This window comes from Devosia sp. FKR38 (genome assembly GCF_005222805.1).
Taxonomy (GTDB): Bacteria; Pseudomonadota; Alphaproteobacteria; order Rhizobiales; family Devosiaceae; genus Devosia.
In genome coordinates this window covers 978908-1026820 of the sequence record NZ_STGC01000002.1, presented here as the reverse complement: position 1 = coordinate 1026820, position 47913 = coordinate 978908, and the positions used below count along the sequence as shown (strand labels likewise).

The following is a 47913-nucleotide window of genomic DNA, read 5'->3' as shown; positions in this document are numbered from 1 at the left end:
ACGCCAAGGGCGAGGTCGAGGCAGTCCGCGAAAGGCTGCTCCTCTGGGTGGACGAGCATGGCACAACACCACAGACATCACACGTCTACAAAGCCTGGCTGGACGCCAAGGGCGAGGCAGAGGCGGTCCGCGAAAAGCTGATCCTTTGGGTGGAGGAGCACGGCACAGCACTGGAGGCACAGTTCGTGTACAAAGCCTGGCTGTACGCCAAAGGCGACGTCGTGGCAGTCCGCGAAAAGCTGCTCCTCTGGGTGGACGAGCATGGCACAACACCGGAGGCATCGCACGTCTACCAAGCCTGGCTGTACGCCAAGGGCGAGGTCGTGGCAGTCCGCGACAAGCTGCTCCTCTGGGTGAACGAGCATGGCACAACACCGGAGGCACCGTTCGTGTACCAAGCCTGGCTGGACGCCAAGGGCGAGGTCGAAGCAGTCCGCGAAAAGCTTCTCGTCTGGGTGGACGAGCATGGCACAACACCGGAGGCACAGTTCGTGTACAAAGCCTGGCTGGACGCCAAGGGCGAGGCAGAGGTGGTCCGCGAAAAGCTGCTTGAATGGGTGAACATCAATTCCTTGCGCAAAGAAGCGGATTTCGTTTTCCGTGCCTGGCTTTCCGCCGGACAACACCTAGAGCCTATCAAGACGGCGTGCGAAGCTTGGCTAGAGAAGTACTGGAGCGCCGAAGATGCTGTCTATGTAACAAAAGAGCTTTCGAAGGCTGACGACCTTTCATACAAAAGTATCGAACGTATTTTGGCTTGGGCAGGAACATATTCTAACAACGAAGATGCGATTTTTAGGCTTAGCCGAAGCACAAAGTCTTTTTATATTCATTCAGAGTTTCCTAATTTTTCTAGAATTGTTACGCTGTGCGCAGAACAGGTTCTAGGCAACCTATTCAAGAAGAGCCACATCTCCGCCTATGAGCGGAATGCTTGTTCCAATTTGTTCGCGAATTTCTCTCACCCAATGTATCCACGTGATCAAAATTGGGAAAAAATAGTTTATCTTTATGCCAACGGCCTGAGGCATGGATCTGTATTCTGGAATGAAATCAGGATGCCGCGAGTTAGCTGGGAAACACTGTTACGCGATGCATTTGTTCTGAATATTCTCGATCCAGTTGCAGATAAAGCGGCCATTCGTCATGGCTACGATTTGATCCGGCAGGCAAATTCGCCAGAACAATACGTAGCCCTGATCTCGAACGGTTTTCTTGCGCCGCCGCAAGCTGCGGGTGATTGATGATCGCCCCGAACTCGCCAGTCTTAACGTCGCAATCGGCGCAAATGGGTACGTTCGTTCCCAGGTTCATATGGATCCCGACCTCGAGCGGGATGGCATAGTGTTGGGGTGGGCATGGCACTCAACCGGGCATGCCCCCCCCAACCCAGCTTATCCCCGCCCCCAAGAATCCATGCCACACTCGCCTCATCCCTGCCGTTCACGCGGTGCCGACGAAGCATCGGGCAGGGAGGCTGGCTGCATGGGGTCGCCCAGGCCGATGCGTGTATGCTGACCACCGGCCGGACGCGGGCGTTGGGGAGAGAGGGGCATTGCCCCGCCCCACGCCGGCAGGTCCAACCCGAAAGGGCGGCCGCTCGATGCGTGCGCAGGACCACCAGCTCGTGTGAAGCGGCTTTCGCCTCTTCAAAACTTCAATCAGGCGGCGCAAGCCGTCGGGGCGAAAGCCGCTTTGCACCGTTCACCGCCGCGACGCACAGCGTCGCCGGCGCTATGGGTGCTACCGCCTGCGACGCCGCTGCGCTTGCCTCCATCCCACCTGCGGGCTCATATGGCGCAACACTGGAGCCTGCCCCATGACCGACACCACTATCAATGACGCCGAGGTCGCCAAGTTCACCGCCATGGCCGAGCAATGGTGGGACCCCAAGGGCAAGTTCAAGCCGCTGCACAAGTTCAATCCGGTGCGCCTCTCCTATATCCGCGAGAGCCTGCTCAGCCATTTCGGCCGCGACGGCAGCGCCATGCGGCCCTTCGAGGGGCTGAGCATTCTCGATGTCGGCTGCGGTGGCGGCCTGCTGTGCGAGCCGCTGACCCGGCTGGGCGCCAGCGTCACCGGCATTGACGCGGCCGAGCGCAATATCGCCATCGCCCGCCTCCATGCCCAGCAGTCGGGCCTCGCCATCGATTATCAGGCCACCACCAGCGAGGCGCTGGCCGCCGCCGGGCGCCGCTTTGACGTGGTGCTCAACATGGAAGTGGTCGAGCATGTCGACAATGTCCCGCTCTATATGAAGAGCTGTGCCGATCTGGTCGCTCCCGGCGGGCTGATGCTGACGGCCACCATCAACCGCACGCTGCGCGCCCGGGCTCTCGCCGTCTTTGCCGCCGAGCGCGTGCTGCGCTGGCTGCCGGTGGGCACGCATGACTGGAACAAGTTTTTGACCCCCGAGGAGATCAAGGCGCTGATCACCCGCAACGGGCTCACCGTCACCGCCGAGAGCGGCGTGGTCTTCCACCCCCTGGCCGATGAATGGCGCCTCTCGCCCGATATGGGCATCAATTACATGGTGCTGGCGGCCCGCCCGGCCGCCTGACCCCGGGGGAGGCGCGGGGGGCGCATGCCCCCTCTTGGCTTTGCGGACACTCGGCTATAATTAAATACCCCTTCGGAGTTTGTCATGCGCCGCATCGCCCTTGCCCTGTTTGCCCTTGCCTTCGCCAGCTTCGCCATTCCGGCCTATGCCCAGAGTGACGAGGACGTGCTGATCCAGATCGAGACCATGCATGGCCAGTCCGAGGCCTTTGCCGCGGCCTTCGAGGCGCTGCGCGAGTCCTTCTATTCCGGCGACGCCAGCACGCTGGCCGATCTGGCCGTCTATCCGCTGACCGTTGAGGCCAATGGCGAGGTCTATGATGTGCTCAGCGGCCAGGACCTGGTGGACAACGCCCAGAGCCTTCTCACCCCCGAAACGGTGGAAGCCCTCTCCAACCAGACCTATGCTGATCTCATCATCAACAGCGATGGCGTGGGCCTGGCCAATGGGGCCCTGTGGATGGCGCTGATCTGCACTGATGACGCCTGCTCCGACAGCTATTGGGGCGTCACCCGCATCAATAATTAGCCCCACCCGACCAAGTCTATCCCGGCCCAGACGGGTGCCGGGATAGATGCAATCAGGCCAATCGCTCCGATTTTCTGAAAATTCATACTATCTGCTAGGACTAGCTTAAGAGCCCATCGCCACAGTGTCGGCGAAGGATATTGTCCACGCATGCTTGGCCTCGATCGCAATCTGGATGGGCTGGAAGATCTCGCTGCGGCGAGTGAGGCGGCGCGCCTGCGCGGCAATTACACCGAAGGCGCGGCGCTGGCCCGCCAGGCCGCCGATCTGGCTGAGCGCCAGGGCAAGCCGGCCATGCAGGCCGAGATGCTGCGCCTTTTGGCCAATCAGCTGCTGCGCACCGGCGACAATGAGCCTGCCGTCACCGCCGCCGGCCAGGCCGCCGAGATCGAAACCGGCCTGGGCCAGGAGGCCCACCGCGCCCGCAGCCTGACCATCCAGGCCATGGGCTATCTCGAACTCGGCCTGGCCGAGGAGGCCCTGCAGGCGCTGTCCACCAGTCTCGACATTGCCCAGCGGCTGCGTGACCCGGACCTGCTGTTCTGGAGCTACAACCGCATCGGCAATGCCAAATCCCACCTCGGCAAATTTGGCGAGGCCCGCGATTTTCTGCGCCGCGCCCTGCCGCTGTCGGCGGGCCTCGGCAGCGAAGCCAAATTCTGCATCCTCAACAATCTGGCCGACAATGCCGCCAATCTGGCCGCCCAGGCCCATATCGATGGCGACGCGGCGCTGGTCGCCGATGCCGTCGCCTTCGGGCTGAACTATGTGCTCGACGCCATCGAACTGGCCCGCGCCGCCGGGCACCCGTTCCGCGAAGCCATCGGCCTGGGCAACCAGGCCATGCTGCTGGCCTATTCCGGCGACGAGCAGGGGGCCCTGCGCGCCAATACCCGCTCCCACGCCATTGCCGCACAGAAGGGCTATCGCTCGCTCGAGCTCGACGCGGCCTTCAACCTGGCGCGCATCGCCATGCTGGCCAATGACCTCCCCGCAGCCGCCGCGCGCCTGGAGAGCCTGATCCCGGACCTGATGGCCAGCAATGAGGCGCGCATGCTGCTGCAATGCCACCGCCTGCTGTCCGACATCTACCAACGTGCCGGCCAGGCCGACGCGGCGCTGGTGCATTTCAAGGCCTTCCATCACCTCGAAAGCAGCACCCGCAGCACCGTCGCCGAGACGCGCAGCCGCCTGGTGACCACCATGACCGAGCTCGGCGCAGCGCTGATCGAGGCCGAGCGCGCCAATCTTGAAATCCGCCTGCATCAGATGCAGCTGGCCGAACTGGAGACCGAGCGGCAGGAACTGCTGCTGCGCACCTCCGATCTCGACCGCAAGGCGCATGAGGATGACCTGACCGGGCTCAAGAACCGCCGCTATGCCCTGGGCGCCCTGGCCGAACGCATCGTCGCCTGTCCCCCCGACCAGGCGGTGTTCGTCGCCATCGCCGATGCCGACCATTTCAAATCCATCAACGACCGCCTCGGCCATACCGCGGGCGACGAGGTGCTGCAGGCCCTGGCGCATCTGCTCGCCGACCAGGCCGGCCCCGGCGATCTGGTGGCGCGACTGGGCGGCGAGGAATTCCTCATCGCCATGACCGGCACGGCCGAACGCGCCATCGAGACCTGCCGAGGCCTGGTCACCAAGGTCAGTGGCGCGCGCTGGCCCTATGGCCTGCATGTCACCATCAGCGTGGGCCTGGCCCGGGTCGCCCCCAATGAGACAGTCAATGCCGCCATCGGCCATGCCGACGGCGCGCTCTACCGCTCCAAGAGCGGCGGCCGCAATCGGCTGACCATCGACATCTGAGCCCAGTCGGACATCTGCGCGCTAACGCAGCAGTGATCAGGCGTCGCGCTGCTCTTCCACCGCTTTCGCCAGATCCTCGGCCTCGTCCTCGGTGAGCGCGGGAACCCGACCGAAGGGCTCGCGGCCACTGGGTCGGGGCGGGTTATCGCTCTGATCGGACGGCAGTTCCGGCTTTTTCCGACCACTGCTGGTGGGGCTCTTGCTCGTCATCGCAGCCTCCGCAAAATGCGTAAAGGGCCAGTCCGCCCCCGTTCGGGAGCGATGTCAACCGCGCAACAGTACCGTACGGTACGGTACGGTTTTTGATTGATCCTTGTTTCGAATGGGTCTAAAACGGAGCCACCTTACCGCAGCAGTCGGCCCCGACATCGAAGGAAGTTCTCCATGCCTGCATATCGCTCCCGCACAACCACTCACGGCCGCAACATGGCCGGCGCGCGCGGCCTTTGGCGTGCCACGGGCATGAAAGACGGCGATTTCGGCAAGCCGATCATTGCCGTGGTCAATTCCTTCACCCAGTTCGTGCCCGGCCATGTCCACCTCAAGGACCTCGGCCAGCTGGTGGCCCGCGAGATCGAGGCGGCCGGCGGTGTCGCCAAGGAATTCAACACCATTGCCGTGGACGATGGCATCGCCATGGGCCACGACGGAATGCTGTATTCCCTGCCCAGCCGCGACCTGATCGCCGACTCGGTGGAATACATGGTCAACGCCCATTGCGCCGACGCCATGGTCTGCATCTCCAATTGCGACAAGATCACCCCCGGCATGCTGAACGCCGCCATGCGCATCAACATTCCGGTGATCTTCGTTTCGGGCGGCCCGATGGAAGCCGGCAAGGCCATGCTCAAGGGCAAGCTGCAGGCGCTCGATCTGGTCGACGCCATGGTGATGGCCGCCGACGACCACTATAGCGATGAGGAAGTCCAAGCCGTCGAAGAAGCCGCCTGCCCCACCTGCGGTTCCTGCTCGGGCATGTTCACCGCCAATTCCATGAACTGCCTGACCGAGGCTCTGGGCCTTTCCCTGCCCGGCAATGGCTCGACCCTGGCCACCCATTCCGATCGCAAGCGCCTGTTCCAGGAAGCCGGTCACCTGATCGTTGACATCACCCGCCGCTGGTATGAGCAGGACGATGCTTCGGTGCTGCCGCGCTCCATCGCCACCAAGGCAGCGTTTGAGAACGCCATGAGCCTCGATATCGCCATGGGCGGCTCGACCAATACCGTGCTGCACATCCTGGCCGCTGCCCATGAGGGCGGCATTGATTTCACCATGGACGACATCGACAAGCTCAGCCGCAAGGTGCCCGTGCTGTCCAAGGTCGCCCCGGCCAAGGCCGATGTGCATATGGAAGACGTGCACCGCGCCGGCGGCATCATGTCCATCCTGGGCCAGCTCGACCGCGCCGGGCTGATCAACCGCAGCGAACCGACCGTGCATGCCGCCACCATCGGCGATGCCCTGGACAAGTGGGACATTTCCCGCACCAATTCGGACAGCGTGCGCCAGTTCTACATGGCCGCCCCCGGCGGCGTGCGCACCACCCAGGCCTTCAGCCAGTCCAACCGCTGGGCCGAGCTGGACCTCGATCGCCAGAATGGCGTGATCCGTTCGGCAGAGAACGCCTTCTCCAAGGATGGCGGCCTGGCCGTGCTCAAGGGTAATATCGCCATCGACGGCTGCATCGTCAAAACCGCCGGCGTGGATGACTCCATCCTCAAGTTCACAGGCCCCGCCCGCGTCTTCGAAAGCCAGGACGATACCGTCAAGGCCATCCTGAGCAATCAGATCAAGCCCGGCGACGTGCTGGTGATCCGCTACGAAGGGCCGCGCGGCGGCCCGGGCATGCAGGAAATGCTCTATCCCACGAGCTATCTGAAATCCAAGGGCCTGGGCAAGGCCTGCGCCCTGCTGACCGACGGCCGCTTCTCGGGCGGCACCTCGGGCCTCTCCATCGGCCACGTCTCGCCTGAAGCGGCAGAAGGCGGCACGATTGGCCTGGTGCGGGAAGGCGACATGATCGAGATCGACATTCCCAATCGCAGCATCACCCTGTTGGTGACGGACGATGAACTGGTGCAGCGTCGCCACGATCAGGACCAGCTCGGCTGGAAGCCGGCACATCCGCGCAAGCGCAATGTGACCACCGCCCTCAAGGCCTATGCCGCCTTTGCCACCTCGGCCGCTCGCGGCGCCGTGCGCGATACCCAGGCGATCGACAAGCTCTGGAACTAGGCGTCCGCAATCTGGACGCGTGAGATAGCCCTCCCCGCACTGGGGAGGGATTGCCGGTTGGGTGATGGCCCGGCGCGGAGCGCGGAAAACAATCACGACAAATGCGTGACAAGCCCGTCATGCAGTGCTAAACGGCCCTCAGCCACCTGACGGTCTGCCAAGATTGTCTTTTGGTCAGGTTCGATAGCGGGGATTCCACCCTCCCTATCGAACCGACCCTAATCCCCCAAACATCAGTCCGAGACGGTCTTTCCGTCCACCACCTTGATCTGCCGCCGGCAGGCTGCGGCGATCTTCTCGTCATGGGTGGAGATCAGGAACGTCGTCTGTTCCTGTTGGTTGATCTCGGCGATCAGCTCCATCACCTGGGTGGCCGATTCCCGATCAAGATTGCCGGTGGGTTCATCCGCCAGCACCAGTTCAGGCTGGTTCATCAGCGCCCGTGCCACGGCCACGCGCTGCTTCTGCCCGCCCGACAGCTGGGTGGCGCGGAAATCCATGCGGTCGGCCAGGCCCACCCGCTCCAGCAAGTCCTCGCCGCGCCGCCGCGCCCGCGCCGTCTCGCGCCCCTGGGCAATGGCGGTGGGGAAGATGACATTTTCCAGCGCCGTGAAATCGGGCAGCAGGTGATGGAACTGGAACACAAAGCCGATGTGGCTGTTGCGGAACTCGGTCAGCTCGGCATCGCGCGCCCGCGTCAGATCCTGCCCCAGCATGACATGCTGGCCGCTGGTGGGCTGCATCAGCGTGCCCAGAATGGTCAGCAGGGTGCTCTTGCCCGAGCCCGACGGCCCCAAAAGCGCCGTCAGCTCGCCGGTCTGCAGCACCATCTCGAGCCCCTTAAGCACGCGGGTCGCCGCCTCACCCTCGCCATAGGTCTTGACCAGATCATGCACCTCAACCAGCACGCTCATTGGCCGATCACCGAGACAGGATCAACCCGCGCTGCCGCTCGCGCCGGCAGGATGGAGGCGAGAATCGCGCCAATGGCAGTGAGCGTGATGGCCAGGCCATATGCGCCCTGCCGCACGTCGACCGGCAAGCCGCCCGGCTGGGCATTTTCCGGCAATGGAAAGGGCGAAAGCGCCAGATAACCCAGGCCCGCCCCGATCAACCCGCCCAGCAGGCCAATCAGCGCCCCCTGCACCACAAAGACAAAGACGACAAAGGCCCGGCTGGCCCCGAAGGCCCGCATGATGCCGATCTCGGGACGGCGGCGATAGGTGGAGAGCAGCAGCGCACTGGCCACGCCGATGACAATGGTGATCAACGCAAAGGCCTTGATCAGATTGCCCGAACTGGCCTGAGCGCGAAGCCCGTCGAGCAATTGCGCATTGCCCTGCGTCCAGGGCGTGGCCTTGAGGCCCGTATCGGCGGCCATGCGCCGGGCGAAATCTTCGGACTGGTTGAGATCATCAAGCTTGATCTCCACACGGCTCAGCCCCTGCGGCAGCGCGAACAGCGTGCGCGCCGTGGCGATGCTGACAAAGGCCGCGCGGGAATCCAGCGCATCCAGCCCGATGGAGAAAATGCCCGTGACCACCAGCGGCCGCTCGACATTGCGATCGGATTGCAGGCGGATCACCTGACCCACGCCAATGCCGAGATCACTGGCCAGCGTCTGGCCGATGATGACGGTGGAATTGGTGAGCATGGTATCGCCAGCCACAAGGCGCTTGCCCAGATCGGCAATGGCCGAGACCTTGTCGGCCTCCAGCCCGGTGACGCCTACCGGCGCCCGCGACTGCCCCCGGATCACAAAGCCATTGCCCACGATCTGCGGCGAAACGGCCTTGACCCCATCCATGGCCTCGATGGAAGGCAGAAAGGCATCGGCGGTGCGCAACGTCTCACGTTGGCCGGTGGCCTTTTGCAGCACCACCAGCGCCTCTGTTCCCTCCGGCAGCAGCAGGCCGGCGTCGCGGGCGGGTGCCTCCAGCGTCACATGGGCAATGTCGCCCACTGTGCGCTGCACCAGATAACTGGCCAACCCACCGATCAGCGCGCTCATGAAGATGAAAACGAAGACGCCCATGGCGACGCCGGCAATCAAAAGCCCGGTCTGCGCCTTGTTGGATGTGAGATAGCGCCAGGCGATCTTGAGGCCGTAGAGCATGCCTAACCTGCCGTGACCATGTCGCCGGGCTTGATGCCCGCCGGATCAAGGATCACCACATCGCCGGCCACAAGACCGTCGGTGACGATGACGCGTTCGGCCGGCCAATCGTCAAACTGGATGTCGCGTGTGGCGGCCACGCCATCGGCGATCACCAGCACATGGCTCTGCGTGCCCTCGGTGATGATGGCGCGACGCGGGATGGAGAGGGCGTCGGCGACCTCCTCGACAATCACATTGGCATTGACCGTCAGGCCGACCGGAAGCGACACCGGCGCATCAAAGGCGATCTTGATCGCCCGCCCGCCAGTGGCGGCATCGACCGTGGGTGCGGCAAACACCACCGTGCCATGCTGGGCGACGCTGGCGCCCACCGGCTTAAGCAAGGCCTTAAGCCCGCTGGTGATGCGCGAGGAATAGAGCTCGTCAACATCGGTTTCGACCACGAGGTCGCTGGTATCGGCGATGGTGAAGAGCTGGGTCTGCGGATCGACCAGTTGGCCAACGTCGACACCGCGCGAGAGCACGACACCCGAAAGAGGCGCTGCGATGCGATATTGCGCGCGCTGCTGGGAAACCTGTTCCAGCGCCGCCTGCAAGCGAGTGGTTTCGGTGACGGCGCCCGCAAGGGTGCGCTCGGCATCCTCGACGCTCGAGCGGGTGGCGTTGTCGCCCAGGGCACGGGCCCGTTCGGCGGCGGCGGCCGCCTGGCTCTGCCGCACCTGCTGGGATTCCAGCGCCGCCTTGGCCTGCTGCCACTGCGACTGCACAAGCGATTGGTCGAGCTCGACAAGATCCTGACCGGCTGTGACCTGATCACCTTCGGCAGCGCCCACGGCGACGGCCTGGGCCGAGACGGCCGCGCGAACGGTCACCGAGGTGCGGGCGGCGATGCGGCCATTGACCGCCAGCACCTGCGACACAGGCCCTGCGGCGACCATTTCGCTGGCGACCAGCTTGGGTTTGGGCTCCCAGGGCTTTTTTACCCAGCCATAGGCGCCGCCCGCGCCCAGCACGAGCAGCAGCACAATCAGCCAACCCCAGCGCCGCTTGCGGCGCCGGGACACGGGACGGGGGGAAGGTTCGGAGGTGGCCACAGCACTCTAGCCTTTTGACGCTATAAAACCTTGTACGCGCCCCGACCCCTCGCAGATTTGCGGTCGATCAAACTTTGTTGATAGGCCGTTAGCGCCGACCGATCCGATCGAGCGTGGCAAAGTCGGCGTCCGACAGGGTAATGGCGGCAGCGGCCACATTGTCTTCCAGGTGCTTGACCTTGCCGGTTCCCGGAATGGGCAGCATCACCGGGCTGCGCTTGAGCAGCCAGGCCAGGGCGATCTGGCTGGGGCTGGCATTGTGCTTTTCGGCAATCGCCCGCGCATCGGCATGGCCGCTGACCAATTCGCCACCGGCCAGCGGGAACCACGGAATAAAGCCGATGCCATTGGCCTCGCAGTAGTCGAGCACATCCTCGCTCTGGCGATTGGCGAAATTGTAGAGATTCTGCACCGTTGTGACCGGGAAGTACTTCTGCGCCTCCTTGATGTCGGCGACGCTGACCTGGCTCAGGCCCGCATGGCGGATCAGCCCATCGGCCTTGAACTGGGCAATGGCCTCGAACTGCGCCGTGCGGTCGGTCTGGCCATCGATGCGATGCAGCTGCCAGAGATCGAGCACATCAAGCTTGAGGCGGCGCAGACTGGTCATCACACCCTGGCGCAGGAATTCGGGGCGCCCCACCTGATGCCATTCATCGGGGCCGGTGCGGGTCAGCCCGCTCTTGGTGGCGACAATGGTGCCTTTGCCATAGGGCGCCAGCACCTCACCAATCAGCTCTTCGCTGATATAAGGGCCGTAGCTTTCGGCGGTGTCGATGAAATCGACATTGAGCTCGGGCAGGCGGCGCAGCACGGCCTTGGCGCCCTCAAGGTCTTCCGGCGGGCCCCAGATGCCCTTGCCGGTGATGCGCATGGCGCCAAAGCCCAGGCGATTGACCGTGAGGTCTCCCCCAATGGCAAACTGGCCCGAAAGGGCGGCGTCGAGAGTGGTCATGCTGTGTCTCCGTAGCATTGCGCCGGATGTGGCGCGCGAAACCGGTCGCCCGTTTGAGGCACGGGGCGGCTGGAGGGATCAGTTGTGCTCGTCAGGCAGCGACGGCAGCGGCAGGAACTCGATGCCATCCTCAGCCAGCGCCACCACCTCATCATGGGTGGCCTCGCCATAGATGCCGCGGGCATCGACTTCCTCGAAATGGATCTTGCGCGCCTCTTCGGCAAAGCGGTCGCCGACATAATCGGCCTCAGACACCACCTTGTCGCGATAGGCCTTGAGCAGCGCACGCAGCTGCGCCGGATCGGGCCGGCCCGTGCTGACCGCCAGGCGCTCATGATCGGTGCGCGCCACGGCCGGCGCCATGGGGGCCTTGTCCACTGTGCCGTCGCCGCATACCGCGCAGGTCACAATGCCGCGCGCCTGTTGTTCATCGAATGCCGCGGCATTCTTGAACCAGGCGTCGTAGTGATGTCCTTTGGAGCAGTGCAGTGCGTATTGGATCAAGGCAGGCGTCTCTGCGGGCCATGCGGCCCCTTGCATCAGGATATAGGGCGTTTGCTCAGCTGTGCAACGGCACGGGCGGGGTAAAGCTGCGCGCATTGGCCAGCGCCGGAATGCGCTCGCGCACTTCGGCGACGAGACCGGGATCGATCTCAGCCACCAGCACGCCGGGCGCATCATGGTCGAGCTCGGCGATGATGCGACCCCAGGGGTCGATAACAAGCGAATGGCCATAGGTGGCGCGGCCATTGGCATGCTGCCCGCCCTGGGCGGCGGCAATGACAAAGCTGCCCGTCTCGATGGCGCGGGCGCGCAGCAGCACATGCCAATGCGCCTGGCCCGTCGGCACGGTGAAAGCCGCCGGCACGGCGATCAGCCCCGCGCCTGCATTGGCCAGAGTGTTAAAGAGCGTGGGGAACCGCATGTCGTAGCAGATCGCCATGCCCAGGGTGATCGGGCCGAGCGCCGCCGTGGTCGCATGCGTGCCGCCCTGATAGGTGGCGCTTTCGCGATAGGCATTGAGCCCGGCAATGGTGGCGTCGAATAAATGGATCTTGTCGTAGGTGGTCACGACAGCGCCATCGGGCCCGAACAGCACCGAGCGATTGGCAAAGCGGCCATCTGCCAGCGGCACGGCCAGCGAGCCGATGTGGATGAAGATGCCATGCTGGCGCGCCAATTCGCCCACCCGGCGCAACTGCGGATGATCATCAAAGGGCGCCGCGACCTTGGCCAGGGCCTCGCTGTTCTCGGCAAACACCATGGTGACTTCGGGCGTCAGCACATAGCGGACGCCGGCCGCAGCGGCCTCGGCCAGCATGGGCTCGAGCGCAGCCATATTGGCCTCCGGATCGGGGCCGGAGCGCATCTGGATCGCCGCGATTTTCATCAGTATTTGTCCTGGGAACGCCGGTCAGGCCTGCAGCAGCGGATCAAGACCGCCACGGCGGTCGAGCGCGGAGATGTCATCATAGCCGCCGATATGGGCGTCATCGATGAAGATCTGCGGCACGGTGCGGCGACCATTGGCCCGCTGCGTCATGGTTTCGCGCAGGGCCGGATCCAGCACGGTGATCTCGGTATAGTCAGCGCCCTTGTCGGCCAGCAGCGCCTTGGCGGCGTGGCAATAGGGGCAGGTCGGCGTCGTATAGATCTCGATGCGAGCCAATGCTCTTCTCCAATCGAACCGGTCAGTACCGATTATATGGGCATGTCTGCGCCAATGACAACGCGGGCGAAGGTAATGATGTCAACATCCTCCAGCCCGGCGCGCTGCAAGGTGCGGGTCACCGCCTTGGTGGTGGCGCCGGTGGTATAGACATCGTCGACCAGCACAACGCGCCGCCCGCGCGCCCGGGTCAGCGCCTCGGGATGGGCGGCAAAGGCCCCCGCGACATTACGCTGCCGCCCGTCGCCGCTGAGCCCCACCTGCTGGCGCGTACGGCGGCTGCGCCGCACCAGCCTGAGATCGACGTCCAGCCCCCTCAGCCGCCCCAGGGCCAGCGCCAGCTCCGCAGATTGATTGTAGCGCCGCTCATGCTGGCGCGCCCGATGCAGCGGCACCGGCACGAGGATGGGATCATCGCGCCACAGCTCATGCCCGGCCCCAGCCATCAGCCGGGCGCAGAACCCGGCCAGCTCGGGCCGGTCGCCATATTTGAGACGCGACACCACTGTGCGCGCCACTTCGCCATAGATCACCGCTGCGCGGGCCCGGCCGAACGGCGGCGGATCGGCGAGCGCCTCGGCCGAGAGCATGCCCTCGCCCATGTCCACGGCAAAGGGCAGGCCCAGCCGCGGACAGAGCGGCGCCGTGATCGGCCGCAGCCGGACAAAGCAGGCCGGGCACAGGGTGTGCGCCGTAGCCACCGGCGCATCGCACACCAGGCACACCGGCGGATAAAGCAGATCAAGCAGGCCAAGCCGGACCTGGCGCAGACCCGTTGCCAGGCCGGCGCCCCACCCCCCGGCTTTGACAAGCAGGCTGCGGCTCTCCATAAGCCAAGCATAGTGCCAGCTTTGCTGGCGGCCGCAAGCCACCCCAACCCACCCGCGAAGCCCGATGACCCAGCCCGCCCCGATCTTTGACAAAGCCCAGATCGCCCGCAATCTGGCGCGCCGCCCCCAGGGCGGCGATTTCATCACCGATCTCGTGCTGGCCGATCTCGAGGATCGCCTGGGTGCGCTGATCCGCGAATTTCCGCGTGCCGCCATTATCGGGCCCGATCTCGAGCGCCTGCCGCAGACCGGCGCCACGGCCAGCCATGGCTTTGCCTATCAGCGCCACGCCGCCTTTGCCGGCGACGACGATGTGCCGGCGCTGGAGGGCGAAGACTACAACCTCATTGTCTCGCTGCTGCACCTGCAGGCGGTCAATGACGTGCCGGGCTATCTGGCGCGGCTGCGCGCCCGGCTGGCCCCTGATGGGCTGCTGATGGTGGCCACGCTGGGCGGACAGACGCTGACGGAGCTACGCGAGGCGTTCCTCGCCGCTGACGCCCTGGTGCTGGGCGGCGCTTCGGCCCGTGTGGCGCCAATGATCCAGGTGCGCGACGGCGGCGCCCTGCTGCAGCGGGCGGGATTGGCCCTGCCGGTGGCCGATGTCGAAACCCATGTGGTGCGCTATCCCCAGCCCTTCGCCCTGATGGCCGAGATCAAGGCGCTGGGGGCATCCAACCCACTGGTCGATCGCCCGCGGCGACCGGCGACGCGCACGCTGCTGGCCGCAGCCGCGGCCGCCTATGCCGAACGCGATGGCGACGCCGATGGCCGCATCCGTGCCACGCTGGAAATCATCTGGCTCTCCGGTTGGGCGCCACATGAGAGCCAGCAGAAGCCGCTGCGCCCCGGCAGCGCCACCACGCGCCTGGGCGATGTGCTGGGGAGGAACTGATGGACACGCTGGCGGGACAAATCCTGATCGTTTCCGGTTCGCCCGGCTCGGGCAAGACCACCATTGCCGCCGCGCTGGCGCGCCTGCCCGGCTGCAACAAAGTGCATCTGCATTCTGACGATTTCTGGGGCTATATCGGCACCGGCCATATCGACCCCTGGCTGCCCGAGGCCGATGCGCAGAACCACATGATCATGCAGATCGCCGCCGAAGTGGCTGCGCTCTATGCCCGCAAGGGCTATCTCGTGGCGCTCGACGGGGTGATCCGGCCCTGGGCGCTAGAGTTCTACAAAACTCTTGGCGTTCCAAGCCATTACATGGTGCTGCGCACCAGTGTGGAGGAAGCCGTGGCGCGTTGCCAGGCGCGGGGTGGCGACAGCCTGACCGATCCGGTGGTGGTGGCAGATCTGCATGCCCAGTTCACCGGCCTGGGAGCGTTTGAGCGCCATGTGCTGGCTGTTGATGGCTTGGACCAGGCGGCAACGCTGGAGGCTGTGAAAGCCGGCTTTGCCTCCGGTGCCTATCGCCTGAACTAGCCGATTCCTCTAGCGGAACGGGCTGGGCTTTGGCACCTTCACAAGGGCCAGGGACAGCACAGCGCAAAGGGAGTTTGGCATGGCGGAATGCAAGGTTATTCGGGGCGGCGAGGCCTTCCACGGCAAGCAGGGCATGGATTATTTCGCCGGGGTTTCGGCACAAAGCGCTGATTCCAAAGGCATTTGCATGCACATGCTGGTGCTGCCGCCGGGCGGCAAGGCCAAGCCGCATTATCACGAGAGCCACGAGACCGCGATCTTCCAGCTCGAAGGCTCGACCTCGTTCTACCATGGGCCGAACCTGGAGTTTCTCGACCATGTCGCTGAGGGCGACTATGTCTATATTCCGGCCGGCGTACCGCATCAGCCGTTCAACCCGACTGACACAGTGGCGCGGGCTTTGATCGCCCGAACCGACCCCAATGAGCAGGAAAGCGTGGTGCTGCTGCCCGAGGCCATGAGCCGGCTCTAGCTGTCACACCCTGCCCGAAAAAGGCCGGCACATCGGGCAGATCTGACAACATGGTGTGCACCCGAACCGTGACACATGCGGGACATGCGAAAAGGGCCGGTGTTTCCACCGGCCCTTATCAATGAGATGACGAAAAGCGGCGCCCTTAGGCGGCAGCTTCCTCGTCGCTATCGGCAGCGTCGGCCTTGCTGCGCTTGGGCGACTTGGCCAGGTTCTTCTCGATCAGCTGCACGGCCTCGGTCAGGGTCAGCTTGTTGACCACACCGATTTCGCGGCTCATGCGATCCATGGCCTGCTCGAACAGCTGGCGTTCCGAATAGGACTGCTCGGGCTGATCGTCGGAACGATAGAGATCGCGCACGACTTCGGAGATTGCGATCAGGTCGCCGGAGTTGATCTTGGCTTCATATTCCTGGGCGCGACGCGACCACATGGTGCGCTTGACGCGGGCGCGACCGGTGACGGTGGTCAGCGCCTGGGCGACCATGTCTTCCTCGGCCAGCTTGCGCATGCCGACGGACTTGATCTTGGCCACGGGCACGCGAAGGGTCAGCTTGTCCTGCTCGAAGCTGATGACGAACAACTCAAGGGTCAGGCCGGCGACTTCTTGTTCCTCGATCGAGACAATCACGCCGACGCCATGCGCCGGATACACGACATACTCGCCCGTCTTGAATCCAAGTCGCTGCTGTGACTTCTTGGCTACCATATTCATGGAACTCCTTGTTGACGCCCCAAATGGACAGTTCCTGGCGGAACGGACCGTCCATCCCTACTATTCTTGCGGCGATCCGACGGACCGTCGCACACAGCAATAACCCCACAGGCTACCGGGTCCGCTTTTCCCGGAGCTCATGCATCCACTGATGTTGTCAAAAAAATCGTGCCTGATGGCACGGGCTGGGTGACGGGCTAAACTGCATACCAGAATGGGTATAGCACAAAAATTCAGCAAAATCAAAAGTTACGAATCACCCGCCGCTGGATCGGCGATTCAATGTGACCATCCTGAGGCTGGCCCCATCACGGCTCATTCGGGCAGGGCAAATTCCAGCAGCAGGCTGCGCTGCCAATCGTTGAAATTATTGTCCGATCCGATGAGGATACGCGTCTCGCCACTCGGCGCGGTGTGCACCGCCAGGGACTCCATATTGTCGATGGCGCCCCCGTCGGCCGACAAAAGAATGGCCCCCGCCAGCAGATTGCCGGGCCGAACCTGATCGGCCGGCACACGCCGCAGCGCCATGGAAAAGCCCAGCACCGACACACCGCGCTCAAGCACCAGCAGATCACCATTGGGCAGGAAGGCACAATCGGTGGGATAGGTGCCCGGATGGGCGGTGTAGCTGAAGGGGCCCTTGTCGGCCTGACCGAGCATCCAGCCGCGATGATGGCCATCGGCATCCGGCGCATCTTCGGTGATCAGCAGCGTCGAGCCGGCGACCGGAGAGGCCGGCGGCGCCACGCAGACCGATTCCAGCGACTGGTTGGTGCGCAGATCACTCAGCCACTCGGGCAGCGCCACTTCGCGCGCCGCCCCGCCCGGTCGCGCATCGGTGAGGGTGAAATCGGCCACCCGCGTCAGATGCTCAAAGCTGACGCGCACGGCATAGGGCTGGCCATCGCGATAGATGGTGTCAACGCTCTCGGCATCGCGCGCATATTGGCGCGGCAGCGGCGCGCCCTTGGAATTGAGAAGCGGCTCCACCACAACGCCGATCAGCCCGAGCAGGCGCCCGGCGTCATCATAGGACAGCCGCCCGGAAACAAAATTGCCGCGATCGCTGACAAAGGCCAGCTGCTGGCTGGGCCCGGTGACGGCAACCCCCGACAGCCCGCCGAAGCGATCATCGGGCGCCGTCATGGCAATGCCACCGCGGAACAGCAGGCCACCGACCGGCTGGTCCAGCGCGGCGTCCATGAAGCTGCTCACCTGGGTGGCGCCAACGGCCACCTCGTCACCCCGTGCCAAGCCGGACAGCGCCAGCAGGACCAGGGCGACACCAGCGGGCCGGATCATCCGCGGCCGCGCCGCCGCGTCTGGGCGGGCATTTCCTCGTCGAACAGCGCCGCCAGCTCATCGGTGAGCGCGCCGGCCAGTTCTTCGGCATCGAGCAGGGTCACGGCGCGGCGATAATAGCGCGTCACGTCATGGCCAATGCCCACCGCCACCAGTTGGATGGGCGAGCGCGTCTCGATGTCCTCGATCACCTGGCGCAGATGGGCTTCCAGATAATTGCCGGCATTGACCGACTGCGTGCTGTCATCGACCGGCGCGCCATCGGAAATCACCATCAGGATGCGCCGGGCTTCCGGACGCGCCATCAGCCGCTTGCGCGCCCATTCGAGCGCCTCGCCGTCGATGTTTTCCTTGAGCAGGCCTTCGCGCATCATCAGGCCCAGATTGCGCCGGGCGTGGCGCCAGGGTTCCTCGGCGGCCTTGTAGATGATGTGGCGCACGTCATTGACGCGGCCGGGGCTGGCCGGACGCCCGGCTTCGAGCCAGGCCTCGCGGCTCTTGCCGCCCTTCCAGGCCCGTGTGGTGAAGCCCAGAATCTCGACCTTGACGCCGCAGCGCTCCAGCGTGCGGGCAAGAATATCGCCGCAGATGGCCGCAATGGTGATCGGCCGGCCGCGCATGGAGCCGGAGTTGTCGATCAGCAGCGTCACCACGGTGTCGCGGAAATCGGTGTCGTTCTCGACCTTGAAGCTCAGCGCCTGCATGGGATCGGTGACCACGCGGGTGAGGCGCGCCGTATCGAGCAGGCCTTCCTCGAGGTCGAACTGCCAGGATCGGTTCTGCTTGGCCATCAGGCGGCGCTGCAGCTTGTTGGCCAGCCGCGCCACAGCGCCTGCCAGATTTTCCAGCTGCTTGTCGAGTAGGGCGCGCAACTGGTCCAGCTCATCGGGCGGGCACAGCTCGGACGCCTTGACGATCTCGTCGAACTTGGTGGTGAACACCTTGTAGTTGAACTGGTTGGAGAGCTGCGTGCCACCGTCCTTGGCCGGCGGCGGCATGGGCGCATCCTCGCCGGACTCGGCAGCCGCATCCTCGTCGGAATCGGCCATCTCGGACTCGATGCCATCGACATCGCCGGTCTCTTCGCTGTCGCCAGCGCTTTCCTCGGTATCGCTGTCCTGGCTCTCGTTCTCGCCTTCGCCCTGTTCGGGCGACTGGTCGGAACTGTCGCCGCTTTCGGGCTCCTGGTCCTCGTTCTCGGCGTTATCGGCATCGTCCGGATCGCTCATCTCGCTTTCCGGCACCAGGTTGAGGTCGCGCAGCAGGGCCTTGGCGGCCTTGCTGAACTCGTCCTGGTCTTCATAGCGGGTCAGTAGCTGGTCCAGCGACTTGCCGCCCTTGTCCTCGATCTCCTTGCGCCAGAGATCGACCAGGGCATGGCCCGAGGGCGGCACCGGCACGCCGGCGAGCTTTTCGCGCAGCAACAGGCCCAGGGCCTCGGCAATGGGCGCATCGCCCTTGTCGTCGACCTCGGCATAATTGGCACGGAACAGCCGGTCTTCCAGCATTTCGGCAATATTGCCCACCATGCCGGGCATGCGCACGCAGCCCAGCGCCTCGACGCGGGCCTGTTCGAGCGCATCAAAGGCAGCGCGGGCCACCGGATCCATGGGCGAGCGCTTGCGATGGGCATCGGGGTCATGGCTGGCCAGGCGCATCGCCATGGCGTCGCCCTGACCACGGGCAATGGCAATGTCGCGCCGGGTCGGCAGCCGCGGCAGATTGGCCAGCCGGGCCTTGTCAGAGGTCAGCAGCGGACGGTCGGCGGTGAAGCTGACCTCAAGATCTGCCTTGCCGCCGATAGCGCGCACCGTGGCACCCATGGCCGATTTGAACACCTGGGTCTGGTCGGGCTTGTTGGCTTTGCTGCGCGGTGGTTGTGCCATGGTCATTCGATCCAGAAGACCCCTCGCCCCATCCCTCTCCCAAGTAGGGCGAGGGGGCGCGTCGGAGCATGGAAAGGCACCGCGTTGCCTTCGCCCCCTTTGGGGAGAAGGTGGCCCGCAGGGCCGGATGGGGAGCCTTCCGACCGAGCCGGAAGGCAGTTCCTTAGGCGGTCACAGCCAGATTGGCCGAGGACTCGGGCAGATCTTCGCCAAACACGCGCTGATAGAATTCGGCCACCACAGGGCGCTCGAGCTCGTCGCATTTGTTCAGGAACGTCAGGCGGAAGGCAAAGCCGATATCGCCGCCAAAAATGGTGGCATTCTCGGCCCAGGTGATCACGGCGCGCGGGCTCATCACGGTGCTGAGGTCGCCATTGATGAAGGCCGAGCGGGTGAGATCGGCCAGGCGCACCATATTGCCCACCAGCTTGCGACCCTTTTCGGTCTCCGCATAGGCCTTGTTCTTGGCCAGAACGATGCCGACTTCCTTGTCATGGGGCAGATAGTTCAGCGTCGTCACCAGGCTCCAGCGGTCCATCTGGCCCTGATTGATCTGCTGGGTGCCGTGATAGAGGCCCGACGTATCGCCCAGACCAATGGTATTGGTGGTGGCGAACAGGCGGAACGCCGGATGGGGCACGATGACGCGGTTCTGGTCGAGCAGGGTCAGGCGACCGGCCACTTCGAGCACGCGCTGGATCACGAACATCACGTCCGGACGGCCGGCGTCATATTCGTCGAACACCAGGGCGACATTGTTCTGCACGGCCCAGGGCAGGATGCCGTCTCGGAATTCGGTGATCTGCTTGCCGTCCTTGAGGACGATGGCGTCCTTGCCGACCAGATCGATACGGCTGACATGGCTGTCGAGGTTCACGCGGACCAGCGGCCAGTTCAGCCGCGCCGCAACCTGCTCGATATGGGTGGATTTGCCCGTGCCGTGATAGCCCTGCACCATGACGCGGCGATTGAAGGCAAAGCCAGCCAGAATGGCCAGTGTCGTGTTGCGATCGAACAGATAGTCCGGATCGATCGGCGGCACATGGCTATTGGCTTCCTTGTAACCCATCACCTTCATGTCGGTGTCGATGCCGAACAGCTCCCGAGCCGAATATTCGGTGTCGGGCAGATTGGTGTATTCAGTCATGGTAAAGCTCTTGGCGGAAAATCGAGGCAGGGAGGGCAGAAAGCTTGGCGGTCTATAGCAGCATTGTGACGGCGGGGGTAGCCTCGGCAGGGCATGGCTAGGTGCCGATAAAACCCATCTTCTTGAGGTGGCTATAGGCCGCGATAATGGTGCGCAGCCGCTCCTCGGACGATTTGTCACCCCCATTGGCATCGGGATGGTGGATCTTGACCAGGGTCTTGTAGGCCCGCTTGATCTCCTCGGACTTGGCCGGGCCGATGATCCCCAGGGTTTCGAGCGCCCGCCGGTCGTTCTCATTGAGCGGCTTGACCCGCTCGGCCGCCGGCTTCTGCGCCTGGCGATGGCGGTATTTGGCGAACACGCCAAAGGGATCGCCATATTTGTCGCCCGGCCGCAGGCTGGCCGCGGCCTTGGCCCGCACGCCTGGATTGCCGGTGGCAAAGCTGGAACGGCTTTCGGCCCGCGGCGGCTGGGTCAGCGCCTCGTTGAGCTCGTCCTTCTCCATGCCGTCGAAGAAATTGAAGGCCGTGTTGTAGTGACGAACATGCTCGAGGCAGAAATGGTGATACTGCCCCTCGCTGCGATTGCCCTTGGGGGCCTTGTACTCGCCAGCGGCCTCACAGCCTTCCCAATCGCAGACATGCTCGATGGGCGCGGGTTTTTCTTCCCGCCGGGGCCGGATGCGAATGGTATCGAAAAGCTTGGATTGCGGTTTCATTGCGCCTAGTTGTTTGCTTCACGTCACTCAGAAAGGGCAGCACGCTTGTCCATCAAAGACATCATTACCACCAAGCTCTCCAGCAGGTTTGCCCCCGCTTTCCTCGATGTGGTCGACGAATCACAGCTCCATCACGGCCATGCCGGATGGCGGGAGGGTGGAGAAACCCACTTCCGCGTCAGAATCGCGACCAGTCATTTTGACGGCATGAGCCGCGTCGCGCAACACCGCGCCGTCATGGACACTCTGGACGCCGAACTGAAAGATCGCGTCCACGCGCTGGCCATCGAAGTGCTGCCCAGCGCCGGACCTTACGCCTTACCAGACCGGCCTAGCCGCGCATAGCGTCCAGAAACGCCGAAACTTTGGCGGGCTCCACATCGCGGGCGATATAGGCCTGGCCAATGCCACGGGTGAGAATGAAGGTCAGCGCGCCGCGGCTGACCTTCTTGTCCTGGGCGATGGCGGCCATCAGCGTCTCGGTGGAGCCCAGCGTGCCGGGGATATCGGCCAATGTGGTGGGCAGGCCCGCCTTTTGCAAATGCGCCACGATGCGGCCGGTATCCTGGCCGGGCGCCAGGCCCAGCTGCGCGGAAAAACCATGCGCCAGCACCATGCCGATGGCGACGCCCTCGCCATGCAAGAGGCGATCGGAATAGCCGGTGTCTTTTTCCAGCGCATGCCCGAAGGTATGGCCCAGGTTGAGCAGCGCGCGCACGCCCTGTTCGGTCTCGTCTTCAATCACCACGCGCGCCTTGTGCGCACAGCAGCGGGCAATGGCCTCGCCGCGCGCCGGGCCGCCGGCAAAGATCTCGGCCTGGTTGGCTTCGAGCCAGAAGAAGAAGTCTTCGTCGTCGATCAGCCCATATTTGACCACCTCGGCATAGCCGGCGGCGAACTGGCGCGGCGGCAGCGTATCGAGGGTGGAGAGATCGGCCAGCACCAGCTTGGGCTGGTGGAAGGCGCCGATCAGATTTTTGCCATGCGGGGAATTGATCCCCGTCTTGCCGCCCACCGAACTATCGACCTGGGCCAGAAGCGAGGTGGGCATCTGCACAAAGCCCATGCCGCGCCGCACGATGGAGGCGGCAAAGCCGGCCAGATCGCCGATCACCCCACCGCCCAACGCAATGACCAGATCACCGCGCTCGAGCCGCGCGGCCAACAGGCCCTCGACCGCCTGGCCCAGATAGGCCCAGGACTTGGTGGCTTCGCCGGCCGGCAGCACGATGGCGCTGTGCTGCAGCCCGGCAGCGTCGAGCGAGGCCACAAGGCGCGGCAATTGCGCCTGGGCCACTGTTTCGTCGGTGATGATGCCATAGCGCCGCCCGGGGAAGCGTTCGGCAAGGATCGCGCCGGCATCATCGAGCAGGCGGTCGCCGATCAGGATATCATAGGCCCGGTCGCCCAGGGCGACATGGACCGTGTGGGCAATCTCGGCCATCAGGGCACCTGCAGGTTGAAATGGGCCAGCAGCGCATCGACCACATCATTGGCCACGGCATCCTGCGGCACGTCGCGGCTGAGCACGGTGACGTCGGCATCGGCATAAATGGGGTAGCGCTCTTCGATCAGCTTGCGCAGCGTCTCGCGCGGATTGGCCGTCTTGAGCAGCGGACGATTGGAGCGGCGCGACACACGCTCAAACAGGATATCAATCTCGGCCTTGAGCCAGACCGAAACACCCTCAGCCTTGATCAACGCCCGCGTCTCGGCATTGACGAAAGCGCCGCCGCCGGTGGCCAGCACCACCCCGGGTTGCTTGAGCACACGGGCAATGACGCGGGTTTCCCCGGCGCGGAATTCGGGCTCGCCGCGCTGTTCGAAAATCTCGGGAATGCTCATCTGCGCGGCCTTCTCGATCTCTTCGTCGCTATCGAGAAACTGCCGGTTGAGACGGGCGGCAAGCCGGCGGCCCACCGTGGTCTTGCCGGCGCCCATCATGCCCACCAGCACCAGCGGACGATCGCCGAGCTGCGCGCTCAGCGCCTCCGCGCGGGCCTGCCGCAATGCCGGGTCGGGTCGGGTCAAGAACGCTCTCCAGATGGTGCCGCTATCAACCTGCCCCGACGCGCGCTGTCAAGAACCCTCAAAGATTGCCTTGTGCCTACGGAAATGAAACCATTTGCTGTCAATTGTGAGCCACCACAACCGTCTGGACGCCCATGCCCACCCTGATCCGCCTGGTCATTTCGCTGCTGTTTCTGGTCGGCCTGGTCTATGTCGGCATGTTCGTGCTGGTGGCCTATGTCGAGCCCAAGCCCAAGCAAGAGACGATCCGCATCCCCACCCGCGAACTGCTTGGCGAGCCCGTGGTGCCGGCCCTGGGCACCCAGGCGCCAGCCGCCACGCCCGCCCCGGCTGCAACCACCACGCCGTGAGCCAGCCATGAGCGGCGGCCACCATATTTCTGCGTTTCTGGAAATGATGAGCGCCGAACGCGGCGCCGCCAAGAACACCATCGCCGCCTATCGCCGCGACCTCGATGACTATGCCCATTTCCTGTCCCGCCGCAGCCTGAGCGTGCTCAGCGCCGACCGCGGCGCGGTGACGGCCTATCTCGATAGCCTCAAGAACGAGGGCCTCGCTGCTTCCTCCAGCGCGCGACGCCTGTCGGCCCTGCGCCAGTTCCACCAGTTTCTCTGCGCTGACGGCCTGCGCGGCGACGACCCCACCCGCATTGTCGCCAGCCCCAAGACGCGGCGCGCCCTGCCCAAGGTGCTCTCCATCGCCGAGGTCGACCGGCTGCTGACCACCGCCGAAGAGCAGGCCAACCGCGCCGCCTCGCCACAGGAGCAGGCCGCAGCCCTGCGGCTCTATGTGCTGCTCGAACTGCTCTATGCCACCGGCATGCGCGTGTCCGAACTGGTGAGCCTGCGCCGCAGCGCGGTGATGCGCGACACCAGCTTCATCACCGTGCTCGGCAAGGGCAACAAGGAGCGCGTGGTGCCGCTCAATGACCGCGCCCGCGACGCCATCAAGACCTATCTGGCGACGATCGAGCCGGGGCCCTATCTGTTCCCGGCCAAGGGCGCCGAGGGCTATCTGTCGCGCCAGGTGTTTGCCCGCGACCTCAAGGCGCTGGCGGGCATGGCCGGCATCAGCGCAGCCCGCGTTGCCCCCCATGTGCTGCGCCATGCCTTTGCCAGTCACCTGCTGGCCGGCGGCGCTGATCTGCGCGTGGTGCAAATGCTGCTCGGCCACGCCGATATCTCGACCACGCAGATCTATACCCATGTGCTGGACGAGAAGCTGCGCACTCTGGTGGAGAGCCACCATCCGCTCAACCGGCCTGCAACCGGGCGGTAAATCTGTGAACAGAGCGCCGATGGAGGCCTCGTCCGCCGGGGCGCGGCGTGACTCTGCTTGACTTGGCATTGCGCCATCGTCACTTTCCGGCCACTTTAGAGCGCGACAGCAGCGGCCCAGGGATGGGGCGCCGCGAACAGACCCCCAACGGGCAGGTGGAATGCAGTCTTATCTCGATTTCGAAAAGCCGGTAGCCGATCTTGAAGGCAAGATCGCCGAGCTCAAGGCCATGGCGGCAACCGACCAGGCCGTGAGCATCGACGAGGAGGTCAACCGCCTGTCGAGCCGCGCCGACGAGGCGCTGGTCGAAATCTACAAGCGCCTGACCCCCTGGCAGAAGACCCAGGTGGCCCGCCACCCGCAGCGCCCGCATTTCTCGGACTATGTGCGCACGCTGATCACCGAATGGCAGCCGCTGGCCGGCGACCGCAAATTTGCCGAGGACGCCGCCATCCAGGCCGGCTTCGGCCGCTTCAACGGCCAATCCGTGGCCGTGATCGGCCAGGAAAAGGGCAATTCCACCGAATCCCGCCTCAAGCACAATTTCGGCATGGCCCGGCCCGAGGGCTATCGCAAGGCCGTCCGCGTCATGGAAATGGCCGACCGCTTCAATATTCCGGTGATCTCGTTTGTCGACACCGCCGGCGCCTATCCCGGCATCGGCGCCGAAGAGCGCGGTCAGGCCGAGGCCATTGCCCGTTCCACCGAAAAATCGCTCGAACTGGGCGTGCCCAACATCGCCATCATCATCGGTGAAGGCGGCTCGGGCGGCGCCATCGCCATTGCCACGGCCAACCGCGTGCTGATGCTCGAACACGCCATCTATGGCGTGATCTCGCCCGAAGCCGGCGCATCCATCCTGTTCCGCGACGCCGCCAAGGCGCAGGACATGGCCACCATCCAGAAGATCACCGCGCAGGACCTGCTGGGCTTCAAGGTGATCGACGGCATCATTGCCGAGCCCACCGGTGGCGCCCATCGCCACCCCGACGTGGTCATGAATGCCAGCCGCGACGCCATCGCCGCTTTCCTGCGCGACTTCGCCAACAAGAGCCGGCTGGAAGTGCGCGAACAGCGCCGCGAAAAATTCATGGCCATCGGCACCAATATCTAGCATTGCGCCACGCCCGGGGCTGTGAAGCCCCGGGGAGTTGGTGATATCCCGCGACATGGTAATGCGCCGGAGCCACACATTGGCGTGAACGCGGCCCGCTTCCGGCGCATTTCGGGCCGTGCTAACACTTCATTCACCAGCTTTTCTCATGCTGTGCTAACCACTGGCCCCCTATGGGTCAGCGCATTGTCTCGCTTATGGGCTCCCCATCTTGATCGCCACCGTCCTGCGCAAAGCCTGCACTGCCGTCATCCTGCTCTGGGTTGCCTTCGGACTGGTCGCCTGTGGCGGTTTCCTGCCCAAGACCAGCGACAACCGCCACAATCAGCCGCTGCAAAGCGGCGTGGTCTCAGCGCTCAAGGCGATGGGCTCGTCGCCCGGCGAGGCCATGGTGGTGCGCATTTTCAAGCAGGAGAAGACCCTCGAGGTGTGGAAGCGCACCAATACCGGCCAGTTCAAGCTGTTCAAGAGCTATGACATCTGCGCCTTTTCCGGCGATCTCGGTCCCAAGGTCAAGGAAGGCGACCGGCAGAGCCCGGAAGGCTTCTACACCATCACCCCCGGCCTGATGAACCCGAAGTCCAACTACTACCTGGCCTTCAACACTGGCTTTCCCAACAAGTTCGACCGGGCCTGGGGCCGCACCGGCTCGCAGCTGATGGTGCATGGCGACTGTTCCTCGCGCGGCTGCTATGCCATGACCGACGAGGGCATTGCCGAGATCTATGCCCTGGCCCGCGAGAGCTTCAAGGGCGGCAACCCCAGCTTCCAGCTGCAGATCTTCCCGTTCAAGATGACCCCCGCCAATCTGGCCACCCAGACCAAGAGCCAGCACCTGAGCTTCTGGAAGAACATCAAGGACGGCTATGACCTGTTCGAGCTGAACAAGGCGCCGCCCACCTGGGATGTCTGCGAGCGCAAATATGTGTTCAACGTGGCCGGTGCTGGTGCGCTCAATGCCATGGGGCCCTGCCCGGTGATCGCCAAGGACCAGACGCTGCTGGCCAAGCAGCAGGCCGATGAGGCCGCCGTGGTCAATGCCGTGGCCGAGGTCGAGCGCAAAGCCGCAGAAGAGGCTGCCATCAAGGCGCGCGGCGATGCCGTGACCGGCATGGTCGGCGGCGCTGTGTCGGGTCTGTTCGGCATCTTCGGCGAGAAGGTGACGCCGGTGATGAGCGGCAAGCCCGCACCCGTGCCCTTTACCCGGCCGGCTAACCTCTAGGGGCAGCTGCCGCTTGCAGCGGACCGACAAGCGCAAGGGCGCTTGCGGCGACCGACAAGCGCAAAGGGCGCTTGCAGCGGGCCGACAAGCGCAAAGGGCGCTTGCAGCGACCTAGCAGGTGACGCGGATCTCGGCAAAACCGGTGATGGCATCGCCCTCCGACGGCAACACGCCCACCATGCATTTCGTGCCCGGCAGGCCGACGGTTGCGCCCTGGGCGATAACAGTGCCGTCGCCCAGCGTAATGTAGCCATTGTCGACCGCAGCGATGGACACCGAGCCGTTGCTGCCGCACACCGGATAGCTGTCGCCGGCAGCCACCATGAAGCGCGTGCCGCTGGGCATGCAGTCGCCGGCGTCGGAGGTCGCCGCCGCAGGACTGTCGCCTGTGATCGCCGGCAGGGCCGCCGGCGCCGTGGTCGCGGCCCCGCCCAGACGCTGATTGGCTTCCAGCAGCGCCAGGCGATTGGCGATGTCGCTGAGGCTTGCCGCATCCAGCGACGCCGTGCCACCACCAGACTGCTGCTTGCCGAAAAGCTCCAGGCTCACCCGGATTTGCGCGATGTCGGTCGAGACGCGCTTGAGTTCGCGCTGGGTGTCGGCATAGACCCACAGCGACACGCCAAGCGCGGCAAGCCCCACCACACCCACCGCAAGGCTGAGCAGATTGAGCCCACTGCCGCGCGACATGGTCTTGTCGGGACGCGACGCGGCCTCCGCCGGAGCCACAGGCTTTGCCGGCGCCGCGGCAGTGGCCGGCTTGGCCGGCCCGGCCGTATCAGAATCGCGCGAGACGCCCGGAAGGGCCCATTTGTCGTCCAAAGCTGTCGTCTCCATTGCCGGCAAGGCTAGCACGATCTGCCGTCGGTATCGCCGGCGATTACGGCCCGGTGAGGGTGAACGGCCCATGCAGGGACCGCATTGCTAGGCCCCGCCGAACCGCTGTTCGAGCCAATCGACGGCGAAAGCAACCATGGCCCGCGCGTCCACCAAGACGCTGGGCGCATGCCCGATCAACCCGCGCTGGCCCTGCCCGGTGGCCAAGAAATCTTCCACCACATCCTCGAAATAGTCGTCGGCGAGCCCGGCAACAATGGGAATGCCGGTGTTGAATTCCTCGAACCACCGCCAGACCACCTGACCATCGAGCAGGATCGGCGTTTCGTAGCGACGAACGCGCTTGCCGGGGATGTCTGCCAGATGCTCGGCATGATGCAGCAGCGTCATGGTGTCGAGCGGCGCGCCGATCAGCAGCGTCTTGCCGCCAGCCGCCACCAGCTTGCCGAACGGCGATTGCGGCCCATAGCCATAGTCAAGCGCATGATCGGCTGCGAACCATTCGGCACGCCCGCCGAGCGCGGCGCAGGAGGCGCCGGGGCTGGCACTGCGCCGGGCGCCCGGCGTTGTGCGCAGGAGTTCTGGAAAAGCGCCATTGTCGCGGATCGATCGCGAGCGGAGCGGATCGAACGGCGGAATGGCGTCGCGCAACGCGGGCCGCTCCAGAACGCTGTCTTCGCCCTGCCAGTCGCAATAGCCCAATAGGGTTCCGCCAGGCCCGACCACATCGCCCAGCGCTGAAATCAGCGTATCCGGACCGCCCAGCATCGGCCCCACCGCGCGCAGACCGGCATGCACCAGCACGCTATCGCCCTCGACAAGGCCCATGGCGCGGCAATGTTCGGCCAGCCGGGCCCGCGTCCAGGCCATGGTTAGGCCCCGACGTAAGCGACCTTGCGCGGCTCTGCCGCCGAGACCGCCATCTCGCGCGCATCATAGATGACGCGGGCCTCGACAATGGCACCGTGATTTTCTGCCGACCAATCCCACAGCGCCATGATCGGCGTCTGCAGCGTCTTGCCCAGCTCGGTGAGCTTATACTCCACCCGCGGCGGCACCTCGGGATAGATGGTGCGCGTCACCAGGCCATCGCGCTCCAGATTGCGCAGCGTCAGGGTCAGCATACGCTGGCTGACGCCATTGATCAGGCGCTTGAGCTCGTTGAAGCGCAGCGTGCCATGATTGCCCAATATGCCCACCACCATCACGCTCCACTTGTCGCCAATGCGGTTGAGCACATCGCTCATGGCGGTGCAGTTGGCGGATTTGGAGGTATCTTGCAGGGACATGGCACGGCCTTTGAACGCTAATCTCAGGCACAAATATAGCCGTAGTTACCTTCTGTGCCTAGCCCGCTCCTGTCACACTGTCTTGATGGCGCCCGGAAAAATCCCCTGCCGCGCAAAATGCCCCAGGCGCGCGCCGGGGAATTGACAGGCCTCCGGCCCATGCTGTCTGTGTGTCGGCAACCACAATAAGCCGACCGAGGAGACACCATGAGCGACCGTATTGCCCAGCTTGCCGCAGACATGACCCTTGAGGAAAAAGTCTCCATCCTGTCGGGCGAAGACTTCTGGTCGGTGCCGGCGGTGGAACGGCTGGGCATCGGCAAGCTGCGCGTCACCGACGGCCCCAATGGCGCACGCGGCGGCGGCTCGCTGATCGGTGGCGTCAAATCGGCCAGCTTCCCGGTCGGCATCGCCCTGGGCGCCACCTGGAACACCGCTCTGGTACATGAGATCGGCGTCGCCCTGGCCGACGAGGTCAAATCCAAGAACGCCCATATGCTGCTGGCGCCCACGGTCAATATCCACCGCTCGGTGACCAATGGCCGCAATTTCGAATGCTATTCGGAAGATCCCATCCTCACCGCTCAGCTGGCCACCGCCTATATCACGGGCCTGCAGAGCCAGGGCATCGGCGCCACCATCAAGCATTTCGTCGGCAATGAATCCGAGATCGAGCGCACCACCATCTCGAGCGAGATCGACGAGCGCGCCCTGCGCGAAATCTATCTGCTGCCCTTCGAATGGGCGGTGAAATCGGCCGGCACCTGGGGCGTGATGAGCTCCTACAATCGGCTGAACGGCACCTTCACCTCCGAGAACGAGTGGCTGCTCACAACCGTGCTGCGCGACGAATGGGGCTATGACGGCATCGTCATGTCGGACTGGTTCGGCAGCCACTCCACTGCCGAAACCGTCAACGCGGGTCTTGATCTGGAAATGCCCGGGCCGCCGCGCGACCGTGGCCAGAAGCTGATCGACGCCGTCAAGGCCGGCACGGTGAGCGAGGCGACGCTCAACACCCGCGTCATGGCCATGCTGCGCCTGATGGAGCGCGTCGGCTCGCTCGATGATCACCGCCCCTTTGCCGAGCGTGCCGATGACCGCCCAGAGCACCGCGCCCTGATCCGCCGCGCCGGCGCCGAAGCCAGCGTGCTGCTCAAGAACAAGGGCGCCCTGCCGCTGCGCCCGGACGCCACCATTGCCGTGATCGGTCCCAATGCCAAGACCGCGCAGATCATGGGCGGCGGCAGCGCCCAGCTCAATGCCCATTACCGCATTTCGCCCTGGCAGGGCCTGGTGGCGGCGCTGGGCGAGGATCGCCTGAGCTATGCGCCCGGCTGCACCAACCATCGTTTCGAGCCCACACTGCGCACACAGCTCAAGGTAGAGTATTTCGACAACACCAGCCTCGCCGGCACCCCGGTGCATGTCAGCACCCAGGATGAAGCCCAGGCCTTCTGGATCGGCGCCGTGGCCGACGGCAAGGTCGATCCGCTGCAGTTCTCCGCGCGCCTGAGCGGCAGCTTCACCGCCGAGGTGAGCGGCCCCCATCGCGTCGGCATCTATGCCGCCGGCTTTGCCAAGGTCTTTGTCGATGGCCAGCTGGTGGCCGACGCCTGGAGCAACTGGACCAAGGGCCGCACTTTCTTTGAGGAAGGCTGCGACGAGGTGGTGGGCACCATCACCCTCGAAGCCGGTCGCAGCTATTCCGTGGTGATCGAGTTTGCCACCAAGGACTTTGCCACCCTGGGCCTTGCCGCCTTTGGCGCCGGCATTGGCGTGCCGCTGGGCGACGCTGCCATGGTCGAGGCCGTGCGCATCGCCCGCAATGCCGATGTCGCCATTGTCTGCGTCGGCCGCAACGGCGAATGGGACACCGAGGGCAGCGACCTGGCCTCGATCGAGCTGCCGGGCCGCCAGAACGAACTGGTTGCCGCCATCGCCCAGGCCAATCCCAATACCGTGGTGGTGCTGCAGACCGGCGGGCCGGTGGAAATGAACTGGCTGGGGGCCGTCAATGCCCTGGTGCAGTCCTGGTATCCCGGCCAGGAGGCGGGCAATGCCATTGCCGATGTGCTGACCGGCGCCGTCGAACCCTCCGGCCGCCTGCCCCAGACCTTCCCGGTGCGCTGGGCCGACAACCCGGCCCATAGCCAGGACCGCGAGGTCTATCCCGGCGTCGAGGGCAAGGTGCGCTACGAGGAAGGCATTTTCGTCGGCTATCGCCACTATGACCACCACGGCATGACGCCGCTGTTCCCCTTCGGCTTTGGCCTGAGCTACACCAGCTTTGCCTTGAGCGACCTGGCCATCGACGACAGCGCCTTTGAGGCCGATGGCGCGGTAACGGTCTCAGCGACGCTGCGCAATACCGGCAGCCGCGACGGCGCCGCCGTGGTCCAGCTCTATGTCAGCGACGATGCCGCGTCCGACCCGCGCCCGCCCAAGGAGCTCAAGGGCTTTGACAAGGTCTTGCTCAAGGCCGGCGAGAGCCAGCGCGTGACAATCGCGCTCGACGCCCGCGCCTTCGCCTTCTACCGGCCGCAGGCACAGCACTGGCTGGTCGAAGCCGGCAGCTTCACCCTGCGCATGGGGCTCTCGTCCGCCGACCTGCCCCTGACGGGCACGGTGTCGCGCAAGACTGCGCTGATGTTGCCGGTCTAGCGCAAGCGCATCGCGGGCCGAAAAAGGCCGGCTCATTGAGCCGGCCTTTTGCTTGATTGGGCATGCCACGCGGCGCTCAGGCCGGCTGCGGCACGGGCTCGGACGGCCGCGCCGGCTGTGGAAAGGCCAGGGCCAGCGCGGCGGCGGCCAGGCCAATGGCAGCCGAACTGATGTAGAGCCAGTGGTAATCCCCGAAGCTATCAAAGATCCAGCCGCCGCCCACCGGGCCAAAGGCCATGCCGATCGAGGAGGTCATGGTGATGCCGCCCAGCACCGTGCCCATGACATGGGCGGGGAAATAGTCGCGCGCCAGCACGCCATAGAGCGGCATGACCCCGCCATAGGCCATGCCCAGCACGGCCGCGAGCAGATAGAAATCGCGCAGTTCTCCGACATAGATATAGGTGAAGATGCCGGCCGCTTGCAGCAGCAGGCCTCCCACGATCACCCGCTTGACCCCGAGACGGTCGGCCGTGAGACCAAAGAACAGCCGGCCAAACAGGCCCGCCACGCCCTCCACACTATAGATGCTGGCCGCCGCCAGCGGCGTCGCGCCACACAGCATGGCATAGCTGACGGTGTGAAAGATCGGCCCGGAATGGGCGGCGCAACACAGAAAGAACGTGCCGGCCAGAACGATGAACTGCGGCGTGCGCATGATGGCACCGAGCCGATCGGTCAGGGGCGAACCCTCCGCTGGAAGAGCAGCGGCCGCGGGATCGGCGGCGCCTCCCACAGCGGCAGCCGGCGCCGGACGCACCAGCAGCGCCAGCGGCGCGATGATCGCTGCGGCGCCCAAAGCAATCCAGAACATGGCGCTGCGCCAGCCGATCTGCTCGATCAGGATGCTGGCCAGCGGCGTGACAACCATGGGCGCAACGCCCCCGCCGATGGAGACCAGCGAAACGGCCAGACTGCGGTGCTTGTCGAACCAGCCGATGGTGGTGGCCATCAGCGGCGCAAAGAAGGCCCCGCCCGCCGCCCCGATCAACCCGCCATAGGACAGCTGGAACATCAAAAGGCTGCTGGCGCGGCTGGAGAGCAGCAGGCCCAGGCCGAGCAGCAGCGTGGCGATCAACAGCACCGGGCGGGCCCCAATGCGATCGCTGAGCGTGCCCCAGAAGAACCCGGCGATGCCCATCACCACAAAGCCCAGCGTCATGGCGCCGGAAATCCCGGCCCGCGTCCAGCCGGTGTCATCGGCAATCGGTTGCAGATAGACCGGCAGCGCGAACATCGATCCTGCCGCCACACAGGTGATCACGGCGCCTGCGGCGACGATCACCCAACCATAGTGTCTTTCCATTGTCTGGCCCCTCGCCATGATCCCATCATAGCGCCGACGCATGAGCGCGAGCCAGATCGACAATCGTCAGCGATTTTCTTGCGAATGGGCCCAAGGGCCTGGGGCGCACCAGGGACCGCGACCGCGCCGCATGGTGGCGCAGTCCGGCCGGCTCCTATATCACCAGATGCGCCATGACCCGACGCCCTCAGCACCCTGGAGACCCCGCCCATGCGCCATGACAGCCGCCTGCCCCGTGTGCTGCACGCCCTGCTGCATCTCGAGCAGATGGCGGGCCCGGCCACCTCGGACATGTTGGCCACCATGCTGGGCACCAATGCCTCGGTGGTGCGCCGCACCATGGGTGGGCTGCGCGAGGCCGGCATTGTCGCGGCCAGCAAGGGCCATGGCGGCGGCTGGACCCTGGCGCGGCCGCTGGCCGGGATTTCGCTGCTCGATATCTATACCGCGCTGGGCTCGCCGGCGCTGTTTGCCATCGGCAGCGACGATGACGACACCACCTGCCAGCTTGCCCGCGCCGCCAATCGCGCCACGCTGGACGCCCTGGCCCAGGCGCGCCAGCATTTCGAGCAGCAATTGGCGGGCATTTCGGTCGCCGATCTCACCAGGGACTGGACGCCGGACGGCACAGGCCACGCGCATCCGCATGGGGCACGGCATCAGCATTGATCCAGCGACCGCAAACGGGGTTTCGCTGCGACTCCCGATTTGCTATCGAAAAGCCGTGGTCTCGTAGCTCAGTTGGATAGAGCACAGGATTCCTAATCCTGGGGTCGTGGGTTCGAATCCCGCCGAGATCACCACCCCGCTCACACACTACCCGCCAATCCCCTGGACGGCATCGCGCTGAGGCCTGCGGCCGCCTGCAATGGGCAGATGGCCGGGCCGGGATCAGCGTAGCACGGACGGCGGGCTGGGCGCGATGTGATCGCGGCGGATGCGGCTGCCCGCGGGCGGGACCGGTTCGAGCGTTTCGAGATAGGCCACGATGGCGGCCGCCTGGTCGGGATCGAACTCGAACTGCGGCATTTCCGGATGGGCCGTCACAATGCCCTCCACCAGCGCCTCGCTCAGATCCTGCACGTCATAGCGCAGATAGAGATCGCGGAAATGCGGCGCCTGGGCCAGCGGACTGTCGCCGGTGGGGCCCGGTGGCGTGGCAATCGGCGCAGTACATCTCCACCATGCCGCGACCAACAGCGACCGGATCAGCCTCCTGGGCCAGCGCCAGGCTGGCGCCCGCCAGCGGGACAAGACTGCCCGCCAGCAGGACGCCAAACAGTCGGGACACGCTCATGCGCCCCGGATCGCCGCTTCCACATCGCCCACCGCATGCCCGGTCAGATCCTTGGCGATCTCGCCCAGGAGCTTGGCGGAGAGGGTCTTGTGGTAGTGCTTGCGCATCTCGCCCAGCGCCCGCGGCGCTGCGATGATGACCAGACCGGCGATCCGACCTTCGAGCGCTTCCTTGTTGAGGAAACCAACGATGCCGGCCGAAAAGCCATCTTCGCTGGCCTGGCTGGGATCGGGATTGCCCGAAGTGGTCTGGCGCGAGCCACTGGCATGGGCATCGCCGACATGGGCGTGCTCGAGCGGGGCGAGCTTGAGCTCGGCTTCGTCGCCGGCATTGCGGAACAGGTTCAGCTTCTCGCCGTCGGCGACAGCAACGGTCGTGCCCTTGGGTAGCATCATCAGTCGTCTCCGAGTTTGGTGAGGAAAATCGGCAGCCGGCGCGGGATGGATCCCGCGCCGCAAAAAGTCAGGCTGCGCTCCAGCCCTTATCGACCGGAAGCACGGCGCCATTAAGGTGACGCGCCGCATCGGAGGCGAGGAAGAGCACGGCCTGGGCGATATCGATGGGTTCGAGCATGCCCGGATTGCTGGCGTGATAGGGGCCAAGCCGCGCCAGCGCCGCCTGGTCGAGCGCGCTGGCGTCGACACTGTCCATGATGTTGGTGGTGACCCCGCCGACGGCCAGGGCGTTGCAGCGCAAGCCGTCCTTGGCGTATTGATAGGCCGTGCTTTTGGTCAGGCCAATCAGCCCATGCTTGGACGCGGTATAGGCTGCGCCCGCCGCGCCGCCGCCAATGGCCGCCACCGAGGCAATATTGACGATCGAGCCGCGGCCCTGGGCCAGCATCAGCGGCACGGCCCGGCGCATGGCATACATCGGGCCATCCAGGTTCACCGCCATGCAGCGGCGCCAGGTGGCATTGTCGACCTCGGCCACCGAGGCGAACAGATCCATCACGCCGGCATTGTTGACCAGGATGTCGATGCGCCCGAATTCGGCAATGGCGCGGTCGATCATGGCGATGCAATCGGCCTCTTCGGCCACATTGCCCGTCATGCCCACGATTGAGCCGCCGATGTCGCGCACTGCCGCCTCAATCGCCGGGGCGTGCCAGTCCACGGCGATGACCTTGGCCCCCTCGGCCACGAACAGCCGGGCGATGGCCAGGCCAATGCCCGACCCTGCCCCGGTCACCACGGCTACCTTGTCCTTGATCTGCATGACTGCCTCCGCATGTTGCAGAGCTAGTCTAGGGCCGGGGGCTTCGGCGCACCTTGATGCAGGTCAAGTTTGCGCGGCCAAAAGAAAAAACGGCGCGCCCAAAGGCGCGCCGCAAGACTGGATCAGCGTGCGGCCCAGTTGAGCCCGCGGCGCAGGATGGCGGCCATCTCCGGCACGGCGAATTCGGACGAGACATGGCCCAGCGCCGAATAGAACACTCGACCCTTGCCATGCTTGCGCTTCCACACCACCGGCATGGTGACGCCATCGATCCAGCTGGCGTGCTCGCCGGTGAAGGTCGTGGTCGCCAGCACCTCATTGGAGGGGTCGACATGCATGTAGTATTGCTCGGAATGGTAGGGGAAGCTCGAGAGCCCCGCCATCACCGGATCGTCCGGCCGGGTGATGTCGACGCGGTAGTCGATGATATTGCCCGGGTGCGCCACCCACTGGCCGCCCACCATGAACTGATAGTCCACCGCATCGCGGAAGGCATCGCCCATGCCGCCATGGTGGCCGCCCAGGCCGACGCCACCCTCGACCGCTGCGGTCAGATTGGCGACTTCTTCCTTCTCGATCTTGCTCATGGTGAAGATCGGCACGATCAGGCTGAGATCCTTGATCGCCGGATCGGCAAAGGCTTCGGTGGTGTCTTCCAGATAGACCTTGAAGCCGTCTTCTTCCAGCCAGCCCTTGATGATGCGGGCGCATTGCTCCGGCTCGTGGCCGCTCCAGCCGCCCCAGACAATCAGTGCTTCACGCATGGCAATTCTCCTCAAATATTGCACACCGGCGCCGTGCCGGACGGTTTGGAATTATTGGGCGGCCCGGCGCGCCGGACCGGTTGTGCCCCAGGGCGAGCCATAGAGTTCGCCCAGCGCCACCGCCGCAGCGCCGCGCGCCCAGGTGTTGTCATCGGCCTCGTCGATGACGATTTCGGCCAGCCGGGCCAATGGCGCCGGAATGGCATTGGCGAAAGCCTGACGCAGCGGCGCCAGCAGATGCTCGCCCAGCGCCAGGCTCGACCCCACCACAATGACGCGATGGGGCGCGAACAGCGCCACCAGATTGGCCATGGCAATGCCCAGCGCAGCTCCCGCCCGTGCCGCAGCACTGCGCAGCGTGTCATCGCCCGCCTCGATACGGTGGCGCACCTGCACCATGCCCTGACCGAGCTGCATAGCTTCGGCCAGGCCCGGATCACTGTGGCTGCCATTGACGATGGCGCGCTCACTGGCCAGGTCCGCCAGCTTGATGGCATTGTCGCCGCCGGCGCCCATGATCATGTCGCCCAGCGTCAGACTGAGCCCGCGCGCCCCGCGGAACAGCTGACCGCCGTGCATCACGCCCAGGCCCAGCGTCTCTTCGATGGCGACCAGCACGAAATCATCGAGATCGCGCGCCTGGCCGAACCAGTGCTCGGCCATGGTGATGGCATTGGCATCGCTCTCGACGATTGTCGCAATCCCCAGCCGGCTGGCGACGGCGGCATGCAGCGACACATCGGCGTCGCGCAGCACGCCGCTCGACAGCACCTTGCCGGTGCCATGCTCGATGATGCCGGGCAGCGACAGGGCGATGGTATTGATCTGGTTGAGCCCCAGCCCGGCGTCGCGCACGCAGCGGCGCACGCCATCTTCCACCAGATCGACAATGACCTCGGTGGGCAGCCGGTCCACCCGCACGGGCAGCGTCAGGCTGGCCAGCACGTCGCCCTGGAAATTGGTGGCGACAAAGACAATACGGTTGGCGGCCAGCTTGGCGCCCACCACCCACGCCGCCTCGGGATTGAGCGCCAGCATGACGCGGGGACGCCCGCGCAGCGTCTGGCTGCGGATGTCGCCCTCATGCTGGATGGTGATCAAGCCATCATCGAGCAGCGAGGCGGTGATGGCCGACACCGTGGTCGCCGACAGGTCCGTGCGCTCGCCGATCTCCACCCGGGCGATGGCGCCGCGGCGACGGATGGTGTCGAGCACAAGAAAGCGGTTGATCGCCCGCATCAGTTCGGGGTCGGCGGTCTTCATGACGACGGGGGCTCGCTGGGGCGGGGACCGAATTAAATCGGGATACAAAATAACTGGCGCAGTTGTAGTGCGAGCCCGCCGGGCAAGGCAAGGACAATTCGTTCTGGCGTTAAGGCATCTGCAGCCCGGAGCAATTAGCATGCGCCACCATGATTTGGCCTTGCTGCGCCACTAACCGGCAGGCTCCCCTTCGCATCAGGATTGCTCCATGACCGTTTCGCGCCTCTTCCAGCCGGCCATTCTGCCCATCGCAGCCCTTGTTGCCGGCCTCACGCTCGCCGCCTGCTCGATGGGCGGCCCCAGCACCGGCGGCGCACTGGCGCCGGCCCTCTCGGCCCGTATGGACCAGCCCGGCGCCCGGCTCGACGCCGACCAGGCCATTGGCATGATCAACGCCTTCCGCGCCACGCGCGGCCTGGCGCCTCTGACCCATGATGCGGGCCTGGATGGCACGGCCCAGGCGCTGGCCAATCAATATGCCAGCACCGGCACCCCGCCCAAGACGCCGCAGGAACTGGCCGGCATGAAGCTGAGTGCCGGCTATGCCACCTTCGCCGAGACCTTCTCGGGCTGGCGCAACAATCCGGCTGATGCGGCGGGCCTCACCACCGACGCCACCCGCGCCGGCATTGCCGCCACCTTCAGCGGCAGCTCCACCTATGGCACGCATTGGGTGCTGGTCCTTGACCGCTGAGACCATCGACGCACGCGGGCTGAAATGCCCGCTGCCCGTGCTGCGCATGGAAAAGCGCCTGGCGGCCCTGTCGCCAGGCAGCATGCTGACCGTGCTGGCGACCGACGCCATGGCCCGCATCGATATTCCGCTCTATTGCCGCCAGCACGGACATGACTGCACGTCCACCATCGAGGGCGATGTGCTGCGCTTCGACATCGTGACCGGCGGCGCCTGAGTCGGGTGGCCGATCCGCTCAGCGGTTGAGGCGCGGCTGCGGCAGGGGTGCGACGCCGATGGCCGTTGCGGCCAGACCCGGGCGGAGATCGCCGGCCAGGGGGGCCTCTTCGCCTTGGGCGGGCACGGCGGCGGCGAACTGCGGCGCATGCGGCGGACGCGGGCGCGGCAGGCTGACGCCGGTGGCCAGGCGCCCCAGGTCGGTCGCCACATAGCTGCGCGGCGCCACCACATCATTGAGATAGCTCGGCTGGCCCTTCATGCCCATGGGAAAGGCCGCCTGCTGCGCCGCGACATAGGCCTTGGCCTGCTTGCCGCAGATCAGCGGCGTCATGTCGACCGGCGCCACGCCCGGATTGTCGGCCAGGGCCAATACGGTCTGCCCGGTCGGCTGCGCCGAACCCGACAGCCCCTTGAGCACCAGCTCGGCCGTGCGCTCATTGCGCTCGCGCGCCGACGAGCCGCCCAGCACCACCGCCAGCAGCCGCCGGCCATTGCGCTCGACGGTGACCACCATGTTCAGGCCCGATGCGCAGACATAGCCGGTCTTCATGCCGGTCGTGCCGGCAAAGCTGGTCAGCAGCTCGTTCTGCGATTCCAGTTTCGCCTTGCCCAGCTGCACCACCTCGGTGCCGAACATCGGCAGATATTGCGGAAAGCTCTGGTGGATATAGAGCGCCAGCACGGCCAGATCGCGCGCCGAGGTATATTGCGCCGGGTCATGCAGCCCATTGGGATTGGTAAAATGAGTGGCGCTCAGCCCCATGCGGCTGGCCACATCATTCATCTTGACCACAAAGCCCGCCTCATCGCCGCCGACGGTCTCGGCGATGGCCATGGCCACGTCATTGGCCGACTTGACCAGCATGACATAGAGCGCGTCCTGCAGCGTCAAGGCGCTGCCCACCGGCAGGCCGGACTTGGACGGCGCCTGGTTGATGGCCTTTTTGGACAGGATCACCGGGGTATCGAGCGTCACCGTGCCCTTGGCAATTTCCTCAAACACCACATAGGCCGTCATCATCTTGGTCAGCGACGCCGGATGCCAGGGCTGCCCGGCATCCTCGGCATGCAGCACCGCCAGATTGTCCATATCCACCAGCAGCATCGGATTGGCGGCAACGCGCCCGAGCGCCAGACAGGACAGGACGAGGGCGAGCACGAGGCGGCGGACAAACGACAAGGGGCGGCTCCGGCAGGATGCGGGGTTTGATTGGATCAGCGCCCTCTTACCAGCGCAACACCCCCCGCTCAAGGAAAGCCACGCGCCCTGACAGGCTTTTGAACGCATCACGGAAACGCGAGCCTGTCCGCATCGTAATGATTTTTTGCCGCATTGTAGTGCATGGTGAACGAAATCTCTCCGGGACGTGATTTGTTCAAGACCACACTCGCTCACCTCGCCACGCTGGCAGCCCTGTCGTCTGTGTCGGCATCGGCCTCGGCCTGCCAGGACCTCACCCTGGCGCCCGGCGGCGTGGTGGTGCAGGTAACCGATGGCGATACCGTCGTGCTCCACGATGGTCGCATTGTCCGCATGATCGGCACCCAGGCGCCCAAGCTGGCTCTGGGGCGCGAGGACTTTGACGTCTGGCCTCTGGCCGAGCCGTCCCAGCAGGCGCTATCAGACATGGTGCTCGGCAAAACCGTGCAACTGGGCTTTGGCGGCGAGCGACAGGACCGGCATGGCCGCGTGCTGGCCCATGTGATGCTCGACACGCCCGATGGCCCGCTCTGGGCGCAGCAGGTCATGGTCGCCAAGGGGTTGGCGCGGGTCTATTCCTTTCCCGACAACCGGAAATGTCTCGATTTGTTGTTCGCGGCAGAAGGGCGCGCCCGCGTCTCCGGACTTGGCATCTGGAGCGATCCCTATTACAGCGTTCGCTTGGCGGACCAGCCTGACGCGCTCTTGGCGCGGGTGGGCCATTATGAGCTTGTCGAAGGGCGCATTCTGAAAGCTGAGAGCCGCAGCGGGCGGGTCTATTTCAATTTCGGCCGATCCTGGAAACTGGATTTCACTGCCGTCATCGAGGCCCCCGCGCTCCGGCTGTTTGCCGCGGACGGGCGCGAGCCGCTGGTGCTCGATGGTGCCCTGGTGCGCATAAGAGGATGGGTGGATGACCGGGATGGTCCACGCATCGAGATCACCCATCCCGAACAGATCGAGGTTCTGGCAACGCGATGACGGTCCAGCAGTACATTGCCAAGAATTTTGTCCGGGGCCTGCGGAGCAGCGCCCTGGCCGTTTCGCTTCTGGCGCTGTCGGCCTGCACGACGCTGACCAGTTCCAAGATTGCCGTGAGCACAACCGGCGACAATCCCGCCCCGGTCGTTGTGACCCAGGGCACCGACGACGCCTCCATCGGCGGCCGTGAACACCCGCGCATTATCGCGGCCTATGGCGGGGTCTATTCCGACCGCCAGGCCGAGATCATGGTGGCGCGCATTGTCGGTCGCCTGCTGGCCGCTGCCGACCAGCCCAATGCCCAGTTCCAGGTGACAATTCTGGACACCTCCGAGGTCAATGCCTTTGCCCTGCCGGGTGGCTATATCTATGTGACGCGCGGCATTCTGGCCCTGGCCAGCGACACCAGCGAACTGGCGGCCGTGCTGGCCCATGAGATCGCCCATGTGACGCTGCGCCATGCCCGCGCGCGCACCGACCGTACCCGCACCACCGAGATCGTCGACCGGGTGATCACCGGCGTCTTCGGCGGCGACACCTCGACGGATGCCACCGCCAGCCGTACGCGCCAGTCCATGGCCGCCTTCGGCCAGCAGCAGGAGCTGGAAGCGGACCGCGAAGGCATCAAATATGCCGGCAAGGCCGGCTATGACCCCCAGGCCGCCGCGCGCTTCCTCAGCGTGATGAGCCGCTTTGCCACCTTCTCGGCCGGTTCCGGCAACAATCAGGAAGGGTTCCTGTCCTCCCATCCCTCGACCCCGGCCCGTATCCAGAAGGCGATCGAGACCGCCAGCGCCATGTTCGGCCAGAACACCGCCGGCGAAGTGGACCGCGATGGCTATCTGGCCTCGATCTCCGGCCTCACCTTTGGCGACAGCCCCGCGCAGGGCTCCATCATCGGCCGCCGCTTCATCAATCCGGGCGCCAAATTCACCTTCACCGTGCCGCAGGGCTATACGCTGCAGAGCGCGCAGAGTGCCGTGGTGGGTGTTGCCGGCGACGGCGAGGCCGTGCGCTTCGACAGCGCCGACGTGCAGGCCAATGTGAGCCTGACCGACTATTTGAAATCGGGCTGGATCGCGGGCCTCAAGGCCGACAGCGTCACCAGCAAGACCGTCAATGGCATGGAAATGGCCAGTGGCCTGGCCCAGACCGACCAGTGGTTCTTCCGCGTGGCGGTGATGCGGCTCAATGGCCAGGTCTATCGCTTCATCTTTGCCGCCAAGGCCGACAGCGCCCGCTTTGCCCAGGGCGCCACGGCCACCGTCGAGAGCTTCCGCCCCACCACGTCTTCCGACATGGCGGCGATCCGCAAGGTGGCTGTGACCATTGTCACCGCCAGGGCCGGCGACACCGCCGACTCGCTGGCCAAGCGCATGGCTGCGCTCAGCCGCGGCACCGAGCTGTTCTATATCATCAACGACCTCTACCCCGGCGACCCCGTGGTGCCCGGCGAGAAATACAAGCTGGTCGCGCTGCAGTAGCGCGGCCTGCTGGCTAATTGATGCCGTTGGTCTTGTTGTCCAGCGTTTCGGCCACGCCGGAATTGAACAGGCCGGTCACGCTGTTCCCCAGGGCGGCGAACGTGCCCAGAATGGCGATGCCGATCAGCATGCCGAGCAGCGCATATTCAATGGCCGTTGCGCCGTCTTCAGCCAGCCAGAAGGCTTTCACTATCGCCTGCACTCTACGCCCCCGCGCACCATTTGGTCCTAAAGCAGATCGCACAAGGCAGCGATCAGCGGCTCGTCGGCTGGCGGCATGGGGTATTCATGCAGGGACTGTGGCCGCACCCATTTGAGGGCAGCATGCTCGCGGTTCTGCGGCGCCCCCTGCCACTTCCGACACACATAAAGTGGCATCAACAGGTGAAAACTCTCGTAAGAGTGGCTGGCAAAGCTGAGCGGTGCCAGACACGCCGCCTTGGTCTGGATGCCCAGTTCCTCTTCGAGCTCCCGCATCAACGCCGCCTCGGGGCTCTCGCCGGCCTCCAGCTTGCCACCGGGAAATTCCCATAGCCCCGCCAGGGACTTGCCCTCGGGGCGCTGGGCGATCAGCACGCGGCGGTCGGCGTCCACCAGGGCACAGGCCACCACCACAAGCAGGGACTGGGTCATGCGATCTCCGGTGAGCAATAGTGGTAGTCATACTGGTGCACATAGCCCAGGCCACGATAGAGCGCCTGGGCCCCTGCATTGTCGGCCTGCACATTGAGCATGGCATAACGGGCATCGGCGCCATGGCCCCAGGCCAGGCCCGTGCGCATCATGGCCGCGCCATAGCCCTTGCGGCGCTGGCTGGGGTCGGTGACCACATTGCCGGCCACCACAATGCCGTCGGCCAGCGTCATGATCGCCGATGCCACCGGCGTGCCCGCCCCATCGCTGAGCACAATGCCGCGCGCCGGTGTCGCAAGGGCCGCGAGCAGCGCGGTCAGGCCCGCCATCTGGCTGTCGCCATAGCCGGCCAGCTGCCGCTGCACGGCCAGGAAAGCCGGATCAAAGGCATCATAGTCAGCCCCGCGCGGATCGGCCGCGACGGCATCGAGCGGCATGGCGAACACATGGCTGTGGTCATAGGCCCGCCAGCCCAGCCCATCCAACGCAGCCAGGGTCTGTGGCCCCGTGAGCGGGGTGACACGGAACACCGGCGTCAGGCCGCGCGCGACGTACCAGTCGGCGGCAGCCAGGATACGCGCGCTTGCATTGGCATCATCGGCAGGGTCCAGGCACTGCACCGAATTGGCGCGCTTGGTATAGCCATTGGCGGAGCGGCGCACCCAGGCGCCGTCCCATTCCACTTCGATGCCCGGCCAGGCCGCCAGCCCGCTTCGCTCAAGACCCTCGGCGTTCGGCAGCGCCATATCAGCTCCGGTAATCGCCATTGATGGTGATGTAGCCATGGGTCAGGTCGCAGGTATAGACCGTGGCCCGGCCATCGCCGAGGCCCAGGCTGACCGTCAGGTCTAGCTCCTGGCCCTTCATATAGGCGCTGGTGGCCGCCTCGTCATAGATCGGGGCGCGCTCGCCATCCTTGGCCACCAGCAGATCGCCGAAGCGGATCGAGAGGCGATCGCGGTCGGCCGGCTCGCCGGCCTTGCCCACAGCCATGACCACGCGGCCCCAATTGGCGTCTTCGCCGGCAATGGCCGTCTTGACCAGCGGGGAATCGGCAATGGCCTTGGCGATGCGGAAGGCCGAAGCATCGCTGGTGGCGCCTTCAACATGGATGGAGACCTGCTTGGTGGCGCCTTCGCCATCGCGCACCACCTGGATGGCCAGATCGAACAGCACATCGCGCAGCGCCTCGCCGAACACGTCGGCGCGCGGATCGTCCAGGCTGGTGATCGGCTCGACGGCAGCCGCGCCGGTAGCAAAGGCCAGAAGCGTATCGGAGGTCGAGGTGTCGCTATCCACCGTGATGGCGTTAAAGCTGGTCTGCACATGGCGGGCCAGCAGTGCCTGCAGCACCGGGGCGGCGATGGGCATGTCGGTGACCACAAAGCTGAGCATCGTGGCCATATCGGGCGCGATCATGCCGCTGCCCTTGGCAATGCCGTTGATCTTGACCTCGACACCGTCGATCTCGAGCGTCGCGCCATTGAGCTTGGGGAAGGTGTCGGTGGTCATGATGGCCTTGGCCGGCTCCATCCACGAGCCGGCGCCCAGCCGGGTCGCCATGGTATCGAGCACGCCATCGAACTTGCCGGCATCGAGCGGCTCACCGATGACGCCGGTGGAGGCGAGGAAAATCTCGCTGGGCGCGCAGCCCAGCGCCTTGGCAGCGTAGTCGGCAGTCAGCTCGACGCTGCGCTGGCCCTTGACGCCGGTAAAGGCATTGGCATTGCCGGAGTTGACCACCAGGCCCCGCGCCACGCCGCCCGCCAGATTGGCCTTGCACCAGTCCACGGCCGCCGAGGAGCACTTCGAGCGGGTGACAACGCCAGCCACCGTGGTGCCGGCATCAAAAGCCATCAGCAGCACATCGGTACGGTTCTTGTACTTGATGCCCGCCTCGGCCGTGGCAAAGCGCACGCCGGCAATGGTCGGCAGCTCCGGATAGGATGTGGGGGCGAGGGGCGAAACCGGATGGGCCATCAGAGCAAACCTTGTTGCAAGCAAACAGGTCTGTGATGTGCCCCAAACATGCGGCAATCGCAAGACAGGCGGCACCATGTCGGCACTTTGCCAGGGGGCACCGTCCGAACAGCGGGTGCGGGGGCTTTCACCCCCACACCCGGGTCTGGCTTACTGCGCGGCCGGCGCAGCGGTTTCCGCAGCGGCGTCGGTCTCGGTCTGCGCCGACACGGCTGCGGCCAGGGCCGGATCGGGAATGTCGATGGCCACGCCCTCCATCAGCTTGGCAACCGTGCTGTCAAACGTGGTCATCAGCAGCTGCTGCTGCAGCTGTGCGGCAACCTGTTCGAAGGCCGGCGGGCTGGACTCGCGCTTTTCTTCCAGGCGAATGACATGCCAGCCGAACTGGGACTGCACCGGATCGGACACCTGGCCGACATCGGTCAGCGCAAAGGCAGCCGCCTCAAAGGGCGCAACCATCTGGCCCTGGCCGAAGAAGCCCAGGTCGCCACCATTGGCTGCACCGGGATCGATCGACTTTTCCTTGGCCAGGGTGGCGAAATCGGCGCCGCCGTCCAGCTGAGCCTTGATGGCCTTGGCCTCTTCCTCGGTGGCCACCAGGATATGGCTGGCGCGGATCTCCGGCTGCGGCGCGAAATCGGCAACGAACTTGTCATAGGCGGCGCGCACGGACTCTTCGGTGACCGAAGTGGCGATGGCGTCGGCGAAATAGGCGCGGCGCAGGGCACGCTCCTTGAGATAGGTCAGGCGCTGGGCGAACAGCGGCGTGTCGGCCATGCCGGCATCGGCACCAGCCTTGGCCATCACCTTCATGTCGATCAGCACGCGCACCAGGAACGCCTTGCGCTGCTCGGGCGGCATCTGCTGCAGCTCCTGCGCCAGGTCTTCAGCGGCAAAGCCCAGCTCGGCCTCGGTAATCGGCTCGCCACCCACCGTGGCAACCACGGCATCGGGCGACACCGGCGCGGCGGCATCGGCCGCAACAGGTGCATCGGCAGCCGGCGCCGCATCCTGGGCAAAGGCGGGCGTCAGCGCACTGGCAGCCAGCAGCACAACGAGCAGGCTCGCACGACGGGCGAGACGCAGGGGGGAAAACATCATTGGGGTCGGTCTCCTTGGCCGGCGCGGAACAGGGTGTCCGGACGGATGTGTGCGGCACTCCTGTGCCATGGCTGTGCTTGGCGCGGCCCGAAATGACAAGGGGGCAAATGCACCACGCCGCACTTCGTGAGCGGGATCAGACGAAAAGCCCAGCATCTGCGCGGTTTCCCGCCTGCACGCTGGAGGTTTGGCCCATTTTGCCAGCGTTGACAAGACAAGGGGGCGCTCTTACATCTCACGCGCTTTTCCGCCGCTCGGCGGGAATACAGAAATTCAAAGCCGGAAAGGCTTTCTCATCGCGCCACGAGGCCTGGCCCGGCCAATCCGCAGTGTCCCGCTGCGCCGCGATGAGTTACCGAAGGACCTTGCATATGGCACTTGCTGCGCTCGCCCGGCGGATTTTCGGCTCCCCATCGGATCGTCAGGTCAAACGCTACCAGGGCAAGGTAGCCGCCATCAATGCGCTGGAGCCCGAGCTGGCCAAGCTCAGTGACGACGCCCTGCGCGCCCGCACCACTGAATTCCGCGCCCAGCTGGAGAAGGGTACCGATCTCGACGATTTGATCGTCCCCGCCTTTGCCACCGTCCGCGAGGCCGCCAAGCGCGTGCTGGGCATGCGGCACTTCGATGTGCAGCTGATCGGCGGCATGGTGATGAACGAGCGCGGCATCGCCGAAATGCGCACCGGCGAAGGCAAGACGCTGGTGGCGACCCTGCCGATGTATCTCAATGCCCTGAGCGGCAAGGGCGCCCACCTCGTCACCGTCAACGATTATCTCGTCAAGCGTGACGCGGCCTGGATGGGGCAGATCTACAATTTCCTCGGCCTCTCCTGGGGCGTGATCGTGCATGGCATGACCGATGCCGAGCGCAAGGCCGCCTATGGCGCCGACATCACCTATGGCACCAACAACGAGCTCGGCTTCGACTATCTGCGCGACAACATGAAATACACGCGCGCCCAGATGGTGCAGCGCGGCCATGCCTTCGCCATCGTGGACGAAGTGGACTCCATCCTGATCGACGAGGCACGCACGCCCCTGATCATCTCGGGTCCCTCCGAAGATCGCTCGACGCTCTACACCACGCTCGACAATCTGATGTCGATCATCGAAGAGGGCGATTTCGACCTCGACGAAAAGCAGCGCGCCGCCACCTTCACCGACGCCGGCATCGAAAAGCTCGAAGCCCGTCTGGCCGCCGATGGCCTGCTCAAGACCGGCTCGCTCTACGATCTGGAAAACGTTGCCCTGGTGCACCACGCCAATTCGGCGCTGCGCGCCCATAAGCTGTTCCGCAAGGACAAGGACTACATCGTCCGCAACGACGAAGTGGTGATCATCGACGAGTTCAGCGGCCGCATGATGCCCGGCCGCCGCTATTCGGAAGGCCTGCACCAGGCCCTCGAAGCCAAGGAACACGTCAAGATCCAGCCCGAGAACCAGACGCTGGCCTCGATCACCTTCCAGAACTATTTCCGCCTCTATGAGAAGCTGGCCGGCATGACCGGTACGGCGGCCACCGAGGCCGAGGAATTCGCCGACATCTACAAGCTCGACGTGGTGACCATCCCCACCAACCTGCCCGTGCAGCGCGTGGACGATGAAGACGCCATCTTCCGCACCGCCGCCGAAAAGTTCGACGCCATCGCCGATCTGATCAAGCAGTGCCAGGATCGCGGCCAGCCCGTGCTGGTGGGCACCACCTCGATCGAAAAATCCGAAATGCTGGCCGAGCTGCTGCGCAAGAAGAACGTGGGCAGCATGAACGTGCTCAATGCCCGCCACCACGAGCAGGAAGCCTTTATCGTTGCCGACGCCGGCCTGCCGGGCGCCATCACCATTGCCACCAACATGGC

The 47913-nt window shown here is 65.1% G+C and carries 50 protein-coding genes, 1 tRNA gene and 1 pseudogene (1 of these 52 running past the window's edge); 21 read left to right on the top strand and 31 right to left on the bottom strand.

Annotated features, from left to right (window positions below):
- The 4 genes from E8M79_RS18465 to E8M79_RS05040 all read left to right on the top strand — a co-directional run.
- Positions 1–1244: hypothetical protein (locus tag E8M79_RS18465; RefSeq protein ID WP_205747868.1), on the top strand; the 1244-nt coding region annotated here is incomplete at its 5' end.
- A 575-nt stretch (positions 1245–1819) separates the two neighbouring features.
- On the top strand, positions 1820–2560 hold the full coding sequence (gene ubiG / locus E8M79_RS05050; protein WP_137150811.1) for a bifunctional 2-polyprenyl-6-hydroxyphenol methylase/3-demethylubiquinol 3-O-methyltransferase UbiG: 741 nt from the start codon (positions 1820–1822) through the stop codon (positions 2558–2560).
- Positions 2561–2644: 84 nt separating this feature from the next.
- Positions 2645–3088 (top strand): hypothetical protein, encoded by a 444-nt coding sequence (locus tag E8M79_RS05045; protein ID WP_137150810.1) that lies wholly within the window; start codon positions 2645–2647, stop codon positions 3086–3088.
- A gap of 150 nt (positions 3089–3238) precedes the next feature.
- A complete protein-coding gene (locus E8M79_RS05040) occupies positions 3239–4900 on the top strand; it encodes a tetratricopeptide repeat-containing diguanylate cyclase (protein ID WP_137150809.1) in 1662 nt (553 codons plus the stop codon).
- 36 nt (positions 4901–4936) lie between these two features.
- On the opposite strand, the gene E8M79_RS18325 is transcribed toward E8M79_RS05040, so the two are convergent.
- Positions 4937–5110, bottom strand: coding sequence for a hypothetical protein (locus E8M79_RS18325; RefSeq protein WP_171015709.1), 174 nt, complete (start codon positions 5108–5110; stop codon positions 4937–4939).
- Positions 5111–5284: 174 nt separating this feature from the next.
- Here E8M79_RS18325 and ilvD point away from each other — a divergent pair, with 174 nt between their 5' ends.
- Positions 5285–7138, top strand: a complete 1854-nt coding sequence (ilvD, locus tag E8M79_RS05035) for a dihydroxy-acid dehydratase (protein ID WP_137150808.1) — start codon at positions 5285–5287, stop codon at positions 7136–7138.
- Between the two features lie 233 nt (positions 7139–7371).
- On the opposite strand, the gene E8M79_RS05030 is transcribed toward ilvD, so the two are convergent.
- From E8M79_RS05030 to E8M79_RS04995, 8 genes are all read right to left on the bottom strand, one after another.
- On the bottom strand, positions 7372–8052 hold the full coding sequence (locus tag E8M79_RS05030) for an ABC transporter ATP-binding protein (RefSeq protein WP_137150807.1): 681 nt from the start codon (positions 8050–8052) through the stop codon (positions 7372–7374).
- Positions 8049–9254: an FtsX-like permease family protein gene (locus E8M79_RS05025; protein ID WP_137150806.1), complete on the bottom strand. Its 1206-nt coding sequence runs from the start codon at positions 9252–9254 to the stop codon at positions 8049–8051. The genes E8M79_RS05030 and E8M79_RS05025 overlap by 4 nt, the downstream gene beginning before the upstream one ends.
- A 2-nt stretch (positions 9255–9256) precedes the next feature.
- Positions 9257–10351: an efflux RND transporter periplasmic adaptor subunit gene (locus tag E8M79_RS05020; RefSeq protein ID WP_137150805.1), complete on the bottom strand. Its 1095-nt coding sequence runs from the start codon at positions 10349–10351 to the stop codon at positions 9257–9259.
- 88 nt (positions 10352–10439) lie between these two features.
- Complete coding sequence (locus tag E8M79_RS05015; protein WP_137150804.1) at positions 10440–11306, bottom strand: aldo/keto reductase; 867 nt, start codon at positions 11304–11306, stop codon at positions 10440–10442.
- Between the two features lie 78 nt (positions 11307–11384).
- Positions 11385–11810: a DUF1178 family protein gene (locus E8M79_RS05010; RefSeq protein WP_137150803.1), complete on the bottom strand. Its 426-nt coding sequence runs from the start codon at positions 11808–11810 to the stop codon at positions 11385–11387.
- A 55-nt stretch (positions 11811–11865) separates the two neighbouring features.
- Entirely contained in the window at positions 11866–12696 is an 831-nt protein-coding gene (locus E8M79_RS05005) for a carbon-nitrogen hydrolase family protein (RefSeq protein WP_137150802.1), read from the bottom strand.
- 24 nt (positions 12697–12720) lie between these two features.
- The gene (grxC, locus tag E8M79_RS05000; RefSeq protein WP_137150801.1) at positions 12721–12975 is read right to left on the bottom strand and encodes a glutaredoxin 3; all 255 of its coding nucleotides are present in this window, start codon (positions 12973–12975) and stop codon (positions 12721–12723) included.
- Between the two features lie 32 nt (positions 12976–13007).
- Complete coding sequence (locus tag E8M79_RS04995; protein WP_137150800.1) at positions 13008–13805, bottom strand: ComF family protein; 798 nt, start codon at positions 13803–13805, stop codon at positions 13008–13010.
- Between the two features lie 64 nt (positions 13806–13869).
- On the opposite strand from E8M79_RS04995, the gene E8M79_RS04990 reads away from it, so the two are divergent.
- The 3 genes from E8M79_RS04990 to E8M79_RS04980 all read left to right on the top strand — a co-directional run bounded on the left by E8M79_RS04990 (position 13870) and on the right by E8M79_RS04980 (position 15708).
- Positions 13870–14700: an SAM-dependent methyltransferase gene (locus E8M79_RS04990; protein WP_137150799.1), complete on the top strand. Its 831-nt coding sequence runs from the start codon at positions 13870–13872 to the stop codon at positions 14698–14700.
- The gene (locus E8M79_RS04985) at positions 14700–15236 is read left to right on the top strand and encodes an AAA family ATPase (RefSeq protein WP_137150798.1); all 537 of its coding nucleotides are present in this window, start codon (positions 14700–14702) and stop codon (positions 15234–15236) included. Before E8M79_RS04990 ends, E8M79_RS04985 begins: the two co-directional genes overlap by 1 nt.
- Positions 15237–15315: 79 nt before the next feature.
- Complete coding sequence (locus E8M79_RS04980) at positions 15316–15708, top strand: cupin domain-containing protein (RefSeq protein WP_137150797.1); 393 nt, start codon at positions 15316–15318, stop codon at positions 15706–15708.
- Between the two features lie 145 nt (positions 15709–15853).
- On the opposite strand, the gene E8M79_RS04975 is transcribed toward E8M79_RS04980, so the two are convergent.
- The 5 genes from E8M79_RS04975 to E8M79_RS04955 all read right to left on the bottom strand — a co-directional run bounded on the left by E8M79_RS04975 (position 15854) and on the right by E8M79_RS04955 (position 21479).
- A complete protein-coding gene (locus E8M79_RS04975) occupies positions 15854–16417 on the bottom strand; it encodes a CarD family transcriptional regulator (protein WP_137150885.1) in 564 nt (187 codons plus the stop codon).
- Positions 16418–16738: 321 nt separating this feature from the next.
- On the bottom strand, positions 16739–17728 hold the full coding sequence (locus E8M79_RS04970) for an esterase-like activity of phytase family protein (protein ID WP_137150796.1): 990 nt from the start codon (positions 17726–17728) through the stop codon (positions 16739–16741).
- The gene (cobT, locus tag E8M79_RS04965) at positions 17725–19614 is read right to left on the bottom strand and encodes a cobaltochelatase subunit CobT (protein ID WP_137150795.1); all 1890 of its coding nucleotides are present in this window, start codon (positions 19612–19614) and stop codon (positions 17725–17727) included. Before cobT ends, E8M79_RS04970 begins: the two co-directional genes overlap by 4 nt.
- 163 nt (positions 19615–19777) lie before the next feature.
- On the bottom strand, positions 19778–20761 hold the full coding sequence (gene cobS, locus E8M79_RS04960; protein WP_137150794.1) for a cobaltochelatase subunit CobS: 984 nt from the start codon (positions 20759–20761) through the stop codon (positions 19778–19780).
- 97 nt (positions 20762–20858) lie between these two features.
- Positions 20859–21479, bottom strand: coding sequence for a DnaJ domain-containing protein (locus E8M79_RS04955; RefSeq protein ID WP_137150793.1), 621 nt, complete (start codon positions 21477–21479; stop codon positions 20859–20861).
- 45 nt (positions 21480–21524) lie between these two features.
- Here E8M79_RS04955 and E8M79_RS04950 point away from each other — a divergent pair, with 45 nt between their 5' ends.
- The gene (locus E8M79_RS04950) at positions 21525–21824 is read left to right on the top strand and encodes a BolA family protein (protein WP_137150792.1); all 300 of its coding nucleotides are present in this window, start codon (positions 21525–21527) and stop codon (positions 21822–21824) included.
- On the opposite strand, the gene aroB is transcribed toward E8M79_RS04950, so the two are convergent.
- On the bottom strand, positions 21811–22923 hold the full coding sequence (gene aroB, locus E8M79_RS04945) for a 3-dehydroquinate synthase (RefSeq protein WP_137150791.1): 1113 nt from the start codon (positions 22921–22923) through the stop codon (positions 21811–21813). The genes E8M79_RS04950 and aroB overlap by 14 nt on opposite strands.
- Complete coding sequence (locus E8M79_RS04940) at positions 22923–23510, bottom strand: shikimate kinase (protein WP_137150790.1); 588 nt, start codon at positions 23508–23510, stop codon at positions 22923–22925. Before E8M79_RS04940 ends, aroB begins: the two co-directional genes overlap by 1 nt.
- Before the next feature lie 134 nt (positions 23511–23644).
- Here E8M79_RS04940 and E8M79_RS04935 point away from each other — a divergent pair, with 134 nt between their 5' ends.
- From E8M79_RS04935 to E8M79_RS18710, 4 genes are all read left to right on the top strand, one after another.
- Positions 23645–23860, top strand: a complete 216-nt coding sequence (locus tag E8M79_RS04935; protein WP_205747867.1) for a hypothetical protein — start codon at positions 23645–23647, stop codon at positions 23858–23860.
- Positions 23861–23867: 7 nt separating this feature from the next.
- Positions 23868–24788, top strand: coding sequence for a site-specific tyrosine recombinase XerD (gene xerD / locus E8M79_RS04930; protein WP_137150789.1), 921 nt, complete (start codon positions 23868–23870; stop codon positions 24786–24788).
- A gap of 160 nt (positions 24789–24948) precedes the next feature.
- Positions 24949–25902, top strand: a complete 954-nt coding sequence (locus E8M79_RS04925; protein ID WP_137150788.1) for an acetyl-CoA carboxylase carboxyltransferase subunit alpha — start codon at positions 24949–24951, stop codon at positions 25900–25902.
- Positions 25903–26113: 211 nt separating this feature from the next.
- Entirely contained in the window at positions 26114–27124 is a 1011-nt protein-coding gene (locus E8M79_RS18710) for a murein L,D-transpeptidase family protein (protein ID WP_205747866.1), read from the top strand.
- A 111-nt stretch (positions 27125–27235) separates the two neighbouring features.
- Here the strand turns inward: E8M79_RS18710 and E8M79_RS04915 are convergent, their stop codons facing one another.
- From E8M79_RS04915 to E8M79_RS04905, 3 genes are all read right to left on the bottom strand, one after another.
- Positions 27236–27946 carry a hypothetical protein gene (locus E8M79_RS04915; RefSeq protein ID WP_137150787.1) on the bottom strand — a complete coding sequence of 237 codons (711 nt, stop codon included), beginning with the start codon at positions 27944–27946 and terminating at the stop codon, positions 27236–27238.
- Between the two features lie 102 nt (positions 27947–28048).
- Positions 28049–28831 carry an aminoglycoside 3-N-acetyltransferase gene (gene aac(3) / locus E8M79_RS04910; RefSeq protein WP_137150786.1) on the bottom strand — a complete coding sequence of 261 codons (783 nt, stop codon included), beginning with the start codon at positions 28829–28831 and terminating at the stop codon, positions 28049–28051.
- A gap of 2 nt (positions 28832–28833) precedes the next feature.
- On the bottom strand, positions 28834–29250 hold the full coding sequence (locus E8M79_RS04905; protein WP_137150785.1) for a helix-turn-helix domain-containing protein: 417 nt from the start codon (positions 29248–29250) through the stop codon (positions 28834–28836).
- Between the two features lie 207 nt (positions 29251–29457).
- Between E8M79_RS04905 and E8M79_RS04900 the strand changes: the two genes are divergently transcribed.
- Complete coding sequence (locus E8M79_RS04900; protein WP_137150784.1) at positions 29458–31914, top strand: glycoside hydrolase family 3 C-terminal domain-containing protein; 2457 nt, start codon at positions 29458–29460, stop codon at positions 31912–31914.
- A 76-nt stretch (positions 31915–31990) separates the two neighbouring features.
- On the opposite strand, the gene E8M79_RS04895 is transcribed toward E8M79_RS04900, so the two are convergent.
- Positions 31991–33220 (bottom strand): MFS transporter, encoded by a 1230-nt coding sequence (locus tag E8M79_RS04895; RefSeq protein ID WP_137150783.1) that lies wholly within the window; start codon positions 33218–33220, stop codon positions 31991–31993.
- Positions 33221–33430: 210 nt separating this feature from the next.
- Between E8M79_RS04895 and E8M79_RS04890 the strand changes: the two genes are divergently transcribed.
- Positions 33431–33889 carry an Rrf2 family transcriptional regulator gene (locus E8M79_RS04890; protein ID WP_137150782.1) on the top strand — a complete coding sequence of 153 codons (459 nt, stop codon included), beginning with the start codon at positions 33431–33433 and terminating at the stop codon, positions 33887–33889.
- 57 nt (positions 33890–33946) lie between these two features.
- Positions 33947–34023, top strand: a tRNA-Arg gene (locus E8M79_RS04885).
- A gap of 160 nt (positions 34024–34183) precedes the next feature.
- Here the strand turns inward: E8M79_RS04885 and E8M79_RS18540 are convergent.
- The 5 genes and pseudogenes from E8M79_RS18540 to E8M79_RS04860 all read right to left on the bottom strand — a co-directional run.
- A pseudogene (locus tag E8M79_RS18540) lies at positions 34184–34391 on the bottom strand (cytochrome c); the annotation flags it as partial.
- A gap of 122 nt (positions 34392–34513) precedes the next feature.
- Complete coding sequence (locus E8M79_RS04875) at positions 34514–34912, bottom strand: host attachment protein (protein ID WP_137150780.1); 399 nt, start codon at positions 34910–34912, stop codon at positions 34514–34516.
- Positions 34913–34979: 67 nt separating this feature from the next.
- The gene (locus tag E8M79_RS04870) at positions 34980–35735 is read right to left on the bottom strand and encodes an SDR family oxidoreductase (RefSeq protein WP_137150779.1); all 756 of its coding nucleotides are present in this window, start codon (positions 35733–35735) and stop codon (positions 34980–34982) included.
- Positions 35736–35857: 122 nt separating this feature from the next.
- Positions 35858–36499, bottom strand: coding sequence for a ThuA domain-containing protein (locus E8M79_RS04865; protein ID WP_137150778.1), 642 nt, complete (start codon positions 36497–36499; stop codon positions 35858–35860).
- Between the two features lie 51 nt (positions 36500–36550).
- Complete coding sequence (locus E8M79_RS04860; RefSeq protein WP_137150777.1) at positions 36551–37762, bottom strand: ROK family transcriptional regulator; 1212 nt, start codon at positions 37760–37762, stop codon at positions 36551–36553.
- A gap of 208 nt (positions 37763–37970) precedes the next feature.
- Between E8M79_RS04860 and E8M79_RS04855 the strand changes: the two genes are divergently transcribed.
- Complete coding sequence (locus E8M79_RS04855; protein ID WP_137150776.1) at positions 37971–38456, top strand: CAP domain-containing protein; 486 nt, start codon at positions 37971–37973, stop codon at positions 38454–38456.
- Positions 38446–38673, top strand: coding sequence for a sulfurtransferase TusA family protein (locus E8M79_RS04850; RefSeq protein ID WP_349236036.1), 228 nt, complete (start codon positions 38446–38448; stop codon positions 38671–38673). Before E8M79_RS04855 ends, E8M79_RS04850 begins: the two co-directional genes overlap by 11 nt.
- A gap of 18 nt (positions 38674–38691) precedes the next feature.
- On the opposite strand, the gene E8M79_RS04845 is transcribed toward E8M79_RS04850, so the two are convergent.
- Positions 38692–39855, bottom strand: coding sequence for a D-alanyl-D-alanine carboxypeptidase family protein (locus E8M79_RS04845; RefSeq protein ID WP_171015708.1), 1164 nt, complete (start codon positions 39853–39855; stop codon positions 38692–38694).
- A gap of 192 nt (positions 39856–40047) precedes the next feature.
- On the opposite strand from E8M79_RS04845, the gene E8M79_RS04840 reads away from it, so the two are divergent.
- Both E8M79_RS04840 and E8M79_RS04835 read left to right on the top strand, forming a co-directional pair.
- Positions 40048–40857 carry a thermonuclease family protein gene (locus E8M79_RS04840; protein ID WP_248304888.1) on the top strand — a complete coding sequence of 270 codons (810 nt, stop codon included), beginning with the start codon at positions 40048–40050 and terminating at the stop codon, positions 40855–40857.
- Complete coding sequence (locus E8M79_RS04835) at positions 40854–42341, top strand: M48 family metalloprotease (RefSeq protein ID WP_137150772.1); 1488 nt, start codon at positions 40854–40856, stop codon at positions 42339–42341. Before E8M79_RS04840 ends, E8M79_RS04835 begins: the two co-directional genes overlap by 4 nt.
- 13 nt (positions 42342–42354) lie before the next feature.
- Here the strand turns inward: E8M79_RS04835 and E8M79_RS04830 are convergent, their stop codons facing one another.
- The 5 genes from E8M79_RS04830 to E8M79_RS04810 form a co-directional block, all read right to left on the bottom strand.
- Positions 42355–42531: a Flp family type IVb pilin gene (locus E8M79_RS04830; RefSeq protein WP_210236089.1), complete on the bottom strand. Its 177-nt coding sequence runs from the start codon at positions 42529–42531 to the stop codon at positions 42355–42357.
- A gap of 38 nt (positions 42532–42569) precedes the next feature.
- Entirely contained in the window at positions 42570–42974 is a 405-nt protein-coding gene (locus tag E8M79_RS04825; protein WP_137150770.1) for a (deoxy)nucleoside triphosphate pyrophosphohydrolase, read from the bottom strand.
- On the bottom strand, positions 42971–43720 hold the full coding sequence (locus tag E8M79_RS04820; RefSeq protein WP_171015707.1) for a GNAT family N-acetyltransferase: 750 nt from the start codon (positions 43718–43720) through the stop codon (positions 42971–42973). The genes E8M79_RS04825 and E8M79_RS04820 overlap by 4 nt, the downstream gene beginning before the upstream one ends.
- Position 43721: 1 nt before the next feature.
- Entirely contained in the window at positions 43722–44954 is a 1233-nt protein-coding gene (argJ, locus tag E8M79_RS04815; RefSeq protein ID WP_137150768.1) for a bifunctional glutamate N-acetyltransferase/amino-acid acetyltransferase ArgJ, read from the bottom strand.
- A gap of 150 nt (positions 44955–45104) precedes the next feature.
- Positions 45105–46055, bottom strand: a complete 951-nt coding sequence (locus tag E8M79_RS04810; RefSeq protein ID WP_248304887.1) for a peptidylprolyl isomerase — start codon at positions 46053–46055, stop codon at positions 45105–45107.
- A 371-nt stretch (positions 46056–46426) separates the two neighbouring features.
- Between E8M79_RS04810 and secA the strand changes: the two genes are divergently transcribed.
- Positions 46427–47913, top strand: the 5' portion of a protein-coding gene (secA, locus tag E8M79_RS04805) for a preprotein translocase subunit SecA (RefSeq protein WP_137150767.1). 1258 nt of this gene lie beyond the right edge of the window; the window shows 1487 of its 2745 coding nt (coding positions 1–1487); its start codon is at positions 46427–46429; the stop codon falls past the right edge of the window.

Bases quoted from the DNA above. Each gene is read 5' to 3' on its own strand.
- E8M79_RS04835 (WP_137150772.1), top strand. From the start codon at position 40,854: ATGACGGTCCAGCAGTACATTGCCAAGAATTTTGTCCGGGGCCTGCGG.
- xerD (WP_137150789.1), top strand. From the start codon at position 23,868: ATGAGCGGCGGCCACCATATTTCTGCGTTTCTGGAAATGATGAGCGCC.
- E8M79_RS05015 (WP_137150804.1), bottom strand. From the start codon at position 11,306: ATGACCACTCTCGACGCCGCCCTTTCGGGCCAGTTTGCCATTGGGGGA.
- E8M79_RS04955 (WP_137150793.1), bottom strand. From the start codon at position 21,479: ATGAAACCGCAATCCAAGCTTTTCGATACCATTCGCATCCGGCCCCGG.
- E8M79_RS04900 (WP_137150784.1), top strand. From the start codon at position 29,458: ATGAGCGACCGTATTGCCCAGCTTGCCGCAGACATGACCCTTGAGGAA.
- cobS (WP_137150794.1), bottom strand. From the start codon at position 20,761: ATGACTGAATACACCAATCTGCCCGACACCGAATATTCGGCTCGGGAG.
- E8M79_RS04855 (WP_137150776.1), top strand. From the start codon at position 37,971: ATGACCGTTTCGCGCCTCTTCCAGCCGGCCATTCTGCCCATCGCAGCC.
- E8M79_RS18325 (WP_171015709.1), bottom strand. From the start codon at position 5,110: ATGACGAGCAAGAGCCCCACCAGCAGTGGTCGGAAAAAGCCGGAACTG.
- E8M79_RS04990 (WP_137150799.1), top strand. From the start codon at position 13,870: ATGACCCAGCCCGCCCCGATCTTTGACAAAGCCCAGATCGCCCGCAAT.
- E8M79_RS04875 (WP_137150780.1), bottom strand. From the start codon at position 34,912: ATGATGCTACCCAAGGGCACGACCGTTGCTGTCGCCGACGGCGAGAAG.
- E8M79_RS04820 (WP_171015707.1), bottom strand. From the start codon at position 43,720: ATGGCGCTGCCGAACGCCGAGGGTCTTGAGCGAAGCGGGCTGGCGGCC.
- E8M79_RS04905 (WP_137150785.1), bottom strand. From the start codon at position 29,250: ATGTCCCTGCAAGATACCTCCAAATCCGCCAACTGCACCGCCATGAGC.
- E8M79_RS04970 (WP_137150796.1), bottom strand. From the start codon at position 17,728: ATGATCCGGCCCGCTGGTGTCGCCCTGGTCCTGCTGGCGCTGTCCGGC.
- E8M79_RS05040 (WP_137150809.1), top strand. From the start codon at position 3,239: ATGCTTGGCCTCGATCGCAATCTGGATGGGCTGGAAGATCTCGCTGCG.
- E8M79_RS04870 (WP_137150779.1), bottom strand. From the start codon at position 35,735: ATGCAGATCAAGGACAAGGTAGCCGTGGTGACCGGGGCAGGGTCGGGC.
- E8M79_RS05025 (WP_137150806.1), bottom strand. From the start codon at position 9,254: ATGCTCTACGGCCTCAAGATCGCCTGGCGCTATCTCACATCCAACAAG.
- E8M79_RS04890 (WP_137150782.1), top strand. From the start codon at position 33,431: ATGCGCCATGACAGCCGCCTGCCCCGTGTGCTGCACGCCCTGCTGCAT.
- argJ (WP_137150768.1), bottom strand. From the start codon at position 44,954: ATGGCCCATCCGGTTTCGCCCCTCGCCCCCACATCCTATCCGGAGCTG.
- E8M79_RS05030 (WP_137150807.1), bottom strand. From the start codon at position 8,052: ATGAGCGTGCTGGTTGAGGTGCATGATCTGGTCAAGACCTATGGCGAG.
- E8M79_RS04995 (WP_137150800.1), bottom strand. From the start codon at position 13,805: ATGGAGAGCCGCAGCCTGCTTGTCAAAGCCGGGGGGTGGGGCGCCGGC.
- E8M79_RS04975 (WP_137150885.1), bottom strand. From the start codon at position 16,417: ATGGTAGCCAAGAAGTCACAGCAGCGACTTGGATTCAAGACGGGCGAG.
- E8M79_RS05005 (WP_137150802.1), bottom strand. From the start codon at position 12,696: ATGAAAATCGCGGCGATCCAGATGCGCTCCGGCCCCGATCCGGAGGCC.
- E8M79_RS04865 (WP_137150778.1), bottom strand. From the start codon at position 36,499: ATGCGTGAAGCACTGATTGTCTGGGGCGGCTGGAGCGGCCACGAGCCG.
- cobT (WP_137150795.1), bottom strand. From the start codon at position 19,614: ATGGCACAACCACCGCGCAGCAAAGCCAACAAGCCCGACCAGACCCAG.
- E8M79_RS04935 (WP_205747867.1), top strand. From the start codon at position 23,645: ATGCCCACCCTGATCCGCCTGGTCATTTCGCTGCTGTTTCTGGTCGGC.
- E8M79_RS04895 (WP_137150783.1), bottom strand. From the start codon at position 33,220: ATGGAAAGACACTATGGTTGGGTGATCGTCGCCGCAGGCGCCGTGATC.
- E8M79_RS04985 (WP_137150798.1), top strand. From the start codon at position 14,700: ATGGACACGCTGGCGGGACAAATCCTGATCGTTTCCGGTTCGCCCGGC.
- aroB (WP_137150791.1), bottom strand. From the start codon at position 22,923: ATGGCCGAGATTGCCCACACGGTCCATGTCGCCCTGGGCGACCGGGCC.
- E8M79_RS04980 (WP_137150797.1), top strand. From the start codon at position 15,316: ATGGCGGAATGCAAGGTTATTCGGGGCGGCGAGGCCTTCCACGGCAAG.
- E8M79_RS04860 (WP_137150777.1), bottom strand. From the start codon at position 37,762: ATGAAGACCGCCGACCCCGAACTGATGCGGGCGATCAACCGCTTTCTT.
- E8M79_RS04825 (WP_137150770.1), bottom strand. From the start codon at position 42,974: ATGACCCAGTCCCTGCTTGTGGTGGTGGCCTGTGCCCTGGTGGACGCC.
- E8M79_RS04925 (WP_137150788.1), top strand. From the start codon at position 24,949: ATGCAGTCTTATCTCGATTTCGAAAAGCCGGTAGCCGATCTTGAAGGC.
- ubiG (WP_137150811.1), top strand. From the start codon at position 1,820: ATGACCGACACCACTATCAATGACGCCGAGGTCGCCAAGTTCACCGCC.
- E8M79_RS04810 (WP_248304887.1), bottom strand. From the start codon at position 46,055: ATGATGTTTTCCCCCCTGCGTCTCGCCCGTCGTGCGAGCCTGCTCGTT.
- ilvD (WP_137150808.1), top strand. From the start codon at position 5,285: ATGCCTGCATATCGCTCCCGCACAACCACTCACGGCCGCAACATGGCC.
- E8M79_RS05045 (WP_137150810.1), top strand. From the start codon at position 2,645: ATGCGCCGCATCGCCCTTGCCCTGTTTGCCCTTGCCTTCGCCAGCTTC.